Genomic DNA, 57267 nt, shown 5'->3' on the forward strand with positions numbered 1-57267 from the left:
CCCTTGGCGACGGCCGCCATCCGGGCGCGCAGCTGGTCGCACTCGCCCGCGAAGACGAGCGGCGGATACGACTCGAGGTCCGCGATCACCTTGCGCAGAGCCTCGGGGTCGGGGTACTCGGGCTGCTGCGCCGCGGGCAGGTCTCGCCAGGTGTTGCCAGCGCTCGCGCTGGTCTTAGCGTTCACGGTCACGACCTCAACATTACGGGGTGAGGTGCGGGCTCCCGGACCGCGCCCAGCAAATGAGACGCACCCGACGATCCCCGGACACCGCCCGGGGCATGGGGTAGGGTCGCCGCATGTTCGCGCACTCGATCCAGACCTGCATCCAGAACTGGTGGTGGACCGCTTCTCCGGCGGCCCACTGACTGCGCGTACGCACGACTTCGCGAAGGCCGCCCGAGGGGCGGCCTTCGGTGTTTTCCCGGCCGTTCCTCATTCGATCACCACGAGTTCGATACTCACGGAAGAGGAACCATGGACCTGGCACGGCTCGCGCACGATCCCCGCCCCTTCGCCCTGCTCCGCCGCCGCACCCCCGGGCACGACCACGACACGGCCGAGCTGCTGCTCGGCCCGGTGACGGAGTACGAGCGGCTCGCCGACCTGCCCGACGAGGGCCTGGCCCTGGTGCCGTTCCGGCAGATCCGCGAGCGCGGCTTCGACGTCCGCGACGACGGCACCCCGCTGCTGGTGCTCACCCCCGAGGAGACCCACCGCATCCCGCTCGCCGAGGTTCTGGACCGGCTGCCGGCGCACGAGGTGCGGGTCGAGGGCGGCGGCTTCGACGTCGCCGACGAGGAGTACGCCGAGATCGTCGGCCGGGTGCTGGACGAGGAGATCGGGCGCGGCGCGGGCGCGAACTTCGTGATCCGGCGGACCTATCAGGGGCGGGTCCCGGGGTTCGGCCGCGCCGACGCGCTGGCGCTGTTCCGGCGGCTGCTGGCGGGCGAGCGGGGCGCGTACTGGACGTTCGTGGTGCACACCGGGGACCGGACGCTGGTCGGGGCCAGTCCGGAGGTGCATGTGCGGATGAGCGGCGGCACGGTCGTCATGAACCCGATCAGCGGGACGTACCGCTATCCCGCCGACGGACCCACCCCCGAGCACCTGCTCTCCTTCCTCGCCGACGGCAAGGAGATCGAGGAGCTGTCGATGGTCGTCGACGAGGAGCTGAAGATGATGTGCACCGTCGGCGACATGGGCGGGGTGGTCGTCGGGCCACGGCTGAAGGAGATGGCGCACCTCGCGCACACCGAGTACGAGCTGCGCGGCCGGTCCTCCCTGGACGCGCGGGAGGTCCTGAAGGAGACCATGTTCGCGGCGACCGTCACCGGCTCGCCCGTGCAGAACGCGTGCCGGGTCATCGAGCGCCACGAGACCGGAGGGCGCGGTTACTACGCGGGCGCGCTGGCCCTGCTCGGCCGGGACTCCGGCGGGGCGCAGACGCTGGACTCCCCCATCCTGATCCGTACGGCGGACATCGACGCGGCCGGACGGCTGCGGGTGCCGGTGGGCGCGACCCTCGTGCGCGGCTCGGACCCGGCGAGCGAGGTCGCGGAGACGCACGCCAAGGCGGCGGGGGTGCTGGCCGCGCTCGGGGCGCGTCCGTCCCGGCCGCGCGAGGAGGCCGTACGGCCGAGGCTGGCCGACGATCCGCGGGTGCGGGCCGTCCTGGACGGGCGGCGGGCCTCGCTGGCGCCGTTCTGGCTGCGGATGCGGGAGCGGTCCGCCGAGCTGGACGGGCACGCGCTGGTCGTCGACGGGGAGGACACCTTCACCGCGATGCTGGCGCATGTGCTGAGGTCGGCCGGGCTCGAGGTGACCGTGCGGCGCTTCGACGAGCCGGGGCTGCGGGAGGCGGTGCTCGCGCACGAGGGGCCGCTGGTGCTGGGCCCCGGGCCGGGCGATCCGGGTGACGCCGACGACCCGAAGATGCGGTTCCTGCGGGGGCTCACCGCCGAGGTGATCCGGGGGCACCGGCACGGGGTGCTCGGCGTCTGCCTCGGGCACGAGCTGATCGCGGCCGAGCTGGGGCTGGCCATCGTCCGCAAGGAGGTGCCCTACCAGGGGGCGCAGACGGAGATCGATCTGTTCGGGCGGCCGGAGACCGTCGGCTTCTACAACAGCTTCACGGCCCGCTGCGACGACGCGGCGGCGGCGGAGCTGGCGGCCCACGGGGTGGAGGTGAGCCGGGCGGCGAACGGAGAGGTGCACGCGCTGCGCGGCCCCGGCTTCGCGGGCGTGCAGTTCCATCCGGAGTCGGTGCTGACGCTGAACGGGGCGGCGGTGGTCCGGGAGCTGGTCGGTCAGCTGCGGGGCACCAGCACGTTCTCCGAGCGGCGGCCGGCCCGGTAGTCCAGGACGCATGTCGCGGCCCATCAGTCCGTCGAGGCGGAAGTCGAAGTCGGCGCGCGGGCCGACTGTGGCTGGTCACACCCGCGGCGGAGCCGCACATCGATACGGCCCGCACCCGTCAGGTGCCTCTGCGCAGGCGTTCCGTCAGGGCTCGGCCCTGCTGGGGGGAGGGGCGGGGTTCCGCCAGGCGGGTCAGCAGGCGGTCCAGATGGAGGTCCACGGCCGACTCGACCAGCTCGGCGTAGACCTCGGCGGCGAGGCGGGCCCGGTGCCGGGCGACGGTGGCCGCGACCAGGGCGATCAGCGCGGCCGGCCACCACAGGACGGCCAGCGGCAGATACAGCACCGCCCAGCCGCCGAGCGTGAACGCGGTGTCGAGGCGGGCGCGGGTCTCGGTGAGGGTGTCGCGGGTGGCGGCGGGCAGCAGCAGCCACAGCCGGGGCCAGACGGTGGCCAGGTCGATGCCGTACTCCTGGCGGAGCCGTACGGCGGGAGCGTGCAGCCGGTCGCCCAGCCAGGTCGGGTGCCGCGGCGGAACGAGTGCGAGCGCGTTGCGGCGGGCGGCGTCCTCGGCGCGGCCGCCGGCCCGGTAGGCGGCGTCCGCCGCGTGCCAGGCGGCGGACCGGCGGGCGGTGCGGCGGGCGGCGAGCGCGGTGAAAGGGCGTGGCCAGGCACCCGCGAGCGCGCGCTCCACGGGGCCGGCGAGGGCCTGGGCGAGCAGGCCCAGGCCGGCCGACAGCGGAAGCGCGGCCACGATCAGCAGGACCGCGCGGACCGCCAGGGCGTTCTGCCGGTCCGGCTCGCCCTGGGTGAGCGCGGCGAAGGCCTCCCCCAGGGCGCGCCAGTCGGACCAGCCGCTCCGGCCCAGCTCGGCCGCCGCCACGGCCACCATCAGATAGCCGAGGCCCGGCAGCACCAGCAGGGTGAACCAGCGTTCGGCCAGCCTGCGGCCCAGTTCGGCGAGGAAGCCCGTCACCCGGCGGCCCTCAGGCGTCCGCGACGAAGCTGAGCACCCGCTCGTGCACCAGGCACTCCGGGGGACCCTGCCCGGCCCGGCGCTGCTCGACGCGTCCGCAGCGGCCGGCCGGGCAGAGGTACACGCCCTCCACGGGCGGGCCGGGGGCGCCGACCGGGGTGGGGGCGTGCCGGGCGAGCAGGGGCCCGGTGACGGTGACGTCGAGGGAGCGCAGCACCTCGTCGAAGTCGGCGCCCTCGCGCAGGCGCCGCACCGCCTGTTCCAGGGCCGCTCGCCGGGGGCCGCTCAGCAGGCGCAGCGTGGCCAACTCCCGGCAGAATTCGGCATGCAGGTCGTCCTCGGCTGGTTCCACGGGTCGATCGTAGGGCGGACCGTCCCGCTCACGCCCCCGAATGGACATGCGCGGCCCAGCTGAGCGGGCGCTCCGGCCACCGCTCCCGCAGCCGCCGCGTCGCGAGGTGCAGGGCGAGGGCGGCGGGTGGGGCGCCGCTCGCCGGGCGGGGGGCGGGTACGGTGCCGCTCGGAACCGCACCGCTCGGGCCGGCGCCGCGTGGCCCCACCTCGTCGGCACCCGCGCCGTCCGGGTCTGGACCGCCGGGGCCCGTGGCCCCTGGGCCCGCGCCGCCCAGGTCCGTGTCGGCCGTATCCGCGCTGCCCGCACCGCCCGGACGTGTGTCACCGGGGCCGGTGGCGCCGGGGTCTGCCGCACCGGAGCCCGCACCGCCGGGGTCTGCCGCACCGGGACCCGCACCGCCGGGGTCTGCCGCACCGGGGCCGGTGGCGCCCGGACTCGCGCTGCCCGTAGCCGCGCTGCCCGGACCCGTGCGGCCCGGACCCGCACCACCGGGGCCCGCGCCGCCGGGGCCCGCACCGCCGGGGCCCGCACCGTCCGGACCACCCGCAACGCGGGCGCGGCCGGTGTGCGGGGTCGCGGGGCCGGACGCCACGAGGGCTTCCGTGGGGGCTGGGACCGGAGTACCGGACGCCCGGTCCGGCGAGGGGCCGTGTGCCCTGTCCGCCGCCAGTGTCTCGTACACCCCCCGGGCGATCTCCGCCGACGACTCGTCGTCGACGCGCCAGAGGGTGCCGATGACCTGGGAGAAACCGGCGAGTTGGAGGGAGGCTGCCAGGTGGAGGGCCTCGTCGGGGAGGCGGGTGCCGCCGACGGCGGTCTCGCAGGCCGAGAGGTAGGCGAACTCCGCGCCGGGCAGGTCGAGCCGGGAGACGTCCAGGACCGACAGTGCGCCGCCGGGCAGCAGCAGCCGTCCCTCGGAGGGGCGTTCCGGGTCCTGTACGCCGTGGCAGGCGAAGTGGGCCCAGGAGTGGGCGGTGAGGGCACGCCGTATCGACTCGGGACGGGCCGCGTCCCCGCTGAGCAGGGTGCCGCCCATGGCCGCGTGGGCCAGGCCCGCCTCGCGCAGGGCGCCCGGGAGCGGGGCGAGGCCGTCGAGTTCGGGGACGGCGACGATCAGCGGGCGGGCGTCCGCGGCGGGGGCCCGCCGGGCGCGGGCGCGCAGCAGGGCGGTGACACTCGGGGTGGAGGAGGACACCACCCGGTCCGGCACCTCCCCGGCGGCGTGCAGCGGCAGGAAGGACAGCGCTCCGGCGGGGCACCACCACAGCCGGGGCGGCGGCTCGCCGGGCGGCGGCGGCCCGGTGATGCCGAGGGCGTCGAGCACGGGCGCGGCGACCGTGCGCCACAGCCAGTCGAGCACATCGGCGACGGCCTGCTCGGCGAAGGCGCGGGCGAGGCCGGAGCGGGCCGCCGCGGCGGCGGCCGCGAGCAGCGTCCCGGCGCGCTCCCGGGCCTCGGTGTCGGAGTATTCGGGCAGGTCGCAAACCCTCAGGTCGGCCGCGTGGGGACCGGTCAGCAGCAGGGCGTGACCACCGGGGTCCGGGCCACCGGTGATCACGGCCACCGGCCCTTCGGCGCCCGCGGCGAGCAGCTGCTCGGCGCGGGGCGGGCGCAGGAAGTCCCGGAAGCCGTCGCGGGCGCGGATCGCCTCGAGGGTTTCCTGCCACTCGCGGGCCAGCCGGTGGCGGCGGTCGCCCTCCTCACCGGACGCACCCTCCCCGGCGGCCTGGTCCAGGGCTTTGCGCAGCGTGTCCAGCCGGGCGGCGAGTTCCGGTGCGGCGGCGGCCAGTTCCTCCGTCTCGGTGCGCAGTTCCAGTGCCTGGGCGGCGAGCACCCCACGGCCGGCCTCCACCAGTTCCAGTGCCTCGGCGGGCCGCCCGGCGGCCAGGGCGATCAGCCCGGCGAACGACCCGGCGGCGGCCACGCGGCCGAGCATCTCCTCCTGGTCCGCCCGGTCGACCCCGCGCCAGGCGAGCAGCGGCAGCGTCTCGATGGCGCTGCGGGCCGCGGCGAGCGACCGCTCGGTGTCCCCCGTCTCCCGCGCCACGGTGGCCAGTTCGAGCGCGGCCGAGGTGCGCACCAGGGCGGACTGGGCCGGGTCGGCGGCCAGTTCGGCGTTCACGGCGAGTTCCTCGTCGCGTACGGCGTCGTGGCCGCCGTCGACGCGGGCGATCTCGCTGAGCGCGCGGGACAGGGCGACCAGGGCACCGCCGCGTCCCGGCGCCTCGGGGGGCAGCCGGCGCAGGGCGGTCCGGGCGGCCTCGACCGCCCGGTCCAGGTCGGCCCGGTCGCCGCGGTGCCGGTGGCGTTCCCACAGGGCGTGGGCGTGGTTGGCGCGCAGGGCGGCGGCGCTGTGCTGGGGGTCGTCGCGCGGGTCGTCCCGCAGGGCCGCCTCGAAGTGGCGTACGGCGGTGTCGGCGGCCTCGGGCGGGGCGCCGGGCCGGCGGGCGCGGGCGAGGAGGACGCCGCCGAGGGCGTTCTGGAGACGGGCGCGCCACTGGTGGCCGGGTGTGGTGCCGGCGAGGGCGCGTTCGACGAGTTCCTGGGCGTGGTCGAGTTCGGCGGGGGTGTCGGTCTCCCGCGCGTACTCGACCAGCAGGCTCACCAGGGTGCCGAGGATCACCGGGTACTCGGCGCCGAACTCGGGTGTGGCGTCGGCGAGTTGCCGGGCCGCGGTGACGGCTTCGCGGAGCGAGGCGAGATGCCGGACCCGGGTGTACCGCTCGATCAGCGCCATGATCAGCCCGGCGGGCAGCTGGGCGGGCATGTCGGCCTCCGGCGGCAGGACGGCGAAGCCCTCGCGGCCGGCGGCGACCGCCTCGTCGAGCAGGGCGAGGTCGAGGGTGTCCCGGTAGCGGTTGACCAGGACCTCCGCCAGCCGGGCGAGGGCGCCGGCCCGGTCGGCGGGGGTGCCGGCCACCTCCAGGGCGCGGCGGGCGGCGGCTTCGGCGCGGTCGAGGCCGCTGCCCCGGTCCAGCTCGGACTGGGCGAGCAGCAGGTCGGCGAGGGTGCTGAGGGTCCGGCTGTGGTCGGCGTGCGGAGCGCCCGGCGCGGTCAGCCGGGTCACGGTGGCGAGGGCCCGGGTGAGGACCTCCGGGTCGCCGTGCTCGCGGTACTCGTGCATCGCGGCGGCGGCGTACGACGTCACCGCCTCCGCGCGCGGTCGGTCGCCGCTCAGGCCCTCGGCCATCAGCCGCAGGGCGAGTCGCCGGTCCGCGGGGTCGCCGCGCAGCTGGTAGCGGTACTGGTGGTGGCGGCCGAGGTCGGCGGCGTACCGGGCGGGCTCCGCGCGGTACAGCGTCGCGTAGGCCTCGATGGCCTGGTCCAGGATCTCGGGGTCGCGGCCGCGGGCGAAGCGCTGGGCGAGCACCCCGGCGTAGCTGCGCCGCATGGTGTCGTCGACGAGGTGGTGGTGGGGGTGGCCGCGCATGCGGCGCATCAGTTCCAGGGTCTCGTCGAGCAGGGTGACGTCCTTGCGCTCCTGGGCGGTGGCCTGGAGCAGGATGCCCAGCGTGTTCGCGGCCTGGCCCAGCCAGGCGCGGCTCGCCGGGTCCAGAGCGGCGAGCGCGGAGCGGGCCAGGGCCGGGGCGTCCTCGGCGAGGGAGGAGTCGCGCAGCCGTGCGGCCCGCTCGGAGAGGAGGCGGGCGAGATGGGCGGCGCGGGCCGGCGCGGTGTCCGGTGCGGCGGCCCGGTGGGCGGCGCGGGCGTGGCGGATCGCGGCTTCCTCGTCGGCGGGGTCGGCGTCCCGCGCGAAGCGCTGTTCCGCGAGGTGGGCGAGGAGATCGTGGACGATCCCGTGGGCCGAGGGGTTCGGGGGCGGGCCGTTCAGCGCGCGGGTGCCGCAGAGCAGGGCTGCGTCCAGGCACCAGGGGCGCAGCCAGTCCGGGGTGGCCGCGGCGCGGGCGCGGGCCGCGAGTCCGGCGGCGAGGCTGCCGGCGGCGAGCGCGGCGGCGGCGTCCACCTCGGCCGACGGGTCGACCAGGGGGCGCATGGCCGGGGGGACGGTCGCCCGCTCGGCGCGGTGCAGGACGGCGGCGGCGAGGAGGGCGGCCGAGAGTTCCGGCGCGTCCTCGCCGCCGGCCGCCGCCTTCACCGCCGCCGCGGACAGGGCGGCCAGCGAACCCGCCTCCACGGGCCGTGGGGGCGGCAGGGGCCTGCCGTCGCGTAACGCGGGCCAGACGGCGCGCAGCGCCGGCCCGTGCCGCTCCAGCAGGCCGCGCAGTCCCAGCGTGTTCCACCAGCCCGCCATGGCTCCCCCGTCCCTCAGTTCGGTCGACGCCCCGTCACCCGAAGAACACCCCGACCTCCTCGTAGAGTTCCGGCTTCACCCTTTTGAGCCGGGCGGTGGCCTCGGCGATGGGCACGCGGACGATGTCGGTGCCGCGCAGGGCGACCATGGTGCCGAAGTCGCCGTCGCGGACGCAGTCGATGGCGTGCAGGCCGAAGCGGGTGGCGAGCCAGCGGTCGAAGGCGCTGGGGGTGCCACCGCGCTGGACGTGCCCGAGGACGGTGGTACGGGCCTCCTTGCCGGTGCGTTTCTCGATCTCCTTGGCCAGCCACTCGCCGACGCCGGAGAGCCGGACGTGCCCGAAGGAGTCGAGCGTCTCGTCCTTGAGGACCATGTCGCCGTCCCTGGGCATGGCGCCCTCGGCGACGACGACGATCGGCGCGTACGACGCCCGGAACCGGGAGGTCACCCAGGCGCACACCTGGTCGACGTCGAAGCGCTGTTCGGGGATGAGGATGACGTTGGCGCCGCCGGCCAGCCCGGAGTGCAGGGCGATCCAGCCGGTGTGGCGGCCCATCACCTCGACGACGAGGACCCGCATATGGGACTCGGCGGTGGTGTGCAGCCGGTCGATGGCCTCGGTGGCGATGCCCACGGCTGTGTCGAAGCCGAAGGTGTAGTCGGTGGCCGACAGGTCGTTGTCTATCGTCTTGGGGACGCCGACGCAGGGGATCCCGTGCTCACCGGAGAGCCGGGCGGCGACCCCGAGGGTGTCCTCGCCGCCGATCACGATCAGTGCGTCGACCCGCTGTTCGGCCAGGTTCTCCTGGATCCGGCGGATGCCGCCCTCCGCTTTGAGGGGGTTGGTGCGCGAGGAGCCGAGGATGGTGCCGCCGCGCGGGAGGATGCCGCGTACGGCGGGGATGTCGAGGCGCGTGACGTCGCCCTCCAGGGGACCGCGCCAGCCGTCCCGGTAGCCGGTGAAGTCGTAGCCGTACTCCTGCACGCCCTTGCGGACGATGCCCCGGATGACGGCGTTGAGCCCGGGGCAGTCGCCGCCTCCGGTCAGTACTCCGACCCGCATGGAAAGTCCCTTCGCCGGGTTGCCGTATGCCATGCCGTGCGGTGTGCCGTACGAGCAGGCTAGGGGTGACCCAGGTCACTTCGGCAGGGCCCGGGAGGGTGGTTCCGGCGCGGTGCCACGGGTCGGCCGAACCGCGGCGTGGGTTCTACTCCTCGTCGAGGCCGCGCTCTATGGCGTACCGCACCAGCTCCACCCGGTTGTGCAACTGGAGCTTGCCGAGGGTGTTCTGGACGTGGTTCTGCACCGTGCGGTGCGAGATGACCAGGCGTTCGGCGATCTGCTTGTAGCTCAGGCCCTTGGCGACCAGGCGCAGCACCTCGGTCTCCCGCTCGGTGAGGCGGGGCGCTCCCGGCTGGTCGGTGTCGGGCGCGGGCGCGGGCTCGGAGGCCAGCCTGCGGTACTCGCCGAGGACCAGGCCCGCGAGGCCCGGGGTGAACACCGGGTCGCCGACGGCGGTCCGGCGCACCGCGTCCAGCAGTTCCTCCGTGGACGCCGACTTCAGCAGATAGCCGGTCGCGCCGGACTTCACCGCCTCCAGGACGTCGGCGTGCTCCCCGCTTGCGGACAGCACCAGGACGCGCAGCGCGGGGTCAGCGGCGACGACCTCCTTGCAGACCTGGACGCCGGGCTTGGCGGGCAGGTTCAGGTCGAGGACCAGTACGTCCGGGGCGGCGGCCCTGGCGCGGCGCACCGCCTGCTCGCCGTCGCCCGCGGTGGCGACCACCTCGAAGCCGGACTCGGCAAGATCGCGGGCGACGGCGTCGCGCCACATCGGATGGTCGTCGACCACCATGACCTTGATCGCCTGCTGCTCGCTCATCGTTTCCCCCGTGCCATCGGTTCGTTCTTCGGGACCTTCAGTTCGACCTCGGTGCCCTGTCCGGGCGTGGAGATCAGCTCCGCGCTGCCGCCCAGGTCGCGCAGCCGGCCCCGGATGGACAGGGCCACACCCATCCGCCCCTCGCCCTCGGCCTGCGCCAGACGCCCCTCGGGGATGCCGGGCCCGTCGTCGCGGACGGTGACGATCACCTCGCCGGGCTCGTCCTCGATGAGGATCCACGCGTGCGCGTGCTCCCCGGCGTGCCGCTCCACGTTGTCCAGGGCGGCGCCGACGGCCGCGGCCAGCTCCCGGGCGGCGTCCGCCGGCAGGGTGACCGGGGCGCCGGGCTCCGCGACATGGATCCGGGCGCCCGCGTACGGCAGGAGCAGGCCGCGCAGATCGACGGGGCCGTCGGTGTCGTCCGGCTCTTCCACGGCCCGCACGACCGCGCCTCGGGCGGTGTCCTCGGAGACCCGGGAAACGGGCACCAGCCCGCCGGAGACCAGGGTGCGCAGCGCCACCTCCTGCTCGCCGGCCAGCCGGCCCAGCTCGGCCGCCTCACCGCCGAGGGCGGCGCCGCGGCGCTTCACCATGGCCAGCACCTGGAGCACGCTGTCGTGGATGTCCCGGGCGAGCCGCTCCCGCTCCCGGGTGGCGGCCTCGATCTCCAGGGCGCGGGCGAGGGTGCGCTCGGAGGCGCGGGCGACCTCGACGACGTAGCCGATGGCGATGGAGGCGACCCAGACCAGGATCACGTTGTGGACGGTGTCGCGGGCCGGGGCGCCGCGTTCGATGAGGTTGGCGACGGCGACCGCGGTGGACGCGAAGGCCGCCCACCGCCAGCCGCCCTTGATGGCGAAGGCCAGGACGGAGCCGGCGGTCCATATCGACGGCAGGGTGGGGCCGCCCTCGATGATCCGCTGGTGGGCGTCGGCCGCGATGGTGAGCAGGATGCCGGTGACGGCGATGGTCAGGTCGACGGCGAGGAAGCGCTTGGTGCAGGCGGCCTCGCTCGCGACCCTGGGCAGGGTCGCCAGGGTCCATCCGGCGAGGACGACGTAGTAGCCGACGGCGATCCACGGGCGCGGGAACTCGCCGTAGGCGGTGCAGAACAGGCCGATCGCGTACAGCATGGTCAGCACCCGGAAGCCGGCGAGCGCACGCCACAGCGGCTGCTCGACGGACATCCTCATGACTCTCTCGCGCTTGGCCATGTCCCCACCCCCCACCCCGGACCGACGCGGCCGGGGCCCGGACCGTTACCGGTCCGCCTGCTCCCGGTGTGCCCTCTCCTTGTCGGCCTGCTCCTTCTCGGCCTGCGCGAGCGCGGCCTTGGCCGCCTTCGCCGCCTCCTTCTCGGCCTTGGCCGCCTCCGCCATCTGCCGCTTGGCGGCGGTCGCGTACATGTCGACGTACTCCTGGCCGGAGAGCTTCATGATCTCGTACATGACCTCGTCGGTCACCGCGCGGAGCACGAAACGGTCGTGCTCCATGCCCTGGTAGCGGCTGAAGTCGAGGGGCTTGCCGATGCGGATGCCGGGCCGCATGACCTTGGGGACGACCTTCCCGGGCGGCTGGATCTTCTCCGTGTCGATCATGGCGACCGGGATGACGGGCGCGCCGGTGGCGAGCGCCACGCGCGCGAGGCCGCCGGGCTTGCCCCGGTAGAGCCGGCCGTCGGGCGAGCGGGTGCCCTCCGGGTAGATGCCGAACAGCTCGCCGCGCTCGATCACCTCGATGCCGCTCCTGATGGCCGCCTCGCCCGCGCCGCGCGCGCCGGAGCGGTCCACCGGGAGCTGGCCGACGCCCTTGAAGAACGCGGCGGTCAGCCGGCCCTTCACCCCGGGGGTGGTGAAGTACTCGGCCTTCGCGATGAAGGTGACCTTCCGGTCGAGCACCGCGGGCAGGAAGAACGAGTCCGAGAAGGACAGGTGATTGCTCGCGAGGATCGCGGGGCCCTCGGCGGGAACGTTCTCCAGGCCCTCCACCCAGGGCCTGAAGACGAGCTTCAGCGAACCCCCGACGGTGACCTTCATCGCGCCGTACAACAACCGAGTGCCTCCTGTGTCTGTGGATCAGACCTTAACCCGGGGGCCGGGCAGGGTACGCCCCGAGTACCCGACGGCCCTGGTCGGTGTCAGTGCGGTCGCGTACGGTGAAGCCACACCCGCACTCTGCTGCACGCCCGTTCCGACGCCCCCTGAGATGAACAGGAGACCGAAGGTGCCGGTCCTCCCCGGAGCCGAGCCGTACCGCCACGAGGGCGGAGAGGTCGGCGTCCTGCTCTGCCACGGTTTCACCGGTTCCCCGCAGTCGCTGCGCCCCTGGGCGGAGTATCTCGCCGCGCACGGCCTGACCGTCTCCTTGCCGCTGCTGCCCGGGCACGGCACCCGCTGGGAGGACATGCAGCTCACCGGCTGGCAGGACTGGTACGCGGAGGTGGACCGCGAGCTGCGCGCCCTGCGCGCGCGCTGTACGCGGGTGTTCGTGGCCGGTCTGTCCATGGGCGGCGCCCTCGCCCTGCGGCTCGCGGCCCGGCACGGCGACGCGATCAGCGGCGTGGTCGTCGTCAACCCGGCGAACAAGGTGCACGGCCTGTCCGCGTACGCCCTGCCGGTCGCCCGCCACCTGGTCCGCACGACCCGGGGCATCGCCAGCGACATCGCCAAGCCGGGCAGCGTGGAGATCGGCTACGACCGGGTGCCGCTGCACGCCGCCCACTCGCTGCGCGCCTTCTTCCGGGTCGTCGACCGCGAGCTGCCCCAGGTCACCCAGCCGCTCCTGGTGCTGCACAGCCCGCAGGACCATGTGGTGCCGCCCGCCGACTCGGCCCGCGTGCTCAGCCGGGTCTCCTCCGCCGACGTGACCGAGCTGCTGCTGGAACAGAGCTACCACGTGGCGACGTTGGACCATGACGCGGACCGGATCTTCGAGGAAAGCCTGGCGTTCATCGGCCGGCTCGCACCCAGTGTAGGTGCCGGCAAGGAAGGGACGGCCGCAGGTGGCTGAGCACGACTCGGAGCGCGAGGACCGCGAGGAACGCGAGCGCGCGGAGGCACTGCAGGGCGGTGCGGGCCGCCCGGGCGGCGAGCCCGGGGAGCAGTCGGTGCCGTTCGACGAGGAGGCCGCGTGGGCCGCGATCGTCGCCGGGTACGGCGACGAGCCGCCGGACCCGCCGGGCGCCAAGCCGTTCAAGTCGGTGGAGGACCTGGCTCTGCTGGAGACCGAGACGAACGACGGCGAGGGGGGCGAGGCGCCGCGGAACGAGTCGCCGAAGAAGGAGGCGCCCAAGAAGGAGGCGCCGAAGCCGCTGGGCAGCTCCGTCTCCTTCGCCCCCGGCGTCGGCCCCCGTGACTACACGGTGCCCGAGCCGGCCGAGGAGGACTTCGACGACGATGACGAGGGCCACTTCGTCCCGCCGGAGCCGCCCCCGCTGCCCGCCGCCGACGCGACCGCGAAGTTCGCCTGGCTCGCGGTGATCGGCGGCCCGGTGCTGCTCCTGCTGGCGGTCCTGCTGGGCTGGGACATGACGTGGTGGCTCACCACCCTCGGCATCGGCGGCTTCCTGGGCGGCTTCGCCACGCTGGTGATGCGGATGCGCACGGACGACGAGGAGGACGACGACCCGGGCCGCGGGGCCGTCGTCTGACAGACCGGCTCCGATACGCAGGGCCGGGAAACACCCCCTAGTCCGCCGGCACCCTGAGGGCGGCCAGGACCGGAAGGTGGTCCGTGGCCGCCCTCAGATCGTCCTCGAAGACCCCCGGGTGACCGAGGGGCACCCCGCAGCCCAGCACCTCGATGCCCTTGGTCGCGAAGACGGCGTCGATGCGCTGGTGGGGGTCGGCGGGGGTGGAGGTGAACTCGCCGCCCCAGGGCGTGGTGGCCCAGCAGTCCTGGAGTTTGGTGCCGAGCCGGCGGAAGGTACGGCCGTCGGGGCGCTCGTTGACGTCCCCGCCCACGACGGCGTGCTCCACGCCCATCTCCGCGAGCCGGTCGAGGAGCATGCCGCCCTGCTCGTACCGCTCGTCCTTCTGCAGGCTGAGATGGCAGCTCACCACGCCCAGCCGGGCGCCCCCGAAGCGCACCACGGCGGTCGCGAGGCCGCGCCGGTGCAGTCCGGGGGTGAGCGGCAGCAGCACGTCCTCGGTGCGCTCGGCCGTGGCCCGCAGGGAGCAGAGCAGGGCGGGCCCGGCGGCCGTACCGCCGCCGGAGAGAGTCACCAGGCCGGCGGCGCGGGCGAGCCGGGCCAGCTTCTTGCGCCAGCGGAAGAACCGGGGCGCCTCCTGCACCAGCACGAGGTCCGGGGCGCAGGCGGAGATCACCCGGGCGAGGGCGCCGGTGTCGTCCCGCAGCGACCTGACGTTGTAACTGAGCACGCGGACGACGGCGGATCCGTCGGGTTCGGTCGTGGAGTTGGGCAGCTGGGGCGGCGTCGTCTCCATGCGGGTCAAGATACGCCCGTGCCCGCCGCTCACCAGGGGAACGACGGGCACCGTACACGTGCGGGTGTCACATGATCGGGTCGGGCTCCCGGGCCAGGTCGGCGGCGCCGACGAGGCCGGCCTTGTTGCCCAGCTGCGCGGCGATCACATCGGCGACCGGGCGCCAGTTGCCGCCCACCAGCCAGCGCTTGTACGACTTGCGGATCGGGTCGAGGACCAGCTCGCCCTCGTCCGACAGGCCGCCGCCGACGATGAACGCGGACGGGTCGAACAGCGAGGCGAGGTCGGCGAGGCCCGCGCCGGCCCAGCGGGCCAGCTCGCGGTACGAGTCCACCGCGACCGGGTCGCCCTGGCGGGCGGCCATGGAGATGTGCTTGCCCTCGATGCCGTCGGGGGTGCCGTCGCCGAGGCCGAGCAGCACCTCGGCGCGCTCGGGGGTGGCGTTGGCGCGCTGCTTGGCGTACCGGACGAGGGCGCGGCCGGAGGCGTACTGCTCCCAGCAGCCCTGCGAGCCGCAGCCGCACAGCAGGCCGTCCGGGACCATCCGGATGTGGCCGAACTCGGCGGCCACGCCGAAGTGGCCGCGGCGGAGCTTGTTGCCGATGATGATGCCGCCGCCGAGGCCGGTGCCGAGCGTGATGCAGATGACGTTGCGGTGGCCCTTGCCGGCGCCGAACTTGTACTCGCCCCAGGCGGCCGCGTTGGCGTCGTTCTCCACGACGACCGGGAGGCCCACGCGGGCCTCGACCTTCTCCTTCAGCGGCTCGTTGCGCCAGTCGATGTTGGGCGCGAAGTACACCTCGGAGCGCTGACGGTTGACGTAGCCGGCGGCGCCGATGCCCACGCCGACGATGTCGTGGCCGGCGCGCGCCCCCTCCACCGCCGAGGCGATCGCCTCCACGATGCCCTCGGGCGTACCCGGGGTCGGCACCTTGTGGGTCGAGAGGATGTTGCCTTCCTCGTCGACCACGCCGGCCGCGATCTTCGTGCCGCCGATGTCGACGCCGATGGTGAGTCCCATGAATCCCTCAGTTTCGGTCGAGCCCCGCTACGGCCAACCGTACCCGAGGGGCCTGCCGTCGGGTTCCCGTCGTCCGCCCGGGGGACGGGCCCGGCGGCGGCGACGGGGTGCCCCCGCGCGAGCGGGGCCGAGCGTGGGGGGCCGGCCTCGGCGGCAGGGTCAGTCCAGGTCGATGCGCTGGCCCGGTCCCGTGCCCTCGCCGGGGTCGCGGCGGGGGTCGGAGGGGTCGTCCGGATCGTACGGCTCGTCCGTCCCGCTGGTCCCCGCCGTCCCACCGGTCCAGCGGTTCTCCTGGGCCTGCACGGCGGAACGGTAGGCGGCCAGGAGTTCCTGGCCGGCGGCGGCCAGGTGGTCGAAGACGTCCGGGTTGCGTTCGATGACCGGTTCGACGGCCGCCTTGGCCTGCTGGACGACCTGCTGCACCACCTGCTGGGCGGCGGGTCCGGCGACCGCGCCGAGCAGCGGGGACTGGAGTCCGGCCAGCTTGTCGAGGGCGGTGTCGACGAACTTGCGCAGTTCCTCGGCGGCGGAGCCGGGCGGCGGCTGCTGCTGCCGGGTCCGGCGGCGGGCCTTCTCCGCCTCCAGGTCCTCGGCGCAGGCGGTCGCCCAGGCGTCGGGGTCGCCCGGCGGACGGAGGTCGCCGGCCGCCTGCTCGTGAGCCGCGTCGTGGGTGGGGCGCTCTTCGCTCATGGCGGCCTCCTGACTACGTTTCGTCCCTCCGACGTTACCCGAACGGGCGTAGCGGCTTCACCGGCTCCGCGGCCACAGCCGTGGATCCGGGGCGAACCGGACGCACAGCTCGCCCTCGCGCAGGCCCGCCCCCTCGACGGTGCAGCGGCGCAGCGCGGACGGCAGCGGAACGATTCGCCGGAACGGTCCGGCGGTGAGGACGAGTTCGTCGCCGCGGCGGATCAGATCGAGGTCGTCGCGGACGGCGCCGGGCAGCGGGATGCGCCAGACGAGCACGCCGTCCTCGGCGAGCCGGTCGACGACGGGCCACTCGACCGTGGTGGTGCCGGGCCCGACGGCCGGTACCGGGAGGGCGGCGAGATCGTCCTCACCGCGGGGGTCACGGCCGAGGTGCGGCACGGCATGGACGTCGTACGCCCCCTGCCACTCCGCCAGGACCTTGCGCTGCTGGGCGAGCGGCCCGGCCAGCCAGCCGTCGGCCTCCCCGCCGGGCTCCGGGAACGCCCGGCTCGCCAGCAGCGCCTCCGGGCGGTGGCCGCGCAGGGCGAGGCCGAGGGTGGCGTGGTGCACGTCGTCGGCGCCGGCCGGCGTGGGGGCGGCGACCAGGCGGACCCGGGTGGCGCGGTCGGCGAGCACGGCCTCGACGGCGGCGAGTTCCACGTCCCAGCGGGCCGCGGTCTCGTACAGCCACTCCGCGGGCATCGGCACCCCGGCCAGCCGGCCGAGGACGGGGCGCAGGGCGCGGGCCGCCTGACGCCCGGGCGGCAGGAGGCGGCGGAGGTAGCGGCGCAGTTCCTCGGGCAGCGCGAGGAGGGCGAGGGCCCGCGGGGTGGGCGGGAGGTCGACGACGACCAGGTCGTGGGCCTCGGAGAGGGTGGCGTCGCGCAGGGCGCGCAGGACGGAGAGTTCCTCGGCGCCGGGGAGGGGGGTGACTTCCTCGGCGTCCAGGCGGGCGGCGCCGAGGAGGTCGAGGGCGGCGGAGGCGCGGTCCTGGAAGGCGGCGAAGTCGTCCCGGAAGGCGGCGGCCGTGTCGGGGCGCCAGGCGGTGAGGGTGGGGGTGATGCGCACCGGGCCGGGGCCCGTGGGGGTGCCGAGGGCCGCGCCGAGGGTGTCGGTGCGGTCGGTGCCGAGGACGAGGGTGCGGGTGCCCTCACGGGCGGCGGTGAGCGCGGTGGCGGCGGCGAGGGTGGTGCGGCCGGCGCCGCTCTGGCCGGTGATCAGGAGGGTGCGCATGGGGGCTCACGCTACCCGGGGGTCGCACTCGGTCCGGCTCGCGCCCGAAGGGGGGCGGGGAACCGCGCGACCGGCCACGCACCGCCCGCGGACGGCAGGTCGGCGGAGGGCCCGGCCCGGTCGCCGCCCCGCCCGGCGGCACCGCACGCCACGGCGGCGGCTACTTCGCCCCCGACTCCACCCTCTTCTTCAGCCCCGCCAGGGCCCGGTCGATGATGACCTTCTCGGCCTTGCGCTTGATCATTCCGAGCATGGGGATCTTGACGTCGACGGTGAGCTGGTAGGTCACCTCGGTCGTGGTCCCGTCGCCCGCGGGCCTCAGCAGGTAGGAGCCGTCGAGGGAGCGCAGCATCTGGGACTTCACCAGGGTCCAGGAGACCTCGTGCCGGCCGGTCCAGGTGTAGGCGAGGGTCTGGTCGTCCTTGATCGCGCCCGCGTCCATGACCAGCCGGACCTGTTCGGCGCGGCCCTGTTCGTCGGTCTTGAGGACCTCCGCCTCCTTCACCTCACCGGTCCAGTCCGGATAGCGGGCGAAGTCGGCGATGACCGCCATGACGTCGGCCGGTGCCGCCTCGATCGTGGTGCTCGAGCTGGTGTGTTCCGCCATCGCGGTGGCTCCTCCAGATGCGGGCCGGTAGTGAGGAAGTGTGCGCACGTGTGTGCCGCGTGAAGGCTACCGCGCGGCGCCCGGCCCGACGTCATCCGTCCCGGCCCCACCCGCGCGGAACCGGGCCCGCGCAACCGCCTCTCACCACTCCAGCACCCAGGGCCGTCCGGTGGCCGCGAAGTGCCCCACGTTCACGCACTCGGTGGGCCCGATCCGCATCCGCGGGACCAGCGGCTGGTGGACGTGGCCGAAGAGGGCGTAGCGCGGCCTGGTACGCCGGATCGCCTCCAGCAGGGCGGTGCTGCCGCGTTCGAAACGGCGGGCGACGGTGTCGTAGACGAGGTCGGGCACCTCCGGCGGGATGTGGGTGCACACCACGTCCACCTCGCCGATCGCCTCGATCTTCGCCGCGTACTCCTCGTCGCTGATCTCGAACGGGGTGCGCATCTCGGTGCGCAGGCCGCCGCCGACGAAGCCGAAGACCCGGCCGCCGATCTCGACGCGTTCCCCGTCGAGGACGGTGACCCCGGGTGCGGCGTACTCCTTCCACAGGGCCGGCATGTCGACGTTGCCGTAGGTGGCGTAGGTCGGGGCGGGGAAGGCGGCGAACAGCTCGGTGTACTGCGCCCGCACGGCCGCTTCGACGACCTTGGCCCGGTCCCCGTCGATCCCGGACCACAGCCGGGAGCCCAGCTCGCGGGCCTCGTCGAAGCGGCGGGCGGTGCGCAGACCGATGAGCCGGCGGGCGTTCTCCTCGCCGAAGAGGTCGGGGAAGATGCCGCGCGAGGGGTCGGCGTAGTCGAGGAAGAGGATCAGGTCACCGAGGCAGACCAGAGCGTCCGCGCCCTCGCCGGCCCGGGCGAGGTCCCGCGCGTTGCCGTGCACATCGCTGACCACATGAATGCGTGTCCTGCGGTTTCCGACCGGTGTGGGTGACATGGCGATCAAGCGTAGGCGCGTGCGCCAAACGTGAACAGTAGCGGCCGGACCTGCGATTACTCGCCAGTCGGGAAAGGCGTGGACTACTGTGCGCGAAGCAGCAGCAATCCGTGTGACGCAGCGAACATCTCGCCGGGACCCCCTGTCGTAGACGCCATACCGGCGGGTAACGTCCGGGCAGTCCAGTCGTGCTCAGGATTTCAACCAGTGGGGTCCCCTCCCCTGGCGAACGCCTGAGCACCTGCCCGAGCCTTGGACCGCACCGTCGCATCGCACAACGTCGTGGCGCCGGCGCCCTATGAGGAGCAGCAGTCTTGCGCGAGTTCAGCCTTCCGGCTTTGTACGAGGTCCCCTCGGACGGCAATCTGACCGACATCGTCCGCAGAAACGCCGCGCAGCACCCCGAGGTCGCCGTCATCGCCCGCAAGGTGAACGGTGCTTGGCAGGACGTGACCGCGGCGGACTTCCTGGCCGAGGTGCACGCCGCCGCCAAGGGCCTCATCGCGGCGGGTGTGCAGCCCGGCGACCGGGTGGGCCTGATGTCCCGCACCCGCTACGAGTGGACGCTGCTGGACTTCGCGATCTGGAGCGCGGGCGCGGTCACCGTGCCGGTGTACGAGACCAGCTCGCCCGAGCAGGTGCAGTGGATCCTCAGCGACTCGGGCGCCACCGCCTGCGTCGTCGAGCTGGACAGCCACGCCGCCGCCGTGGAGTCGGTGCGCGAGTCGCTGCCCGCGCTCAAGCACGTCTGGCAGATCGAGGACGGAGGCGTGGCGGAGCTGGAGCGGCTCGGGCAGGACGTCGGCGACGAGACGGTCAAGGAGCGCGGCTCGCTGGCGAAGGCCGACGACCCGGCGACCATCGTCTACACCTCCGGCACCACCGGCCGCCCCAAGGGCTGTGTGCTCACCCACCGCAGCTTCTTCGCCGAGTGCGGCAACGTCGTGGAGCGGCTGCGGCCGCTCTTCCGCACCGGCGAGTGCTCGGTCCTGCTCTTCCTGCCGCTCGCGCACGTCTTCGGCCGTCTGGTGCAGGTCGCGCCGATGATGGCGCCGATCAAGCTGGGCTGCGTCCCGGACATCAAGAACCTCACGGACGAGCTGGCCGCGTTCCGCCCGACGCTGATCCTGGGTGTGCCGCGGGTCTTCGAGAAGGTCTACAACGCGGCGCGCGCCAAGGCGCAGGCCGACGGCAAGGGCAAAATCTTCGACAAGGCGGCCGACACGGCGATCGCCTACAGCAAGGCGCTGGACACCCCGTCCGGCCCGTCCTTCGGCCTGAAGATCAAGCACAAGGTCTTCGACAAGCTGGTCTACGGCAAGCTGCGCGCGGTGCTCGGCGGGCGCGGCGAGTACGCCATCTCCGGCGGCGCCCCGCTGGGCGAGCGCCTGGGCCACTTCTTCCGCGGGATCGGCTTCACGGTGCTGGAGGGCTACGGCCTGACCGAGTCCTGCGCGGCCACCGCGTTCAACCCGTGGGACCGCCAGAAGATCGGCACGGTCGGCCAGCCGCTGCCGGGCTCGGTGGTGCGGATCGCGGACGACGGCGAGGTGCTGCTGCACGGCGAGCACCTGTTCAAGGAGTACTGGAACAACCCGGGCGCCACCGAGGAGGCGCTGGAGGACGGCTGGTTCCACACCGGCGACCTCGGCACCCTCGACGAGGACGGCTATCTGCGGATCACCGGCCGGAAGAAGGAGATCATCGTCACGGCGGGCGGCAAGAACGTCGCCCCGGCCGTGATCGAGGACCGGATCCGGGCGCACGCGCTGGTCGCGGAGTGCATGGTGGTGGGCGACGGGCGGCCGTTCGTGGGCGCGCTGGTCACCATCGACGAGGAGTTCCTGGGCCGCTGGGCGGCCGAGCACGGCAAGCCGGCCGGCTCCACCGCGGCGTCGCTGCGCGAGGACGCGGACCTGCTGGCCGCGGTCCAGGCCGCGGTCGACGACGGCAACGCCGCGGTGTCGAAGGCGGAATCGGTGCGGAAGTTCCGCATTCTGCCCTCCCAGTTCACCGAGGACTCGGGCCATCTGACGCCGTCGCTGAAGCTGAAGCGGAACGTGGTGGCGAAGGACTTCGCGGACGAGATCGAGGCGATCTACGCGAAGTAGATCGCCCCTGGAGGTGCCTCGTATCCGCCGTCGGCGGGTGCGGGGCACATCGTCGTTTCCCGCGCGGTCCCCGCGCCCCTGACGGAGCCGCCTACAGCAGGGTCTTCAAGTTCTCCGCCAAGAGGTCCCAGCGCCACTTCTCCTCGACCCACCGGCGGCCCCGCTCCCCCATCCTGCGGCGCAGCTCGGCGTCGGCGAGGAGGGTGGTGATGCGGTCGGCGGCCTCCTCGGGGGCGCCGCCGCGCACCACCCAGCCGGTCTCGCCGTCGAGCACCGCGTCGGGCGCGCCACCGGAGTCCCCGGCGACGACGGGCAGCCCGGTCGCGGAGGCCTCCAGGTAGACGATGCCCAGGCCCTCGACGTCGAGCCCGCCGCGCCGGGTGCGGCAGGGCATGGCGAAGACGTCCCCGGCGCCGTAGTGCGCGGGCAGCTCGGACCAGGGCACGGCGCCGGTGAAGCGCACGGAGCCGGCGACGCCGGTCTCGTGGGCGAGGCGGCGCAGGTCCTTCTCGTAGGGCCCGCCGCCGACGATCAGCAGCACCGCGTCCGGCTCCTTCGCGAGGATGCGCGGCATGGCCTGGATGAGGGTGTCCTGGCCCTTGCGCCGCACCAGCCGGGAGACGCAGACCACGACGGGCCGGTCGGTGAGTCCCAGCCGGGCCCGCACCTCGGCGCCGCCGGACTCCGGATGGAAGGTCTTCTCGTCGACCCCGGGCGGCAGCTGCGCCATGCGCGCGGCGGCCTGCGGGGTGAGCGCCGAGGCGATCCGCGAGCGGGTGTACTCGCCCAGGTAGGTCAGGGTGTCGGTGCCCTCGCCGATCCGGCGCAGCAGCTGCCGGGCGGCGGGCAGCTGGGCCCAGCCGGCCTCGTGCCCGTGGGTGGTGGCCACCAGGCGTTCGGCGCCGGCCCGGCGCAGCGCGGGCGCCATCAGCCCGAGCGGCGCGGCGGCCCCGAACCACACCGACGTGCAGCCGTGCTCGCGCAACAGCCCGACGGCCCGCCGGGTGGCGGCGGGCGTCGGCAGCAGCATGGTGGTGCTGTCCCGTACGACGGTGAAGGGCTGCTCGGCGTCGAACGCGGCCGTCGCCTCGCGGCCCTCGTGGCCGCGCTTCCAGGTGGAGGCGTAGACGACGAGCCGGTCGGGGTCGAGGCGGAGGGCCATGTTGTGCAGGAACGCCTGGATGCCGCCGGGGCGGGGCGGGAAGTCGTTCGTCACGATGAGGGTCTTGCGCATCGTCGCCGACCCTACCCAACGTAGACTCACAGGCCGGTACGGCCGCGCTTTTGGCCTTCGCACAGGCGGCCGAGGGATCATGGCCCCGACAGCACCCGGGACGGGCATCGGACGGAAGCAGGGGCTCCAGGTGGACAGGACGGACGGCCGGCGGCAGATGCCGTGGCTGCTGACGGTGTGGGGTCTGACCCGGCTGTTCCTGCTGCTCTTCGTCTTCAAGGTGTACGTCTTCCCCGGCCCCGACGTCACCAGCGACATCTCGGTGATCTACCAGGGCTGGTACGAGGTCCTGCGTACCGGAACGTTTCCGCTGGACGACGTCACCTGGCAGTACCCGCCGGCCGCCGCGCTCGCGGTGCTCTCCCCCGCCCTGCTGTTCTTCCTCGACTACGCGCACGCCTTCTTCGTCCTGGCCTTCCTCGCCGACCTGGTCGCGCTCGCCCTCCTGCTGTACGCCGCCGGGCGCCCGGACCGGACCCCGCGCGGGGCCTGGGTGTGGGTCGCCGGGGTGCCGCTGCTCGGGCCGACCGTCTACGCCCGCTACGACGTGATGGTGACCGCCGTCGCGGTGGCCGCGCTGCTCGCGGGCGCCCGGCGGCCCCGGCTGATGGGCGCGCTGACCGCGTTCGGGGCGCTGCTGAAGGTGTGGCCGGTGCTGCTGCTGGTGGCCGCCCGCGAGCGGCGCGCCTGGGTCTCGGCGGTGGTCACCGCCGCGGGCGTCGCGGCGGTGTTCGCGCTGGCCATGCCCGGCGCCTTCGCCTTCCTGACCTTCCAGCGGGACCGGGGCACCGAGGTGGAGTCGCTGGGCGCGCTGGTCTTCCATGTGGCGCGGCACTTCGGCTGGGACGGGCAGGTGCTGCTGAACTACGGCTCGGTGGAGTTCCTGGGCCCGTACGTGGAGGTGGTCAGCACGGCCGCGCTCGCGCTGACCGGCGCGGCGTTCGGCTGGCTGCTGCTGTGGCGGCTGCGAGCGGCGCGGTTCGAGCCGCACACCCTCGCGGACGCGGCGTTCGTGGCGGTGCTGCTGTTCACCACCACCAGCCGGGTGATCAGCCCGCAGTATCTGGTGTGGCTGGTCGGGCTCGCGGCGGTCTGCCTGTGCTTCCGGGCGAGCCGGATGGGGCCGGCGGCCGGCCTGGTGCTGGTGGCGTCGTTCGTGACGGTGCTGGAGTTCCCGGTCTGGTTCTCGCACGTCGTGGCGAGCGACGGCCTCGGCATCACCCTCCTCGTCGTCCGCAACGGCCTCCTGGTCGCCGCCACCGTCGTCGCGGCCCGGGTGTTGTGGCGGGCCACCGTGTCCCGCGCCGCCGAGCCCGCCTCGCTGCCCCCTCAGGCCACCCGGGCCAAGGAGCCCACGCCCTCCTCCTGACGCCGTCCGCGCCGCGTCAGGACCGCCAGAGCCGCGCACTGCACCGCCATCGCGAGCGCCAGCGCCATCGCCACGCCGGGCAGGCCGAGCCCGGACGACAGGTGGGCCAGCGGCAGCTGCACCGCCGTACCGAGCACCGTCACCCGCAGCAGCAGCGCCGCTCCCCCGCCGCCCTCGAAGACCCCGCCGAGCGCGATGAAGCAGGCCATGAGCAGCAGATACGGCCCGGCGCAGCGCAGGAACAGCACACCGGCCGCGGCCACCTCGGGCCCGGCCCCGAAGGCGGCCATGATCCACGGAGCGGTGGCCGCCAGCAGCGCCGCCGCCGCGAGTCCCGCGGTCCCCGAGACCAGCACGGCCTCCCGCCCGATCGCGCGCCCCGCCTCCCGGCCCGCTCCCCGGGTGTGCGCGGTGTGGATCGCGGCGGCCTGCCGCACCGCGTAGAACGCCATCGTGGCGACGAACATGACCTTGAACGCGATCGAGTACGCCGCCACCGCCGTCACCCCGAGCCGCGCCACGATCGCCACCAGCGCCAGTGAGCCCGCCTGCCGCACGGTGAAGTCGGCCGACATCGGCAGCCCGGTCCGCAGGGTGCGCCGTACGGCCGCGCCGACCGGCTCGGCCGACCGCACCCCGGCCCGGAGCAGTGTGTTGCGCCGTAAGGCGACCAGCCCCAGCCCGAGGGCGAGGCAGCGGCACAGCACGGTGGAGGCGGCGGCGCCCTGGACGCCGTAGCGGTGGATGAGCCAGGGGTCGCAGACGAGGATCAGCCCGTTGGCGAGGAGGGCGAGCCGCATCGGTGTCCTGGTGTCGCCCGCGCCCTTCAGCAGCCCGTCCACGAGCTGCTGCGCGAAGAAGACGGCCATGCCGGGCAGGGAAATGGCGAGATAGGCGACGGCCGGGGGCACCGCCGCGCCACCGCCCAGCGTCAGCCGGGCCAGCGGTTCGCGCAGCAGGAACCCGCCGACCGCCACCACGGGTGTCACCAGCGCGCACAGCGCCCAGCCGCCCCGCACGGCCGACCGCACGGCGGCGGGGTCCCGCGCGCCGCGGGCGTGCGCGACCAGCACCGTCGTGCCGGAGCCGAAGACGAGCGCGACGCCGAGCAGCACGTTCTCGACCGTGGTCGCCATGGCCACGGCGGCCACAGCCGGCCCGCCGAGCCGGGCGACCCAGACGGTGTTGATGATCCCGGCGGCGACGGACGTCAGGAACTGGGCGTAGACGGGTACGGCGAGCGAGACGAGCTGTCTGCGGTGGGTGTTCACGGTTGCCCCCTTGCGAGCTACCTCGATTCGAGCTGCCTCGATCCGAGGTAGCTCGTTTAGAGGTAGCATGGCGTCGGGTCACCCGCAAGGAGGGCCGGAAAGGAACGGGAGGGAAGATGCTGGAACTGTCGATCCTCGGCTTCCTCGCCGAGGAACCCCTGCACGGCTACGAGCTGAAGGAACGCATCAAGGCCCTCAGCGGCCACGTCCGCCCGGTCAGCGACGGCGCCCTGTACCCGGCGATCACCCGCCTCGTCACCGCCGGAAAGCTCGGCCGGCACACCGAGCCCGGCGCGAGCGCCGCCCCGCGCCGGATCCTCTCCCTCACCGAGCGGGGCCGCGCCGACCTGTACGCACGGCTGCGCCACCCCACGCAGACCGAGATCACCGACCAGGTCCGTTTCAACACCCTGCTGGCCTTCCTGCGCCACCTGCCGGACCCCGCCGAGCAGGCGGCGGTACTGCGCCGGCGGCTGGACTTCCTGGAGACCCCGGCGAGCTTCTTCTACCGCGACGGCGAACCGGTGCGGGCCGAGGAGGCGGGCGACCTGTTCCGGCAGGGCATGCTGCGGGTGGCCCGGGCGACCGGCGAGGCGGAGCGGGCCTGGCTGCGCGAGGCCATCGCCGTACTCGAACCCGCCGCACCCCGAACCGCCGCACCTGGAACCGCAACGCCCGAGACCGCCACGTCGTAGCCGCCGCGCCCGAAGGCGGCCCGGCTCAGCCGCCGAACTGATCCCGCAGGTACTCCCGCCACAGCCCGGTGAACTCCTCCGCAGTGGTCCCCAGCACCTCGGCCGTCGCCCGCTCGCCCGCGCCCTCCCGCTTCCCGTGCGCGCCGACGGCCCGGTAGAACGCGCCGAGCCGCGCCTCGCCCCAGCGCTCCGCGATCAGCCGGCAGGCCAGCCAGCCGCCCTCGTACGCCTGCGCGAGGGCCGCCGCGTCCCCGGTGAACTCGAAGTCGCGGTCGCCGGGCAGGCCGGCCGGCAGCCGCCCCTCGGCCACCGCCCGGGACAGCTCCGGCGCGGCCTGCGCCGGGGCGTGCCCGGTGCCGCGGTAGCCGACCCAGTCGGCGTAGCCCTCGGACAGCCACAGCGGGGTGGCGGCGTTGGTGTGGGCGCGGGTGGCGACATGGGTGGCCTCGTGGGTGAGCACGACCTGCCGGCCTACGGGGCCGAGGACGCCGTACGCGTCCGGGTTGACGATGATCCGGTCGGCGGGCGCGCGGTCCGCCCCGGTCTCGCCCGTGGTGACCGCGGCGATGCCCCGGTAGGAGGAGGCGGGCGAGCCGAGCAGCGCGGCCATGCCGTCCAGCGACCTCGGGACGAGCACCACGACCCGGCCGCTCCAGCCGGCGCCCCACGCCTCCGAGACGGCGGGCACCGCGCGGTCCGCGAGCCCGGCGAAGACCCGCAGCTCCGCGCGGGACCGGCCGACGCCGAGCACCAGGCTGTCCGTGCCCCGCACCGCGGTCACCGTGCCCTGGTCCCACAGCTGTTCGGCGGCCTCGGGCGCGGGCCGGTCGGAGAGGACCGTCCACCGCCCGCCCGCGTCCCGGGCGAGGACGAGGGCGCGGCCCGCGGTGACCGGGGCCGCGTCGTGCCCGGCGAGGCGGTAGCGCAGCTCGGCGGCGGCGGTGGCCCGGTCGCCGGTGCGGTCGAAGGACGTCAGCCGGTACGACCAGGCGGCGAGCGGCACCGCGCGCAGCCGGTCGAGCCCGGCGTCGCCGCCCGTCGCCCGGTAGGCCGTCGCGTCGTGGCCGAGGACGGCGGCGGCCCGGCGGTCGAGGAGCCACTGCACCTCGGCCCGCGCGCTGTCGGTCGCGGGCCGTCCCCCGCACCCCACCAGGGCGACGAGCAGCAGACACAGCGTCATCGCCCAGGGCCCCGACGCCCGCCTTCGACCAGCCACCTCTCGAGGGTACGGGGGCCCCGGCCGGTTCAGACCCGGGTGACCGCCGAGATCGGCATCATCCCGACCGGGTCGTAGCGCACCGGCGCGCCCGGGTACGGCGCGTGGATGACCTGGCCGTTGCCCACGTACATGCCGACATGGCTGGCGTCGGAGCGGTAGGTGACCAGGTCGCCGGGCTGCGCCTGGGAGAGCGGGACCTGCCGGCCGGCCACCCGCTGCGCCTGCGAGGTGCGCGGCAGGGAGACCCCGGCCTGCGCGTACGACCACTGCATCAGGCCGGAGCAGTCGAAGCCGCCGGGACCGGCGGCACCCCACACGTACGGCTTGCCGAGCGCCGAGCGGGCGGCGGCGACCGCGGCGGCGGCGCGGCCGGAGGCGGGGACGGCACCGGTGAGGCCGGGCATCTCCTCGCGGCCGGAGCGGGAGGCCCGGTCGTAGGCGGCGCGGTCCTCGTCCGGCAGGGAGTTGAGCAACCGCCGGGCCTGGGCGAGCTTGCGCTCCACGGACCGCTTGTGGGAGGCGACGGCCCTGCGGCTCTTCTCCAGCTCGCCCAGCGTCTCGGCGGCCTCGGACCGCTCCTGGGCGAGTTCCCGCATGGCCTTCTGGAGGTCCTTCAGCCGGGCGGCCTGGTGGACGCCGATCCGGTCCAGGACGACGGCCTTGTCCAGGTAGTCGTCCGGGTCCTCGGAGAAGAGCAGGGCCAGCGACGGGTCGAGACCGCCGGAGCGGTACTGGGCGCCGGCCAGCGAACCCAGCGTCTCCCGCATGGTGTTGATGCGCTCCTGCTGCCGGGCGATCCGGTCCTGGGCGCGGCCGACCTCGCCGCGCAGCGCGTCGGCGCGCTCGTCGGCCTTGTTGTAGGCCTCGGTGGCCTTCTCGGCCTCCGCGTAGAGGCGGTCGACCTCGGCACGGGTGTCGTCGTGCGGCGCGGCCATGGCCGGCACCACGCCGAGCGCGGCCGCGGCGGCGGACAGAAGGGAGACCGCTACGGTCGCGCCGCGGTCGAGACCGGACGACGGTGCCTGACGGCGATGGGACCCCACGAGAAGCCGCGCTCCTTCCACTTGCGGACAGGAAAAGCCCCCACACCGATGCCGGTGTGAGGGAAACGCGGCAGACAGTAACCCCGTGACACGGTGACGGCCAAAGACCTCCGCGGACACACACAGTGACGCCCCGCCGCTGACGCAGGTCATCGGCGGGGCGTGGGGTCAGAATCCGTCCCGGTGATTCGCCCGTTCGGGGGGCACTCGTGTCCTGATCTTGGAACGGACCGGCCCCGGCCGGGGCGCGGAACCGGGGTGGATCAGATCCGGACGCCGAACTGGTACGGCATGTTGTTGATCGACTCGTAACGCACGACGGTGCCGGTGCGCGGGGCGTGCAGCACCTGGCCGTTGCCCGCGTAGAAGCCGACGTGGTGCAGGTCGCCGTAGAAGATGACCAGGTCACCGACCTTGAGGTCGGACTGGGAGTAGATCCTGGTGCCCGCGTTGGCCTGGTCCTGGGAGATGCGCGGGATGGCGACGCCGGCCTGGGCGAACGCCCAGGAGGTCAGGCCCGAGCAGTCGAACGAGGACGGACCGGTGGCGCCGTAGACGTACGGCGAGCCGATCTTGCTCTGGGCGGCCTGGAAGGCGGCCATCGCGCGGCCGGAGGCCGGGGCGGCGTTGCCGAGGTCCACGCGGTCGGCGGAGGACCGGCTGGCGCGCTCCTCCTCGGCGGCGAGCGCCGCCTTCTCCTGCGCGGTCAGGGTGTTCAGCAGCTTCTGCGCCTCGGCGAGCTTGCCCTGGACCTCCTTCTTCTTCTCACCCAGTTCGGTACGGGTGGAGGAGAGGTCCTTCAGCTTCTCGGAGGCCTCGGCGCGCTGCTGGGCGAGTTCGCGCTGCTTCTCCTGGATCTTCTTCAGCGCCTCGACCTGCTGGCCGCTCAACTGGTCGAGCGTGGAGGCCTTGTCGAGGTAGTCGTCCGGGTCGGCGGAGAGGAAGAGCTGGAGCGAGGGGTCGATGCCGCCGGACCGGTACTGGGCGCTGGCCATCGAACCGAGGCCCTCACGCAGCTCGTTGACCTCTTCCTGGCCCCGTGCGACGTTGTCCTGGATGGTGGAGATCTCCTTCTGGAGCTTCTCCTGCTTCTCCTTGGCCCCGTTGTACTTCTCGGTGGCCTGCTCGGCCTGCTCGTATAGCTTGTCGACCTTCGCCTTCACCTCGTCCTTGCTCGGCTTCTCGGTCGGTGCCGCGTTGGCGGCCTGGGAGCCGAGGGCGACGGCAGCGGCTGCTGCTGTGGTCAGCACGGTCACACGGGCGCGACTGGGCTGCTTGGGTCGACGGTGGGACGCCACGGAGGTGAACTCCTTCTTCTGAGTGATCACCCGCTCGGAGGTTCGAGGCCAGACCCTAGTGAGCTTCTTGTGATCAGTTCAAATCCTCACGAGAAAAATCTCGTCACACCCTGCATTCTTTGCCCATGACTCACAGGGCGTTCATGACGGTTGACGCTACGTTGCACGGAGGGTCCGTCAATTCGGGCATTCAGGCTGTACGTTGAGCTTTCAGGACAGTCGCTTGAGAAGTACCGCGGATGCCACGGGCCGGGCACCGGCCCGCGCCACCCCGTCGGCGACCTCGCGATCGGTGGAGGCCACGATGACCGGACGGCCCGGCGGCTCCGCGCGCACCAGCTGGCGGATCAACTCGTCGGCGGTGACGCCAGGCTTGGAGAACAGCACCCGCACCCCTCGCGGCGGCGCCAGCAGCACCGGCGCGGCCAGCTCGGCCCCGTCGAAGACACAGGTGACCTCGGCGCCGGTCTGCGCGGCGAGCTGGGAGAGCTGCCCGAGCAGCCGCAACCGCTGCTTCTCCAGGGGCATCTGGGGATAGCCGGTCTTGGTGACGTTGTAGCCGTCGACGACCAGATGGGCCTGCGGGAGGGCCAGCAACTGGTCGAGGATGGCCGGATCGTTCTCCGACAGCGCCCGCGCGGCGATGTCCTTCGGGGTCATGCGTCCCGGTTCGACCGCGTCCACGGTCTCGGCCGGCCGCACCGACACCGGCGGCAGCGCGAGTTCGCGGCGCAGCCCCTGGGTCGCGTCGAGCAGGGTGTCGAGCAGCAGCCGGACCCGCATGTCCTCGACGCTGCGGCCCTCGCGGGCGGCCCGGCGGGTGGCCTCCAGGGCGGCCTCCGCCTCCCCGAGCCGCGCCTTGAGCCGCCGCACCTCGCTCTCGGCGGCGGACAGCTGGGCGTGCCCCTCCGCGCGGATCGACTCGATCTCGCCGTGCGCCTTGCGCAGCGCCGCCTCGCCGCGCTTGACGTCGCTGAGCGCGGCCCGCAGTTTGCGGTGAAGCGAATCCGCTTCCTTGCGGGCGCCGTCCAGCTCGGCGCGCAGCCGCTCGGTCTCGGCGCGGGTCTGCTCGCGGGCGGCGGCGAGTTCGGCGCGCAGCCGCTCCAGTTCGGCCCGGCTCTCCTCGTCGGCGCGTTCGGCGTCGGCGCGCTGGGCCTCCTCGCCCGCGGCGGTCACCAGCTTCACCCAGCCGGCGGGCCGCAGGACGTAGGCCGCCGCCGCCACGTCGAGCGGGTCCGCGGCCGCCGGCGGCGAGCCGGAGTCCAGGGCGCCGGCGAGTTCCGGCTGGGTCTCCCGGAACTTCTCGCCGATGCGCTGCCGGAACAGCGGATCGGTCTCCAGGGCCGCGGCCATCGCGTTGCCCGCGAACTTGGCCCGGCGGTTCGGGGCGAACCGGGCGTACTGCCGCAGCTGCGCGGGCAGCTCCGCCACGGTCAGCCCGCCGAAGCCGTCCGCGACGATCTGCACGACCCGGCGGCGCACGCCCTCGGGCAGCGGACGGTCGAGCACCTCAGCGGCGCCGTCGCCCGGCCCCCCGCCTTGTGTCTCCACCATCCGTCACACCCCAATGCCTCTACGGGACCCCGCGCCGGGGGTCGCACCCCGTCGTCAGGAGCCGGCGCCCGGCCTGTCCACGAGTTCCACCTGGTCCACGGCGTTGCACCAGCGGCAGCGCACCGACTCGATGGTCTCACTGACCACCTCGCGCTCCTCGACCGTCGGCTCTCCGGCCAGATCCAGGTGGACGTACTCGACGACCTTCGACGAGCGCGTCACGTCGAAACGGGTGAGGTTGCCGCAGAGGGCGCAGCGCCATCGGGTCGTGTCGGTCGGCAGGGGAACCGTCATCGTGACTGTTCGCTTTCCTTCTAGTGTCCGTGACACGCCGGCCGTCCCGCGCGTGTGGCTCGTAACCCTACGGCCTGCCGGGCGCCGGGCGCCCGTCCGTCCACGGCGGCGAGGCGATCTGTGCGGTTGCGTCCGGTTACGTCATGCTGTGTATTCGTGATCAGCAATTGGAGGGTGCCGGACCGGCGGGCCGTCCGCCGGCCGTCGGCGCCGGTGACCTACGCCCTGATGACCCTGTGCTGCCTGATCTTTCTGATCGGCCCCGCGTCGGGGCTCAATCCGGCCTACGGCACCGGTGACGAACTGCTCGCGGCGCAGCGGGCCTACTTCCGGCACTGGGGTGTGGTCCCCGCAGAACTGTTCGAGGGGTCTCCCAGGGCGGCCCTCACCCCGGCCACGGCCCTGTTCGTGCACGGCAGCTGGGTCCATCTGCTCGGCAACATGCTCTTCTTCTACGTCTTCGGGGTGATGACCGAGGAGCGGATGGGCCGGGTGCAGTTCACCCTCTTCTACCTCGGCTGCGGCTATCTCGCCCTGCTCGGCTACGCGTGCGCCAACTCCGACTCCGGGCAGTCACTGGTCGGGGCGTCCGGGGCGATCTCGGCCGTGCTCGGCGCGTTCCTCTTCCTCTTCCCGCGCGCCCGGGTCACCAGCCTCCTGCCGTTCCTGTTCTTCCTGCCGCTGCGCTTCCCGGCCTGGCTCGTGCTGCCTTTCTGGGCGGCGCTCCAGTGGCTGGCGGCGGGCCGGGCCACCCAGGGGCCGGGGGTGGCCTACCTCGCCCACCTGGTCGGCTTCGCGCTGGGCCTGCTCTTCGCGTGGGCCCGGTTCGGGCCTGCGACTAGAGTGAGGGCCGCCCCAGCTCCGGCACCCGAGGGAGAGAACCAGCCGTGATCACCGCGATCGTCCTCATCAAGACCAGCGTGGACCGGATCCCCGAGATCGCGGAGTCGATCGCCGCGCTGGAGAACGTCAGCGAGGTGTTCTCCGTGACCGGCACCTACGACCTGATCGCGATGGTCCGGGTCAAGGAGCACGAGGACCTGGCCGAGGTCATCCCCGGCCGCATCAGCAAGATCCCCGGCGTCGAGGCGACCGACACGCACGTGGCGTTCCGCACGTACTCCCAGCACGACCTGGAAGCGGCGTTCTCCATCGGCCTGGACAACTGAGGACCGCCCCGCGCGGGGCGCACGCGGATGAGGACTTCTTCATCCGGCACTCATCCTCACCGCACCGCGCGGATCCTCGTCGGCTGCGGCGACTCCGGCACCTCGGACGGCGGCGCGGGCGCCCTCCGGGCGCTCGGCGCCCGGCTGCTGGACGCCGGCGGCTTCGAGCTCCCGCCCGGCGGCGGGGAGTTGCTCCGCCTGCACCGGATCGAGCCGTCCGGCCTCGGCCCCCGCCTCGCCCGGACCGAACTGCTGGTCGCCTGCAACCCGTTCAACGTGCTGTGCGGCGAGCGCGGTGTGGCCCGCGTCTTCGGCCCGCAGAAGGGCGCGACACCCGCGCAGGTGGAACATCTGTCCGCCGGCCTGGAGAACTGGGCGTACGTCCTGACCCGCGACCTCGGGGTCACGCACACCGATCTGCGCACCGGCCCCGGCACCGGCGCCTCCGGCGGCCTGGGCGCGGGCCTCACCGCGCTCGGCGCCCGGCTGCCGCCCCGGTTCGACGTCCTCCTCGGCCACCTCGACCTGGACGCCCGGCTGGCCCGCGCCGACCTGGTCGTCACCGCCGAGGGCGCCCTCGGCCACCAGACCCCGCGCGGCAAGGTCCCGGCGGGGGTGGCCCGCCGCGCCAAGCGGTACGGGCGTCCGGTGCTGGCCCTGGCCGGCACGCTCGGCGAGGGGGCGCACGAGGTGCCGGGCGTGGACGCGTTCAGCGGCATCCTGCCCGCGCCGATGGCCCCGGCGGAGGCCCTGGTCCGGGCGGGCGAGCTGCTCGCCGACGCCACCGAGCGCGCCCTGCGGATGATCCTGCTGGGGCGCCCGGCTACCGGCTCACGCGGAGGTGTCCGGCACGCAACGCCCGTCCTCGGTGCGGTAGTTCCAGCGGGCGCCGTCCCGCACCAGCTCCTTGACCGCGCGCAGGAACCGCTCGACGTGCTCGTCCGGGGTGCCCGCGCCGAAGCTGACCCGGATGGCGTTGAGGGACTTCTCGCCGGGCGCGGCCTCGGGGGCACCGCACTCGCCCTGCGTCTGCGGGTGGCTGCCGAGCAGGGTGCGCACCAGCGGGTGGGCGCAGAACAGGCCGTCGCGCACCCCGATGCCGTACTCGGCGGAGAGCGCGGCGGCGAAGTGGGAGCTGTTCCAGCCGTCGACGACGAAGGAGATCACCCCGACGCGCGGGGCGTCGTCCCCGAAGAGGGAGAGGACCCGCACCTCGGGCACTTCGGCGAGGCCCGTGCGGACCTTCTCGATCAGGTGGCGCTCACGGGCGACCAGGCTGTCGAACCCGGCCTCCGTCAGCGCCTTGCACGCGGAGGCGATGGCGTAGGCGCCGATGACGTTCGGCGAGCCGGCCTCGTGCCGGGCGGCGGTCTCGTGCCACTCCACGTCCACGCCGCCGTCCTGGCGCCGGGTCACCCTGCGGCTGGCGCCGCCGCCCGCGAGGTACGGCTCGGCCTCGCTCAGCCAGTCGGCGCGGCCCGCGAGGACGCCGGAGCCGAACGGGGCGTACAGCTTGTGCCCGGAGAAGGCGACCCAGTCGACGTCCAGGTCGCGCACGGACACCGGGTGGTGGGGGGCGAGCTGGGCGGCGTCCAGCACGATCCGGGCGCCGTGCGCGTGCGCCGCGGCGGCCAGCTCCCGTACGGGCCACAGCTCGCCGGTGACGTTGGAGGCGCCGGTGACGCAGACCAGGGCCGGGCCGTAGGGGTCACGCTCGGCGAGGGCGCGCTCCAGGGTGGTGACCGCCTCGTCCGGGGTGCGCGGCGCGTCCAGGTAGGTGACCTGGGCGTTCGTCCAGGGCAGCAGGGAGGCGTGGTGCTCGGTCTCGAAGACGAAGACCCGGCAGCCGGCGGGGAGCGCGGCGGCGAGCAGGTTGAGCGAGTCGGTGGTGGACCGGGTGAAGACGACCTGGTCGTCCTCGCGGCAGCCGAGGAAGTCGGCGACGGCCTTGCGGGCGTTCTCGAAGAGGTCCGTGGACAGCTGGGAGAGATATCCGGCACCGCGGTGCACGCTGCCGTAGTACGGGGCGTACGCGGCGACGTCGTCCCAGACCCGCTGGAGGGCCGGCGCGCTGGCGGCGTAGTCGAGCGCGGCATAGGTCACCTCGCCGCCGGTGACGAGCGGGACGGTGACATCTCGCCCCAGAACGGGCAGCGGGGTGCAAACGGACTGATCGGCGGCAGCGGTGGAGACAGACATGGCGAGACTCCCGTGAGGCGCAGGAAGAGAAAGAGAAGAAGGGTGTGCGGAGGCGGGGCTCTGCGGCCCTATCGCATTCGCTTGCTCACGGAAGACTCCTCGACGACCAGGACCCCTGGTGACGCGAGGGGTCCGCGCTTGCCGTAGACCTCGCTGCCTACGGCCTGGTCCTCACCCGGGGCACCCCGCCACGGACGGAGGGTTGCCGGACAGTCGGCCGGGGCCTCATGACTGTCACTCATGACCTGGTTCAGGAAAGTAGACGAAGTGATCGTCGTCCCGCAACCCGTGTCCGGATCGCGGGACGACAGCCGACGACACGCGCAGGGCTACGCGTTGCTCGCCGCCACCCAGCGCTCCAGCGTCCGCTTGGCCGCGCCCGAGTCGATGGACTCGGCCGCCTTCGCCATCCCCGCGCGGATCTGCTCGGCCAGCGGGGCGTCGGCCGGGTGCAGCGCGACCAGCGCGGCCGCCGCGTTCAGCAGGACGGCGTCCCGCACCGGGCCGGTCTCCCCGTCCAGCAGACGACGGGCCACCTCGGCGTTGTAGGAGGCGTCCGCGCCGCGCAGCGCCTCCACCGGCACCAGCTCGATGCCGACGTCGCGCGGGTCGAACGTCTCCTCGGCGACCTTGCCGTCCCGGACGATCCACACCCGGGAGGTGGCGGTGGTGGTCAGCTCGTCGAGACCGTCGTCGCCGCGGAACACCAGCGAGGAGTTGCCGCGCTCGGCGAAGACACCCGCGACGATCGGCGCCATCCGCAGATCCGCCACGCCCACCGCCTGCGCCCTCACCCGGGCCGGGTTGGTCAGCGGGCCGAGGAAGTTGAAGGTCGTCCGGATGCCCAGCTGACCGCGGGCCGCCGCCACATGGCGCAGCGCCGGGTGGAACTTCACCGCGAAGCAGAAGGTGATGCCCGCCTCGTCGGCGACCTCGGCCACCCGCTTCGGCGTCAGCTCCAGATTGACGCCCAGCTTCTCCAGCACGTCCGACGCGCCGGACGCCGACGACGCGGCCCGGTTGCCGTGCTTGACCACCTTGGCGCCGGTGCCGGCCACGACGATCGAGGACATCGTGGAGATGTTCACCGTTCTGGCCCCGTCGCCGCCGGTGCCGACGATGTCGACGGTGGCGCCGGGCACCTCGATCACATGGGCGTGCGCGTACATCGCGCGGACCAGGCCGGTGATCTCCTCGACCGTCTCGCCCTTGGCCCGCAGCGCCACCGCGAACCCGGCGATCTGCGCGTCGGTCGCCTCGCCGCTCATGATCCGGTCCATCGCCCAGGCCGTGTCCTCGGCGCCCTGGTCCCGGCCCTCCAGCAGGCCGTTCAGCATCGCGGGCCAGGAACGGCCCGCCGCGGTGTCGCCTCCAGCGGGGGTCACAGCGCTCATCAGCCGCTCCTGATCGTCGTAGAACACATGGCATGCGGGGGTGCGCGCCCAGCCTATCCATCCCGGGGTACGGCGAAGGGCCCCCGTCCGAACACCGGACGGGGGCCCTTCAGCGTGGCGTGGCGAACGCAGCGATCAGTGGTGGCCGTGGCCGCTCGTGATCTCCTTGTACTCCTCGACGGTCGGCTTCGGAATCTGGGCGTCCTCGCCGAAGTACGCCTTGCTCAGCTTGGCGCGCAGCTTCTGGGAGCCCTTGACCTTCCGCTCGACGCCGTTCTCGTCGACCGTCGGGCCGATCTCGGCCGGCGCGTACTGCTCGTGCGCCGTGAGGCTGTGCATCGCCGCCTGGCTGAGCGGCTCGTGCACCTCGATGTACTCACCGTGCGGCAGGCGCTTGATGGTGCCGGTCTCGCGACCGTGCAGCACCTTGTCCTTGTCCCGGCGCTGGAGGCCGAGGCAGATCCGCTTGGTGACGACGAACGCGATGACCGGGCCGACGAAGAACCCGATCCGGACGAACCAGGTGACCGCGTTGATCGAGAGGTGGAAGTGGGTGGCCACGATGTCGTTGCCACCGCCGATCAGCATGATCATGTAGGCGGTGATCCAGGCGACACCCAGCGCGGTGCGCGTCGGGGCGTTGCGCGGCCGGTCCAGGATGTGGTGCTCGCGCTTGTCCCCGGTGATCCACGACTCGATGAACGGGTACACCGCGATCGCCGCGAGGAACACGCCGAAGAGCACCAGCGGGACGAACACGCCGAGGACCAGCGTGTGACCCCACAGGTTGATCTCCCAGCCGGGCATGGCGCGGACCAGACCCTCGGCGAAGCCCATGTACCAGTCGGGCTGGGCGCCGGTGGACACCATGTCCGGACGGTACGGGCCCAGGGCCCAGATCGGGTTCACCGTCGCGATGCCGGCGAGGACCGCGATGACGCCGAAGACCAGGAAGAAGAAGCCTCCGGCCTTGGCCATGTACACCGGCAGCAGCGGCATGCCGACGACGTTCTTGTTGTTCTTGCCGGGACCCGCGAACTGTGTGTGCTTGTGGTAGAAGACCAGGATCAGGTGGGCCACCACGAGGCCGAGCATGATGCCCGGCAGCAGCAGGATGTGGATCGAGTAGAACCGGGCGACGAAGTCGTCGCCGGGGAACTCCCCGCCGAACAGGAACATCGAGATGTACGTGCCGACGATCGGCACGGACAGGATCGCGCCCTGCGTGAAGCGGACACCGGTGCCGGAGAGCAGGTCGTCCGGGAGCGAGTAGCCGGTGAAACCGGTGAACATGCCGAGGACGAACAGCAGGAAGCCGAACAGCCAGTTGATCTCACGCGGCTTGCGGAACGCGCCGGTGAAGAACACGCGCATCATGTGCACGAACATGCCGGCGAGGAAGACGATGGCCGCCCAGTGGTGGATCTGCCGGATCAGCAGACCGCCGCGGACGTCGAAGCTGATGTCCAGCGTCGACTTGTAGGCCTCGCTCATCAGCTGGCCCTGCATCGGGATGTAGCTGCCGTGGTACTCCACCTCGTTCATCGAGGGGTGGAAGAACAGCGTCAGGTACACACCCGTGAGGATGATGATGAGGAAGCTGTAGAGGCAGACCTCGCCCAGCATGAAGGACCAGTGGTCCGGGAAGATCTTCCGCATGTTGGCCTTGGCCAGGGAGTAGATCCCCAGCCGGCCGTCGGCCCAGTCGGCGACTCGCTCGCCGGCCGGTGCCTTCCCGCGGGCGCGGGACTGTGTGCTGTCGTTGGTGCTCATCCGCGCTCCCAGAATGCAGGACCGACGGGCTCTTCGAAGTCGCCGAGCGCTTCGAGGTAGCCCTCGTCGTTCACCCCGATGCGCAGCTGCGGCAGCGGGTGACCGGCGGGACCGAAGATGACCCGGGCACCGTCGGAGAGGTCGAAGGTGGACTGGTGGCAGGGGCACAGCACGTGGTGCGTCTGCTGCTCGTACAGGGAGATCGGGCAACCGACGTGGGTGCAGATCTTCGAGTACGCCACGATGCCCTCGTGCGACCACTCGAGCTCGCGCTTGTCCTTGATGTCCTCCGGCTGGATCCGGACGAGCATCAGGGCGGCCTTGGCGATCTCGTTCTGGAAGCCGTGGTCGTGCTCCTCCAGGCCCTCGGGCTTGGCGAAGGTCAGCGAACCGACGGCGACGTCCGACGGCCGCAGCGGCTCGTTGGTGTTCATGTTCACGATCAGCTTGCCCTTGCGCCACAGGGTGTGGCGCAGCTTGTCCTCGGGCAGCGGACCGAGGTCGCGCAGCAGGACCAGGCCGGACAGCGGCACCATGGCCATCGCACCGAACATGGTGTTGCGGATCAGCTTGCGCCGGCCGAGCTGCGACTCCTTGGCGCCCTGCCGGAAGTCCTCGAAGACCTGGGCACGGACGTCGGCCGGGGCCTCGATCGCGTGGCGCTCCTGGACCAGCTCGTGGTCGGACATCAGGGTGCGGCCCCAGTGGACCGCGCCCGCGCCGATGCAGAACAGCGCCACGCCCAGGGTCAGGCCCAGCGCGAAGTTCATCGCGTTGATGTGCCCGAGCGTGAAGACGTAGATCGACTTGTCGTGCGGGATCGCCACGAACGAGGCGATGAAGCCGATGGTGGCCAGCATCGACACCGTGAACAGCAGGGCGACCGTGCGCTCGGACCGCTTGGCGGCCCGCTCGTCGATGTCCTGGATCCGGGGCTCGTGCGGCGGCAGGCCCGGGTCGGCGAACGGGTTCTTCTCGTCCGCGACGCCCAGCGCGCCGTGGCCGGTGTCCCGCGCTGCGGGCAGGTTCTCTTCGGGAATGTCTTGGCTACTCATGACTTCTTGGCCTTTGCGGTCCGGGCGGCCACCCACACGGCGATGGCGATGAGGGTGCCGAGGCCGAAGATCCAGCCGAAGAGGCCTTCGGCAACCGGGCCGATACCGCCCAGCTCCATCCCGCCGGGGGTCTCCGTCTCGTCGCTGTTGACCGCGTTCAGGTACGCGATGATGTCCTTCTTGTTCTGCTCCGACAGCGTGGTGTCGGGGAAGGAGGGCATGTTCTGCGGGCCGGTCTGCATGGCCTCGTAGATGTGCTTCGGGTTCACGCCCTCGAGGCTCGGCGCGTACTTGCCCTTGGTGAGGGCACCGCCCTTGCCGGTGAAGTTGTGGCACTGCGCGCAGTTGTTGCGGAACAACTCACCGCCCTTGGCGATGTCCGCGCCCTCCGGGCCGTACTGCTCCTCGGTCGGGACGGACGGGCCCGCGCCCAGCGAGGCGATGTACGCCGCGAGCTGGTCGATCTGGGCCTGGGTGTAGATGTTCTTCTTCCGCGGGACCTGCACGCCCTGGGAGGTCGCGGCCGGCATACGGCCGGTGGCGACCTGGAAGTCGACGGCCGCCGCGCCGACGCCGACCAGGCTCGGACCGTCGGAGGTGCCCTGACCGCCGGTGCCGTGGCAGCTGGCGCAGCCGACGGCGTAGAGCTTCTTGCCCTCGTCGATGGCGAGGGACTGGGCGGTTTCATCGGCCTGCGCCTTGCCCGCGGGTGCGAACGCGGCGTACAGCCCCCCGGTAGCCGCCAGCGCGAGGAGTAGGACGACGACCGCCGCCAGCGGATGGCGTCGTCGTGCGGAGAGCTTTTTCACGGATTACCCCGGTGTCAGGATCTTCTGCGTCGATGCTTCTGGGATGTGCGTTACGGGAACGCGCGTGGGATCGGTTCCGGCTACTTGATCATGTAGATCGTGGCGAAGAGGCCGATCCAGACGACATCGACGAAGTGCCAGTAGTAGGACACGACGATGGCGGCGGTCGCCTGCTCGTGAGTGAACCTCCGGGCCGCGTAGGTACGGCCCAGGACCAGCAGGAAGGCGATGAGACCGCCCGTCACGTGCAGGCCGTGGAAGCCGGTGGTCAGGTAGAAGACCGAGCCGTAGGGGTCGGAGGAGAGCGAGAGGCCCTCGTGCTTGACCAGCTCGGTGTACTCGTACACCTGGCCGCCGATGAAGATCGCACCCATGATGAAGGTGACGATGAACCACATCCGGAGCTTCTTCACGTCACCGCGCTCGGCGGCGAACACGCCGAGCTGGCAGGTGAGGGAGGAGAGCACCAGGATCGTGGTGTTCGTCGCCGAGAACGGGAAGTTCAAGGCGGACGCCTTCTCACTCCAGAACTCGGGTCCTGTCACCGATCGCAGGGTGAAGTACATCGCGAAGAGGGCCGCGAAGAACATCAGCTCGGAACTCAGCCAGATGATCGTTCCGACGCTGACGAGGTTCGGCCGGTTGACCGACGGGTGCGCGTGCCCGGTATCTACTGTCGTTGCTGTCGCCACGACCGACATTATGTCGGTCGCTTATCCCGCCCTCACTCCGGGGGGTGCCGTTCGGAGTGTTGCTCTCGGCCATACCAGTGTTGACGTGGTGTTCAAGGGAGTAGCATCCGGGCCGACAGGCCCTTTCCGTACGACGCCGAAGTCACGGAGGAAGCTATGCAGCCGACCGCCACGGTACTGGTCTACAGCGACGACTCCAACACCCGGGAGCAGGTGCGGCTCGCGGCCGGGCGCCGGCCCGCTCCCGACGTCCCCCTGGTGGAGTTCGTGGAGTGCGCGACCCCGGGGGCCGTCGTCAGGGAGCTGGACAAGGGCGGCATCGACGTCTGCGTGCTGGACGGGGAGGCCGTGCCCATGGGCGGCATGGGGCTCTGCCGGCAGATCAAGGACGAGGTGTTCCAGTGCCCGCCCGTGCTGCTGCTGATGGGGCGGCCGCAGGACGCGTGGCTGGCCACGTGGAGCCGGGCCGAGGCGGCGGTGACCTTGCCGGTGGATCCGGTGGAGTTCGCGGCCGCGCTGGCGTCTCTGCTGCGGCAGAGGAAGCTGCAGAGCGCCTAGGGAGACGGTGCCCGGGGGTGCCGGGCGGGTGCGGACCGTTGTGGTGGTCGCGCACGTCCCCGCGCCCCCTGAAGGCTTCTCACACGGCCGTGGGTCGCAGACGTGCCGTTTCCTCGGGCTTGGGTGCTTCCGGCCCGCCCGCGGTCAGGGCGCTGCCCTCGCGCCACTTCTTCCAGGTCAGGTTCCAGTCGCCGAAGCCGTTGCCGAAGGTCTCCATGGTGTCGCCGTAGGAGTTGACGACCTCGACCACGTCGCCCTCCCGGACGTTCTCGAAGAACCAGGCGGCGTTGCCGGTGCTCATGCCGGTGCAGCCGTGGCTGACGTTGGCGTAGCCCTGGGAGCCGACGGACCAGGGGGCGGCGTGCACGTACTCGCCGCTCCAGGTCACCCGGGTGGCGTAGTAGACCGGCAGGTCGTACGACTCCGAGGAGCCGGCGGCGATGCCGATGCTGGTGGAGCGCATCCGTACGAAGTACTCCTTGCCGAGCACCACCTTGACGCCGTTGCGGGTCTCGAAGCCGGGCTTGCCGGTGGTGACCGGCATGGAGTTGATCTCCTCGCCGTTCTTGTAGACGGTCATCCAGTGGGACGAGGCGTCCGTGACGGCGACGACCTTGTCGCCGGTGGAGATCTTCAGCGGCTTCGCCTTGCCGCCCCACAGCCGGTCGCTGATCTTGATGCCCTCCAGGTTGCTGCGCACCTGGACGGTGGCGTGACTGGGCCAGTACTCCTTGGGGCGGTAGTGGAGTTCCTTGTCGTCCACCCAGTGCCAGCCGCCTTCCACGGCGGGTGAGGAGTGCACCTTGAGGGCGCGCTCGACGACGGCGCGCTGGGCGCGGCCTCCGACCGGGTGGCTCAGCTCGGCGGTGATGGGCTGGCCGACGCCGTACGTACCCGCCTTGGGGCCGAAGGTGACGTCCAGCCGCTTCTTGGCGAGGGGCTTGCCGGTGTCGAGGACCAGGACCTGGCGGCCGGGCCTGCCGTCCTCGTCCTCGGTGCTCACCCGGACCGTGTAGCGGGCGTCGGCGGCGAGCGGGGAGGTGGAGTGCCAGCGGCCCCCGTCGGCGGAGAGTTCGCCCGCCAGGTGGCGGCCGGCCGCGTCGACGGCCGTGACGTCCGTGATGCGCCCCTCCTCGCCCTCGGCGGTGACTTCCAGGGGCTTGTCGGGGTCGGCCTTCTTCCCCTCGCCCGCGGGGCCGCTGAAGGAGATCTGGTCCGCCGCGTCGTACGGCGCGGCCGACAGCGGATTTCCGTCGCCGCCGCAGGAGGTGACGGCCGGGCCGAGGGCCATCACCAGCACAGTGCAGCCGATGACGGTACGGGTACGCGGTGTGTGGCTCATGAGTTCACGCTAGGGAGCCCCGTCAAGCGCGGCGCGCTGGGTAGCCCGACCGAGGGACGGCCGTTGCTGCGAAAGCGGGAGCCCGGACGCTCCTGACGGAGTGTCCGGGCTCCCGGCGGGCTCAGCGCGTGCTACTGGGTGCGGTTCTCACCGCGGTAGTACTCGAAGACCCAGCCGAAGATGCCGATCAGGATGATCGGGAAGGCGAAGTACAGCAGCCACCAGCCGACCGCGACACCGAGGAAGGCGAAGGCGCCGCCGATCGCCAGGGCGAGCGGCTGCCAGCTGTGCGGGCTGAAGAAGCCCAGCTCGCCCGCGTCGTCCGCGACATCGGCCTCCAGGTCGTCCTGCGCACCGACGTCGACCCGCCGGGCGGTGAAGCCCAGGTAGAAGCCGATCATGATGCACAGGCCGAAGGCCAGGAAGAGGGCCGTGGTGCCGGCCGGCTCCTTCGACCACACGCCATAGACGACCGCCATGGCGAGGACGAAGACGCTCAGCCACATGAACATCTTGCCCTGGATCTTCACTTGCCGGCCTCCTTGCTACCAGCGAGCGCGCTCTGGCCGGAGTGACCCAGCTGTTCCAGGGCGGCGATGTCGGGGTGGTGCAGATCGAACGCCGGGGATTCGCTGCGGATCCGCGGCAGGGTGAGGAAGTTGTGCCGCGGCGGCGGGCAGGAGGTCGCCCACTCCAGGGAGCGTCCGTAACCCCACGGGTCGTCGACACCGACCGGCTTGCCGTACTTGGCCGTCTTCCACACGTTGTAGAAGAACGGCAGGATCGACAGGCCGAGCACGAACGAGCTGATCGTGGAGATCGTGTTCAGGGCGGTGAAGCCGTCGGCCGCCAGGTAGTCGGCGTACCGGCGCGGCATGCCCTCGGCGCCCAGCCAGTGCTGGACCAGGAAGGTGCCGTGGAAGCCGACGAACAGCGTCCAGAAGGTGATCTTGCCCAGGCGCTCGTCGAGCATCTTGCCGGTGAACTTCGGCCACCAGAAGTGGAAGCCGGAGAACATCGCGAAGACGACCGTGCCGAACACCACGTAGTGGAAGTGGGCCACCACGAAGTACGAGTCCGAGATGTGGAAGTCCATGGGCGGCGAGGCCAGGATGACACCGGTCAGACCACCGAAGGTGAAGGTGATCAGGAAGCCGGTCGCCCAGAGCATCGGTGTCTCGAAGGACAGCGAGCCCTTCCACATCGTGCCGATCCAGTTGAAGAACTTCACACCGGTCGGTACGGCGATGAGGAACGTCATGAAGGAGAAGAACGGCAGCAGCACACCGCCGGTGACGTACATGTGGTGCGCCCACACGGTCACGGACAGACCGGCGATCGCGATGGTCGCCGCGACCAGACCCCAGTAGCCGAACATCGGCTTGCGGGAGAAGACCGGGATGACCTCACTGATGATGCCGAAGAACGGCAGGGCGATGATGTACACCTCTGGGTGTCCGAAGAACCAGAAGAGGTGCTGCCAGAGCAAGGCGCCGCCGTTGGCCGCGTCGAAGATGTGCGCCCCGAACTTGCGGTCCGCCTCCAGGGCGAACAGCGCGGCCGCCAGGACCGGGAAGGCCAGCAGGACCAGGACACCGGTCAGCAGGACGTTCCAGGTGAAGATCGGCATGCGGAACATCGTCATGCCGGGTGCGCGCATGCAGATGATCGTGGTGATGAAGTTGACCGCGCCGAGGATGGTGCCGAAGCCGGAGAAGGCCAGACCCATGATCCACATGTCGGAGCCGAGGCCCGGCGAGCGGACCGCGTCGGACAGCGGGGTGTAGGCGAACCAGCCGAAGCTGGCGGCGCCGTTCGGGGTGAGGAAGCCGCCCACCGCGATCAGCGAGCCGAACAGGTAGAGCCAGTAGGCGAACATGTTCAGCCGCGGGAACGCGACGTCGGGGGCGCCGATCTGGAGCGGCATGATCCAGTTCGCGAAGCCCGCGAACAGTGGCGTCGCGAACATCAGCAGCATGATCGTGCCGTGCATCGTGAACGCCTGGTTGAACTGCTCGTTCGACATCATCTGCAGACCCGGACGGGCCAGCTCGGCGCGCATGAAGAGCGCCAGGATGCCGCCGATGCAGAAGAACGCGAACGACGTCGTCAGGTACAGGGTGCCGATCGTCTTGTGGTCGGTGGTCGTCAGCCACTTCACCACGACGTTGCCGGGCTGCTTGCGCCGGACCGGCAGCTCGTTCTCGTAGGTGCCGGCCTCGGGGGCACCTGCGGGTTCGTTGACGATACTCACAGGATGTTCGCCTCCCGGTTCTTCTCGTGCTCGGTCTGCTCGATACCGGCGGGGACGTAACCGGTCTGGCCCTTCTCGGCCAGCTCCTTCAGGTGCTGCTCGTAACGCTCCGGCGAGACGACCTTCACGTTGAACAGCATCCGGGAGTGGTCGACGCCGCACAGCTCGGCGCACTTGCCCAGGAAGGTTCCCTGCCTGTTCGGGGTCACCTGGAAGGCGTTGGGGTGGCCCGGGATGACGTCCTGCTTCATCAGGAACGGCACCACCCAGAAGGAGTGGATGACGTCCCGCGAGGTGAGGACGAAGCGGACCGTCTTGCCCTCCGGCAGCCACAGCGTGGGGCCGGGGTTGCCGGTCTGCGGGTTCCGCTCACCCGGGATACCGCAGGTGTAGACACCGCCCGCGTTGTCCGGGAAGTCCTTCTTGTAGCGTTCCGGGACCGAGTTCAGTTCCTGGGCGGTCTTGGCGTCGCCCGTGGAACCCTCGACGTTCTCGATGTAGTTGAAGCACCAGCTCCACTGGAAGCCGACCACGTTGACCGTGACGTCCGGCTTCTTGTCCATGCTCAGCAGCTTGGACTCGTCGCGGGCCGTGAAGTAGAAGAGGACCGAGACGATGATGATCGGTACGACCGTGTACAGCGCCTCGATGGGCACGTTGTACCGGGTCTGCGGAGGGATCTCCACCTTGGTGCGGCTGCGCCGGTGGAAGATGGCACTCCAGAGGATCAAGCCCCACACCAGCACGCCGACGGCGAGCGCGGCAGCCCAGGAGCCCTGCCACAGGGAGAGGACGATCGGCGCCTCTTCCGTGGTGGGGGTGGGCATACCAAGGCGGGGGAAGTCCTCCCATGTGCAACCGGTGGCGGTCGCCAGGACCAGGCCCGCGGTCAGTGCCTGCAGCAGCTTCCGCCGCATCGGGCGCCGCGGCGAGCGGTCGGAGCCGTTGGGACTCACGTAGCGCCTTCCCGAGAGTCTCGCCCGCGCGGATCGGCTGCGGCCTGGCCTTCTCGCTGGTCGGTCGCCGCCCTGCGTCGGGCAGGGGTTTGGATGTTTATGCGGACCAAACCCTAGCCCACCCTCTCCGAGGGTTCGCGGGGAGGGGTGCCTAGTCACTCCGCCGGTTCGCTGGATTGGCGGGTGCGGGTGCGTTGTGGCTGGTCGCGCCCCGCGGCGGAGCCGCTGATGTCATTGCCCCGCGCCCCTGAGGGAGCCTTGGCCGACCGGCGGTCTAGCGTTGCCGTATGGCCTACTTTGACGCTGCTTCCGCTGCTCCTCTCCACCCTGTCGCCCGGCAGGCGTTGTTGGCCTCTGTGGATGAGGGGTGGGCGGATCCGGCGCGGCTGTACCGGGAGGGGCGCAGGGCCCGGATGCTGCTGGACGCGGCGCGGGAGGCGGTCGCCGAGGCGGTGGGGTGCCGCGCGGACGAGGTGGCGTTCACGTCCTCCGGCACCCGCGCGGTGCACTCGGGCGTCTCGGGCGTGTTGGCGGGGCGGCGACGGGTCGGGCGCCACCTGATCGTGTCATCCGTCGAACATTCCTCGGTACTCCACTCGGCCGAGGCCCACGAGGCGGACGGCGGCACGGTCACGCAGGTCCCGGTGGACCGTGCGGGCGCCGTGGACCCGTCGGCGTACGCCGCCGCGCTGCGCGAGGACACCGCGCTGGCGTGCCTTCAGTCCGCCAACCACGAGGTGGGGACCGTGCAGCCGGTGGCCGAGGTGGCCGGGGCCTGCCGGGCGGCCGGGGTGCCGCTGCTGGTGGACGCGGCCCAGTCGCTGGGCTGGGGCCCGGTGGCGGGCGACTGGTCGCTGCTGACGGCGAGCGCCCACAAGTGGGGCGGGCCGGCCGGGGTCGGGCTGCTCGTCGTCCGCAAGGGAGTGCGGTTCGCACCGCAAGGCCCGGCCGACGAGCGGGAGTCGGGGCGGGCCCCCGGTTTCGAGAACATCCCCGCGATCGTGGCCGCCGCGGCCTCGCTGCGGGCCGTACGGGCGGAGGCGGCCGCCGAGGCGGTACGGCTGCGGGAGCTGACGGAGCGGATCCGGGTCCGGGTGCCGGACCTGGTGCCGGACGTGGAGGTGGTGGGCGAGCCGGAGCGGCGGCTGCCGGGGATCGTCACCTTCTCCTGTCTCTACGTCGACGGGGAGGCGCTGCTGCACGAGCTGGACCGGGAGGGGTTCTCGGTCTCCTCCGGATCGTCCTGCACCAGCAGCACGCTGACCCCCAGCCATGTGCTCCGCGCCATGGGGGTGCTGAGCGAGGGCAACGTACGCGTGTCGCTGCCGCCGGGGACGCCGGCGGAGGACGTCGACCGGTTCCTGGAGGTGCTGCCGGGGGCCGTGGCCGGGGTGCGGGAGAAGCTGGGCGCGCCGACCGCGACGGTCCTCCGGCACGAGGACGCGCTCGTCGTCGACGCGCTGGGCAAGCTCTGCCCGCTGCCCGTGATCGAGCTGGCGAAGGTGATCGGGGAGGTGCCGGTGGGCGGCACGGTCCGGGTACTGGCCGACGACGAGGCCGCGCGGCTGGACATCCCGGCGTGGTGCGAGATGCGGGGACAGGAGTACGTGGGGGAGGAACCGGCGGAGAAGGGAACGGCCTACGTGGTCCGCCGGGTGCTCTGACCCACCTCTCAGGGGCGCGGGGCCGTGTCGGCCTGCGGCTGCCGCCGCGTGAGCGCGACCAGCCCCCGCGCCCCCACCCGCGGACGAGAATCAGCCCAGGTGCTGCTGAACCTCCACGGCAGCCTCGTGCCCGTACGCCTTGGTGAAGCGGTCCATGAAGTGCGCCCGGCGCAGCTGGTACTCCTGCGTGCCCACCGTCTCGATCACCAGCGTCGCGAGCATGCAGCCCACCTGCGCCGCCCGCTCCAGGGAGACGCCCCAGGCCAGTCCGGACAGGAACCCGGCGCGGAAGGCGTCGCCGACGCCGGTGGGGTCGGCCTTGCGGTCCTCCTCCGGGCAGCCGACCTCGATCGGGTCCTCGCCGACCCGTTCGATGCGCACGCCGCGCGAACCGAGGGTGGTGACGCGGTGGCCGACCTTGGCCAGGATCTCCGCGTCGGTCCAGCCGGTCTTGGACTCGATGAGGCCCTTCTCGTACTCGTTGGAGAAGAGGTAGGTCGCCCCGTCCAGCAGGATGCGGATCTCCTCGCCGTCCATGCGGGCGATCTGCTGGGAGAAGTCCGCGGCGAACGGGATGGCGCGGGAGCGGCACTCCTCGGTGTGGCGGAGCATCGCCTCGGGGTCGTCGGCGCCGATGACGACCAGGTCCAGACCGCCGACCCGGTCCGCGACGGTCTTCAGCTCGATGAGGCGGGCCTCGCTCATCGCGCCGGTGTAGAAGGAGCCGATCTGGTTGTGGTCGGCGTCGGTGGTGCAGACGAAGCGGGCGGTGTGCAGGGTCTCGGAGATCCGGACCGAGCCGGTGTCGACGCCGTGCCGGTCCAGCCAGGCGCGGTACTCGTCGAAGTCGAAGCCGGCCGCGCCGACCAGGATCGGCCGGGTGCCGAGCTGGCCCATGCCGAAGGCGATGTTCGCAGCGACGCCGCCCCGGCGGACGTCGAGGTTGTCGACCAGGAAGGAGAGCGAGACCGTGTGCAGCCGGTCCGCGACGAGCTGGTCGGCGAAGCGCCCGGGGAAGGTCATGAGGTGGTCGGTTGCGATGGAGCCGGTGACTGCGATGCGCACGGCGTGAACGCTCCTGGGTGGAGGGGTAATGACAGTCCACGCTACCCGCTGGGCGGCCCCGCCCTGAAGCAGGGAAAACTACCCGATAGTAGATCTTTCTTCGTGAGCCGGCCCATGCCTACGGTGCCGCTATGACGAACCACGACGCACCAGCGGCACCCGTACCCGCCGATCCGGAAGGCGACCTGGCGTCGCTGCGCGGCGACTGCGCCCGGATGGCCCCGCACTGGACGGCCCCGGACCGGGGCGCGGCCCGGCCCGTGTCCCCCTCCCGGATCCACGGGGTGACCGTGCCGCCGGGCTCCGCGCGACTGCTGGACGCGATGTCCGACTACGGCGACTGAGCCGGCCGCCTCGCGACCGCCCACCCGCCCCCGGGCCCGAGGGGAACCGAGCGGTCCGAAGGGAACCGAGCGGTCCGAGGGGAACCGAGCGGCCCGAAGGGAACCGCGCACTCCTTCTCCGCGTCCCATCGCTGTCCCCCGTAACAGCTGTGCGGCCGAAGGAGCGATGCGGTGAACACCGAGCGACCCGACAACGACGACGAGGTCGTGGGAGAGTCCGGCGCCGCCGAACGTGCGACAGCGGACGCGAACGCCTCACGGGAACCCGCGCCGGAGACCGAGGGCACGCCGGAAGCGGGGTCCGCGCCGGAGACCGAAAGCACACCGGAAGCGGGGTCCGCGCCGCAGACGCGGTCCCGGCGCCGCTCCCCCGCCCTCGTGGCCGCCGTGGCCGCCGCCGTGCTGCTGGCCGGGGGCGGCGGGGCGTATCTCGCCGCCTCGGCGGGCGGCGGAACGGGTGCGGGATCGGGGTCCGGCGCGCCCGGCGGGAACGGCACTCCGCCGCCGCTCGCGCTCGACGGCTACTCCGAGGGCTCCGGGAACGGGATCGCGCCCGGCGAACCCGACCCGAACGGCGTCACCTACAAGGCGTCCGGAGCGCTCCCGAAGGGCCCCGGCTCGGCGCCCGTGTACTGGGCGAAGGGCGAGGTCACCGAGGCGGAGGTCGCGCGGCTGGCCTCGGCGCTCGGGGTGGACGGGACGCCCGTGGCCGAGGGGCAGGCCTGGAAGGTCGGGTCCGGCAAGGACGGCCAGGGGCCGAGTCTCCGGGTGAACCGGCAGGCGCCCGGCACGTGGACGTTCCACCGCTACGCCCCCGGCACCGACGACTGCGAGAGCGTGACCGTCTGCGCCGAGCCGCCCGCGTCCGCGGCCGTGGACCCGGTCGGCGAGGCCGCGGCACGCAAGGCGGCGGCGCCGGTGCTGAAGGCGCTCGGGCAGGACTCCGCGCGGGTGGACGCCTCCCGGGTGAGCGGCGCGGACCGGGTGGTGACCGCCGATCCGGTGGTCGGCGGGCTGCCGACGTACGGCTGGCCCACCGGGCTGACGGTCAGCGCGCAGGGAGAGGTGGTCACGGGCAGCGGCCAGCTGAAGACGCCGGTGAAGGGGGCCGCGTATCCCGTGCTGGACGCCCGGCGGACGCTGGAGCGGCTGAACGCGGCCCAGGAGCCCGGTCATCGCGTCGGCATCGGCGGCTGCGCCAGCCCCGTACCGCTTGAGGACGACCGGGCGCAGGCGCCGTGCGAGACCTCGGCGCCCGCGGACGGCGCGCGGGAGGCGGTCGTCGTGGAGGACGCGGTCTTCGGGCTGGCCTCGCACTTCGTGGACGCGCGGCAGACGCTGGTGCCGTCCTGGCTGTTCGAGGTGCGGGCGCCGGGCGCGGCGGAAGGTTTCACCGTGACGCATCCGGCGGTCGACCCGCGCTATCTGACCGCGCCCGCACCGCCCGCGGAGACGGGCGGCAACCCCAGTCCGCGGCCGACGGGGCCGGACGCGCCCACCGAGACCCGGAACGTGCAGGTGGAGGGCTACACCGCCGAGGGCACGGAGCTGACCGTCGCCTTCACCGGCGGGGTCTGCGCGGACTACACGGCGAGGGCGACGGAGAGCGCGGACCGGGTGACGGTCACGGTGACCGAGAGGCCCTGGCCGGACAAGGTCTGCATCATGATCGCCAAGGTGCACCACCGCACGGTGGAACTGGACGAGCCGCTCGACGGCCGGAAGGTGGTCGGGGCGGACGGCGAGACGGTCCCGCTGGAGAAGCCGGGGGCGCGACTTCCCCGCTAGCGGCCGCGGACGCCCCGCTGCCGGGTGCGGAAACGCGAAGGCGGCGGCCCCTCGGCAGGGGGCCGCCGCCTTGCTGTCAGGCTTAGCTGAACGAGTCGCCGCAGGCGCAGGAGCCCGTCGCGTTCGGGTTGTCGATCGTGAAGCCCTGCTTCTCGATCGTGTCCACGAAGTCGATGGTCGCGCCGCCCAGGTACGGGGCGCTCATCCGGTCGGTGACGACCTTGACCCCGCCGAAGTCCTTCTCCACGTCACCGTCGAGGGAACGCTCGTCGAAGAACAGCTGGTAGCGCAGGCCGGAGCAGCCGCCGGGCTGGACGGCGACGCGCAGCGCGAGGTCGTCACGGCCTTCCTGGTCGAGCAGCGCCTTGACCTTGGACGCGGCGGCGTCGGTCAGGATGATGCCGTCGGTGACGGTGGTGGTCTCGTCCGATACGGACATCTACATCTCTCCCGGGTTGTACGGAGACTGCTTGCCGACGGTTGCAACCGGCGGGGCCGCGGATTCATTCCGGGACGAGCCCGATTCTTGTCTCCTTGGCCTTTTTCATGCTCGCACATGCGCGGGCGGGCGCACAGCGCCCTGTGGGCGAACGGACCGGGCCCCGGACCGGGCCCCGGACCGGGCCGGGAGCGCGCCGGAGCGGTGACCCGGCAGGACGACGTTCCGGACATCGGGATTCACGTCACATCGACGCTATGGACATCGTCAAAGTGACATGAAGCGGTTATGATAGATAGCGTCATTTCGACGAAAAGGTCGAAGCGCTGTCCCGCCATCCGCCGGTCCGGCTCCCCGGGCCGGCGAGCCGCAGAAAAGAAAGGGTGCGTGTCGTGACCACCGCCCAGACCCAGGAGCTCGACGTCCAGCCGACGCCCCTCGCCCTGCTGCTCCTCGGCCGCGAGGCCGACCCGAGGAGCGAGCGCGGCGTGGAGTGCCCCGGCGACCTGCCCTCGCCGTCCGACCCGGACCTGGTCGAGCGCGCCCGCGCGGCCAAGGAGAAGCTGGGCGACAAGGTCTTCGTGCTGGGCCACCACTACCAGCGCGACGAGGTGATCCAGTTCGCGGACGTCACGGGCGACTCCTTCAAGCTGGCCCGAGACGCGGCCGCCCGTCCCGAGGCCGAGTACATCGTCTTCTGCGGCGTCCACTTCATGGCGGAGTCCGCCGACATCCTGACCTCCGACGACCAGAAGGTCGTCCTGCCCGACCTCGCGGCCGGCTGCTCGATGGCCGACATGGCGACGGCCGAGCAGGTCGCCGAGTGCTGGGACGTGCTGACCGAGGCCGGGATCGCCGAGCAGGTCGTCCCGGTCTCCTACATGAACTCCTCCGCCGACATCAAGGCCTTCACCGGCAAGCACGGCGGCACGATCTGCACCTCGTCCAACGCCAAGCGCGCCCTGGACTGGGCGTTCGAGCAGGGCGAGAAGGTGCTGTTCCTGCCCGACCAGCACCTCGGCCGCAACACCGCCGTCCGCGACATGGGCATGTCCCTGGACGACTGCGTGCTCTACAACCCGCACAAGCCGAACGGCGGCCTGACCGCCGAGGAGCTGCGCGCGGCGAAGATGATCCTCTGGCGCGGCCACTGCTCGGTCCACGGCCGCTTCAGCCTGGACTCGGTGAACGACGTCCGTGAGCGCATCCCGGGTGTGAACGTCCTCGTCCACCCCGAGTGCCGCCACGAGGTCGTCGCCGCGGCGGACCACGTCGGCTCGACCGAGTACATCATCAAGACCCTGGAGGCGGCCCCGGCCGGCTCCAAGTGGGCCATCGGCACCGAGCTGAACCTGGTCCGCCGCCTGGCGAACCGTTTCGCTCCCGAGGGCAAGGAGATCGTCTTTCTCGACAAGACGGTCTGCTTCTGCTCCACCATGAACCGCATCGACCTGCCCCACCTGGTCTGGGCCCTCGAATCCCTGGCCGAGGGCAACCTCGTCAACCGCATCGAGGTCGACAAGGAGACCGAGGCGTTCGCCAAGCTGGCCCTGGAACGCATGCTGGCGCTGCCGTAACCGCATCCCGCTCACGAGAAGGCCCCGTTCCGCACGGACGGGGCCTTCCGCGTTCGAGCGAACACCCGAACGCTCCACGCGCGGCCACTCTGCTGGGCATACGGCGGCAGGGAGGGCGAGGGTGTACACGCATGTCGGTCCGGACCGACCGGTGCCGCGAGAGGGCCGACGCCAACGCCTGCACGGTGGTCGGCTCCGGCGGGGACTCGGGCCGTCACCCGTACCGGGCCGGTCCGCGTTCCATCACCGCGCCCGGGCCCTGCGTCCGTGTCACCGGAGTCATCGACTACCGGAGCGGGGTCGCGGACCGGAGCGTCATCGGCCCCTGCGGCTGAGGTGCTCACCGCTCACCCCGACGCCGGCTTCCGCTCGGGGTGAGCGGGGTCGATGGTGAAGAGGGTGCCGTCCGGGGTCGCCACGATCACGGCGCCGCCGTGCAGGAACAGCTCGGACCGGGACCAGCCGTCGTCCAGCACCTGCTCGGCCCGCGGGCGCGTCTCCCACAGCAGCTTCCCCGAGTCGGCGTCCAGGGCCGCCACCCTGCCGCTGAGGCTCGCCGCGAACAGGGTGTCGTCGGCCCGCCGGAGCAGGGGCGTGCTGGGCTGCTCCAAGGTGGTCTCGGTCCGCCACAACTCCTCGCCCGTCCGCACCGAGACGGCCCGTACGATGCCGCTGGACGTGGCCGACCAAAGGGTGCCGTCGGCCAACGCGACGCGCCCTCGCAGTGGCTCCTTCAGCGGCACCCGTTCGCGGGCCCCGGTCGCGGGGTCCAGCAGCACGACGGCCTTGTACTGCTCGTCGTCGGTCATCATTTCGACCCCCTCCAGGAAGACCAGCCGCCCGTCCAGGGTGCCGGCATGCCCGCTTCCGGCCGGCGGGGTCACCTTGTGGCTGGACCCGTCGGAGGAACGGAGCCGCAGGAGGAACGAGTCCTTCTCCTCGTGTTCGCACTCCAGGTACAGGTACGGGTGGGCTTCCGTGGCGAACCAGCAGTAGTACTGTGCGGGCACCTCCACCGTCCACCGCTCGGCTCCGGTCCGCGGTGAGCGGGCGGTGAGCACACTGCCGTCCATCGACAGGGCCAGGCCTCCGGCGACGACCGGGACCATGGTCTCCTCCTTGACCTCATGGGCCCACAGCTGTCGCCCGGTGCCGGTGTCCAGGCCGACCAGGCTGACGGTCTCGTCCCCCGCCTCGTCGTCGGAGACGGACCGGCGCACGATCACCGCCTCGTCCTCCGCCCCCAGGACGGCGCCTGCGGCGTACGTGTCCCGGGGGCTCCCCTGGGGCAACAGGTCGGTGGTCCGCCAGCGGAGCCTGCCGTCGAGCGCGTCCACGCGCACCGGCAGCGTCTTGTCGCCGCCGCAGTAGACGGCGGCCCGGTGCAGCGCGCACCGCGACTCGCCGGCGACGCTGCTCCCGCCGAGCACGGTCACTGCGGCCTTCGTGTCCACGACGCTCGTCTGCCACGGGCGCCAGCCCGCGGGCATCCTCTCCCACCGGGAGTCGGTGCCGTTCGGGGAGGCCCCGCCGTCCGCGCCGGGCCCCAGCAGATACGCCGTCAGGCCGAGCAGCAGCGCTCCGACCGTGCCGGTGACGGCCGGCAGGGGGCGGAGCCGGCCGGGGCGGCGGGCGGGCCGCTCGGTGTCCCGGCCGGTCACCGTGCCGGAGTGGGTGGTGTCCGCCCGCGGAGCCGGCGGGCCGAGGCGCAGGGTGACGGTCTGCTGGTCGACGGGGTCCGGTTCGGGGAGGACCGTGGCGAACTCGCGGGCCAGTTCGTCGAGTCCGGGGCGCTCCTCGCGCTTCTTCGTCAGGCAGCGTTCCAGGATGACGCGCAGCTGCCGCGGCACCCCGTCGAGCAGGGGCTCGTCGTTGATGACCCGGTAGGCCGTCAGATAAGGGCTCTCCGCGTCGAAGGGGCCACGCCCGGTCGTGGCGTACGCGAGCAGCGCGCCGAGGGAGAAGACGTCGGAGGCCGGGCCCACCGAGCGGGCGTCGGTGAACTGCTCCGGGGACATGAACGGCGGGGTGCCGATCATCTGGCCGGTCTCGGTCAGGGTGAGGTTCTCGGTGGCGCGGGAGATGCCGAAGTCGATGACGCGGGGCCCGTCCTCGGCCATCAGCACATTGGCCGGTTTCAGGTCGCGGTGCACCACCCCGGCCCGGTGGATGTCCCGCAGCGCCTCCACCAGGCCCAGCGCGAGCCGCCGCAACTCGGTGACACGGAGCGGCCCCTGGGCCCGGATCCGTTCGGCGAGCGACCGGCCGGGGACGTACTGGGTGGCCATCCAGGGCCGGTCCGCCTCCGCGTCGGCGTCCACGACGGGCGCGGTGAACGCGCCGCTGACCTTGCGGACGGCCTCGATCTCCTGGCGGAACCGGGCCCGGAAGACGGGGTCCTGCGCGTACTGGGCGTGCACCACCTTGACGGCGACCTCGCGCCCGGAGCGGGCTCTGCCCCGGTAGACGACCCCCATGCCCCCGGCTCCGAGCCGGTCGATCAGCTTGTACCCGCCGAGTGACCGCGGATCGTCCTTGCGCAGTGTCACCGCCCGGTTCCCTTCCCCCGTTGAGCAGTTCGCGGCCACAGGATACGTAACCGCCGGTCACGTTTCGGAGGCGTCCGTGCGGAGGTCCGGGGGTGCTCGCCGCCGTAACCGGGCGGGCTGCCGGGGCCGGACGCGGAGTTGCTGAGCGACGCGGGAAGGTTCCACGCCGACTTGCGGGAATCGGGCGCGGGGCAGCCTGCGGAGTGGAGTACGTGCCGGTCAGCGGCGTGCTGCAGCCGACGCCGACCACGGCCGTCGTGGACGGTGAGGGGGTACTGGCCCCCCGGCTCACCATAGACGGCGTCGACGAGGGCGGCGACGGGCGGGTGCCCCGGCTGTCCAGCGCGCACGTGGGGGCGGGCCGGCCCGCGTTCACGCCGTGGGAGCAGCACGGATCGCTGCAGAACAACCCGGCGGTGCGGTGGGCGCTGCCGGGCCCCGCATCGCGGGACCCGGCCGTTCGCGCGCCGTACGCGTCACACGTTCGCCGGCTCCGGCACCTTCTCCGACTCCGCCTTCGCCGCCCGCTTGGCCGCCCGCTTCTTCGCGCGCCGCTCCTTGCGGAGTTCGAGCATGGCGTAGAGCGTCGGGACGAGGAGCAGGGTGAGCAGGGTCGAGGTGACCAGGCCGCCGATCACGACCACCGCCAGCGGCTGGGCGATGAAGCCGCCCTCGCCGGTGATGCCGAGGGCCATCGGCAGCAGGGCGAAGATGGTGGCCAGGGCGGTCATGAGGATGGGGCGCAGACGGTGGCGGCCACCCTCGACGACCGCTTCGACGACGCCGTGGCCCTGGGCGCGGTACTGGTTGATCAGGTCGATCAGGACGATCGCGTTGGTGACCACGATGCCGATCAGCATCAGCATGCCGATCATCGCGGGGACGCCCATCGGGGTGCCCGTCGCGACCAGCAGGCCGATCGCGCCCGTCGCGGCGAACGGGATGGAGACCAGCAGGATCAGCGGCTGGACCAGCGAACGGAACGTCGCGACCAGCAGCATGAAGACGATCGCGATCGCCGCCAGCATGGCCAGGCCCAGGTTGGCGAAGGCCTCCTCCTGGTCCTCGGAGACACCGCCGATCTCTGCCGTGGCACCGGCCGGAAGGTCCAGCGCGTCGATCTTCGACTGGAGGTCGGCGCTGACCGCGCCGGTGTTGTCGCCGGTCGGCTTGGCGGTGATGGTGGCGGCGCGCTGGCCGTCGATGCGGGTCATGGAGACCGGGCCGTCGACGAGCCGTACGTCCGCGATGTCGCCCAGCTTCACCGGGCCCAGCGGAAGCCGCTTCAGCTCGGCCAGGGTGTCCGCGGGGCGCGCCGAGCGGATCACGACGTCCCGCTCGGTGTCGTCCAGGGTGGCCCGGGCGGCGGTGGTGCCGCGGACCGCCTGGGTGACGGCCGCGCCCAGCGTCTGGTCGGTGAAGCCGGCCGCGGCGGCCTTCTCGTTGGCCCGGACGGAGATCCGCGGGACGCTCTGGGCGAGGTCGCTGGTGACGTCGGTGACGTCGTCCAGGCCGGCGACCGCCTCGCGGACCTGTTCGGCGGCCTCGCGCAGCACCGTCGCGTCGGCGGCCTTCACCACCACGCTCAGGTCCTGGCTGCCGAAGCCGTCACCGGCGGCGATGGTCGTCGTGCCGATGCCGTCGAGCCTCTTCAGGCCTTCGTCGATGGCCTTCTCGACGTCCTCGTACGTCGCCGAGTCCGCCAGCATCACCGAGTACGACGCCTGGTTGGTGTCGGTGCCGCCGCCGAAGGCCGCCATGAAACCGGAGGAGCCGACGGTGACCTGGTAGTCCTCGACGCCCTCGACGCCGTCGAGCATCTTCTCGATCCTCTTCGCCTGGGCGTCGGTCGCCGCGAGGCTGGTGCCGGGCTTCAGCTCCTGCTTGACGGTGAGGACGTCCTGCTCGCCCTGGTCGAAGAAGTTCGTCTTCAGCAGCGGGGCCATGCCGAAGGTGCCGATCAGCACGACGACCGCGATCGCCACGCTGGTCAGGCGGCGGCGGGTGGCGAACCGCAGGATCGGGACGTAGATCCGCTGGAGCCTGCTCCTCGCCTCCTTCTCCTCCGCCAGCCGACGGGCCTCGCCGGCGTCCTCCGGGGTGCCCTTGGGGGCGCGCAGGAACCAGAACGACAGGACGGGGACGACCGTCAGCGAGACCAGCAGGGACGCCAGCAGGGCGGCCGTCACGGTCAGCGAGAAGGAGCCGAACAGCTCACCCACCATGCCGCCGACCAGGCCGATCGGCAGGAACACGGCGACGGTGGTGAGGGTGGAGGAGGTGACCGCGCCGGCCACCTCGCGGACCGCGTTGAGGATGGCCTCCCGGCGCTCCTCGCCGTAGCCGAGGTGCCGCTTGATGTTCTCCAGGACCACGATCGAGTCGTCGACGACCCGGCCGATGGCGATGGTCAGGGCGCCGAGGGTGAGGACGTTCAGCGACAGGTCACGGGTCCACAGGACGATCAGGGCGAGGACCACGGAGAGCGGGATCGAGACCGCCGTCACCAGTGTGGAGCGGATCGACGCCAGGAAGACGAGGATCACCAGGACCGCGAAGAGCAGGCCCAGGGCGCCCTCGGTCGTCAGGCCCTCGATGGACTTCGACACCGCCGGGCCCTGGTCGCTGACCACGGTGATGGCGGCGCCGGAGCCCAGGTCGGCGCGCATCCCGGGCAGCTTGTCCCGGACGGCGTCGGAGATGGCGACCGCGCTGCCGTCACGGTCCATGGTGACGGCGACGGCGAGGCTGGGCTCGCCGTTGGTGCGGGTGAGGGAGTCGGCGCGGGCCGCCTCCT

50 protein-coding genes, 1 pseudogene and 1 riboswitch (1 of these 52 only partly in view) are annotated in these 57267 nt (G+C 72.6%); of the genes and pseudogenes, 16 read left to right on the plus strand and 35 right to left on the minus strand.

All coding sequences use genetic code 11. From position 1 onward, the window contains the following. Positions 1-191: 3-deoxy-7-phosphoheptulonate synthase (locus VE614_RS02515; RefSeq protein ID WP_324931179.1), on the minus strand; the 191-nt coding region annotated here is incomplete at its 3' end. A gap of 107 nt (positions 192-298) precedes the next feature. Here VE614_RS02515 and VE614_RS33650 point away from each other — a divergent pair. Both VE614_RS33650 and VE614_RS02520 read left to right on the plus strand, forming a co-directional pair. Further along, positions 299-367: a trp operon leader peptide gene (locus VE614_RS33650; protein WP_414719489.1), complete on the plus strand. Its 69-nt coding sequence runs from the start codon at positions 299-301 to the stop codon at positions 365-367. Between the two features lie 109 nt (positions 368-476). Further along, entirely contained in the window at positions 477-2357 is a 1881-nt protein-coding gene (locus VE614_RS02520; protein ID WP_324931183.1) for an anthranilate synthase family protein, read from the plus strand. Between the two features lie 118 nt (positions 2358-2475). On the opposite strand, the gene VE614_RS02525 is transcribed toward VE614_RS02520, so the two are convergent. The 7 genes from VE614_RS02525 to VE614_RS02555 all read right to left on the minus strand — a co-directional run bounded on the left by VE614_RS02525 (position 2476) and on the right by VE614_RS02555 (position 11856). Then, positions 2476-3333, minus strand: coding sequence for a hypothetical protein (locus VE614_RS02525; protein WP_324931185.1), 858 nt, complete (start codon positions 3331-3333; stop codon positions 2476-2478). 10 nt (positions 3334-3343) lie between these two features. Beyond that, positions 3344-3685, minus strand: coding sequence for a hypothetical protein (locus VE614_RS02530; RefSeq protein ID WP_324931188.1), 342 nt, complete (start codon positions 3683-3685; stop codon positions 3344-3346). Positions 3686-3713: 28 nt separating this feature from the next. After that, positions 3714-7937: a CHAT domain-containing protein gene (locus tag VE614_RS02535; protein WP_324931191.1), complete on the minus strand. Its 4224-nt coding sequence runs from the start codon at positions 7935-7937 to the stop codon at positions 3714-3716. A gap of 34 nt (positions 7938-7971) precedes the next feature. Then, positions 7972-9000: a 6-phosphofructokinase gene (locus VE614_RS02540; protein WP_324931194.1), complete on the minus strand. Its 1029-nt coding sequence runs from the start codon at positions 8998-9000 to the stop codon at positions 7972-7974. A 145-nt stretch (positions 9001-9145) separates the two neighbouring features. Beyond that, positions 9146-9820 (minus strand): response regulator transcription factor, encoded by a 675-nt coding sequence (locus tag VE614_RS02545; protein ID WP_324931197.1) that lies wholly within the window; start codon positions 9818-9820, stop codon positions 9146-9148. Continuing rightward, complete coding sequence (gene macS / locus VE614_RS02550; RefSeq protein WP_324931199.1) at positions 9817-11034, minus strand: MacS family sensor histidine kinase; 1218 nt, start codon at positions 11032-11034, stop codon at positions 9817-9819. Before macS ends, VE614_RS02545 begins: the two co-directional genes overlap by 4 nt. Before the next feature lie 45 nt (positions 11035-11079). Beyond that, the gene (locus VE614_RS02555; RefSeq protein ID WP_324931380.1) at positions 11080-11856 is read right to left on the minus strand and encodes a lysophospholipid acyltransferase family protein; all 777 of its coding nucleotides are present in this window, start codon (positions 11854-11856) and stop codon (positions 11080-11082) included. A gap of 187 nt (positions 11857-12043) precedes the next feature. Between VE614_RS02555 and VE614_RS02560 the strand changes: the two genes are divergently transcribed. Next, positions 12044-12829 (plus strand): alpha/beta hydrolase, encoded by a 786-nt coding sequence (locus VE614_RS02560; protein ID WP_324931202.1) that lies wholly within the window; start codon positions 12044-12046, stop codon positions 12827-12829. After that, positions 12822-13469 (plus strand): hypothetical protein, encoded by a 648-nt coding sequence (locus VE614_RS02565; RefSeq protein ID WP_324931205.1) that lies wholly within the window; start codon positions 12822-12824, stop codon positions 13467-13469. Before VE614_RS02560 ends, VE614_RS02565 begins: the two co-directional genes overlap by 8 nt. Before the next feature lie 37 nt (positions 13470-13506). Here VE614_RS02565 and VE614_RS02570 read toward each other — a convergent pair whose 3' ends face one another. The 6 genes from VE614_RS02570 to VE614_RS02595 all read right to left on the minus strand — a co-directional run bounded on the left by VE614_RS02570 (position 13507) and on the right by VE614_RS02595 (position 18755). After that, positions 13507-14265, minus strand: coding sequence for an endonuclease/exonuclease/phosphatase family protein (locus VE614_RS02570; RefSeq protein ID WP_324931208.1), 759 nt, complete (start codon positions 14263-14265; stop codon positions 13507-13509). A gap of 67 nt (positions 14266-14332) precedes the next feature. After that, a complete protein-coding gene (locus VE614_RS02575; protein ID WP_324931211.1) occupies positions 14333-15286 on the minus strand; it encodes an ROK family glucokinase in 954 nt (317 codons plus the stop codon). 159 nt (positions 15287-15445) lie between these two features. Then, positions 15446-15976, minus strand: a complete 531-nt coding sequence (locus VE614_RS02580; protein ID WP_324931214.1) for a DUF5304 domain-containing protein — start codon at positions 15974-15976, stop codon at positions 15446-15448. Positions 15977-16033: 57 nt separating this feature from the next. Next, positions 16034-17209 (minus strand): ArsA family ATPase, encoded by a 1176-nt coding sequence (locus VE614_RS02585; protein WP_324931218.1) that lies wholly within the window; start codon positions 17207-17209, stop codon positions 16034-16036. A gap of 160 nt (positions 17210-17369) precedes the next feature. Next, positions 17370-17816 carry an SRPBCC family protein gene (locus VE614_RS02590; RefSeq protein ID WP_324931221.1) on the minus strand — a complete coding sequence of 149 codons (447 nt, stop codon included), beginning with the start codon at positions 17814-17816 and terminating at the stop codon, positions 17370-17372. Positions 17817-17957: 141 nt separating this feature from the next. Next, positions 17958-18755: a metallophosphoesterase family protein gene (locus tag VE614_RS02595; RefSeq protein ID WP_324931224.1), complete on the minus strand. Its 798-nt coding sequence runs from the start codon at positions 18753-18755 to the stop codon at positions 17958-17960. A gap of 314 nt (positions 18756-19069) precedes the next feature. Between VE614_RS02595 and VE614_RS02600 the strand changes: the two genes are divergently transcribed. After that, complete coding sequence (locus tag VE614_RS02600) at positions 19070-20866, plus strand: AMP-dependent synthetase/ligase (RefSeq protein ID WP_324931227.1); 1797 nt, start codon at positions 19070-19072, stop codon at positions 20864-20866. A 91-nt stretch (positions 20867-20957) separates the two neighbouring features. Here the strand turns inward: VE614_RS02600 and VE614_RS02605 are convergent, their stop codons facing one another. Continuing rightward, positions 20958-22100, minus strand: coding sequence for a glycosyltransferase family 4 protein (locus tag VE614_RS02605; RefSeq protein ID WP_324931230.1), 1143 nt, complete (start codon positions 22098-22100; stop codon positions 20958-20960). A gap of 157 nt (positions 22101-22257) precedes the next feature. On the opposite strand from VE614_RS02605, the gene VE614_RS02610 reads away from it, so the two are divergent. Beyond that, positions 22258-23469 carry a glycosyltransferase 87 family protein gene (locus tag VE614_RS02610; RefSeq protein ID WP_324931383.1) on the plus strand — a complete coding sequence of 404 codons (1212 nt, stop codon included), beginning with the start codon at positions 22258-22260 and terminating at the stop codon, positions 23467-23469. On the opposite strand, the gene VE614_RS02615 is transcribed toward VE614_RS02610, so the two are convergent. Further along, entirely contained in the window at positions 23430-24740 is a 1311-nt protein-coding gene (locus VE614_RS02615) for an MATE family efflux transporter (RefSeq protein ID WP_324931233.1), read from the minus strand. The genes VE614_RS02610 and VE614_RS02615 overlap by 40 nt on opposite strands. 116 nt (positions 24741-24856) lie before the next feature. Here VE614_RS02615 and VE614_RS02620 point away from each other — a divergent pair, with 116 nt between their 5' ends. After that, complete coding sequence (locus VE614_RS02620; RefSeq protein WP_324931236.1) at positions 24857-25435, plus strand: PadR family transcriptional regulator; 579 nt, start codon at positions 24857-24859, stop codon at positions 25433-25435. 25 nt (positions 25436-25460) lie between these two features. Here VE614_RS02620 and VE614_RS02625 read toward each other — a convergent pair whose 3' ends face one another. The 5 genes from VE614_RS02625 to VE614_RS02645 all read right to left on the minus strand — a co-directional run bounded on the left by VE614_RS02625 (position 25461) and on the right by VE614_RS02645 (position 30843). Next, a complete protein-coding gene (locus VE614_RS02625) occupies positions 25461-26651 on the minus strand; it encodes a hypothetical protein (protein ID WP_324931239.1) in 1191 nt (396 codons plus the stop codon). A 29-nt stretch (positions 26652-26680) separates the two neighbouring features. Continuing rightward, positions 26681-27697 (minus strand): NlpC/P60 family protein, encoded by a 1017-nt coding sequence (locus VE614_RS02630; RefSeq protein ID WP_324931243.1) that lies wholly within the window; start codon positions 27695-27697, stop codon positions 26681-26683. A 263-nt stretch (positions 27698-27960) separates the two neighbouring features. Next, positions 27961-28995: a C40 family peptidase gene (locus VE614_RS02635; protein ID WP_324931386.1), complete on the minus strand. Its 1035-nt coding sequence runs from the start codon at positions 28993-28995 to the stop codon at positions 27961-27963. A gap of 210 nt (positions 28996-29205) precedes the next feature. Continuing rightward, on the minus strand, positions 29206-30549 hold the full coding sequence (locus VE614_RS02640) for an NYN domain-containing protein (RefSeq protein WP_324931246.1): 1344 nt from the start codon (positions 30547-30549) through the stop codon (positions 29206-29208). Between the two features lie 54 nt (positions 30550-30603). Beyond that, on the minus strand, positions 30604-30843 hold the full coding sequence (locus VE614_RS02645; protein ID WP_324931249.1) for a hypothetical protein: 240 nt from the start codon (positions 30841-30843) through the stop codon (positions 30604-30606). A gap of 156 nt (positions 30844-30999) precedes the next feature. Between VE614_RS02645 and VE614_RS02650 the strand changes: the two genes are divergently transcribed. From VE614_RS02650 to VE614_RS02660, 3 genes and pseudogenes are all read left to right on the plus strand, one after another. Next, positions 31000-31734, plus strand: a complete 735-nt coding sequence (locus VE614_RS02650; protein ID WP_324931252.1) for a rhomboid family intramembrane serine protease — start codon at positions 31000-31002, stop codon at positions 31732-31734. Continuing rightward, entirely contained in the window at positions 31731-32012 is a 282-nt protein-coding gene (locus VE614_RS02655) for an Lrp/AsnC ligand binding domain-containing protein (protein WP_324931255.1), read from the plus strand. The genes VE614_RS02650 and VE614_RS02655 overlap by 4 nt, the downstream gene beginning before the upstream one ends. Before the next feature lie 69 nt (positions 32013-32081). Continuing rightward, positions 32082-32889 (plus strand): annotated as a pseudogene (locus VE614_RS02660) (glycerate kinase); the annotation flags it as partial. Here VE614_RS02660 and VE614_RS02665 read toward each other — a convergent pair. The 6 genes from VE614_RS02665 to VE614_RS02690 all read right to left on the minus strand — a co-directional run bounded on the left by VE614_RS02665 (position 32844) and on the right by VE614_RS02690 (position 39943). Further along, positions 32844-34211, minus strand: coding sequence for an aminotransferase class V-fold PLP-dependent enzyme (locus tag VE614_RS02665; protein ID WP_324931258.1), 1368 nt, complete (start codon positions 34209-34211; stop codon positions 32844-32846). The pseudogene VE614_RS02660 and the gene VE614_RS02665 overlap by 46 nt on opposite strands. 129 nt (positions 34212-34340) lie before the next feature. Beyond that, positions 34341-34457, minus strand: a riboswitch (SAM riboswitch). Positions 34458-34540: 83 nt separating this feature from the next. Next, a complete protein-coding gene (trpD, locus tag VE614_RS02670) occupies positions 34541-35605 on the minus strand; it encodes an anthranilate phosphoribosyltransferase (RefSeq protein ID WP_324931262.1) in 1065 nt (354 codons plus the stop codon). Between the two features lie 135 nt (positions 35606-35740). Beyond that, positions 35741-37378: a cytochrome bc complex cytochrome b subunit gene (locus VE614_RS02675; RefSeq protein WP_324931265.1), complete on the minus strand. Its 1638-nt coding sequence runs from the start codon at positions 37376-37378 to the stop codon at positions 35741-35743. Further along, a complete protein-coding gene (locus tag VE614_RS02680; RefSeq protein ID WP_324931268.1) occupies positions 37375-38433 on the minus strand; it encodes a ubiquinol-cytochrome c reductase iron-sulfur subunit in 1059 nt (352 codons plus the stop codon). Before VE614_RS02680 ends, VE614_RS02675 begins: the two co-directional genes overlap by 4 nt. Then, complete coding sequence (locus VE614_RS02685; protein ID WP_324931271.1) at positions 38430-39242, minus strand: c-type cytochrome; 813 nt, start codon at positions 39240-39242, stop codon at positions 38430-38432. Before VE614_RS02685 ends, VE614_RS02680 begins: the two co-directional genes overlap by 4 nt. A gap of 80 nt (positions 39243-39322) precedes the next feature. Continuing rightward, positions 39323-39943, minus strand: a complete 621-nt coding sequence (locus VE614_RS02690) for a cytochrome c oxidase subunit 3 (RefSeq protein WP_043500159.1) — start codon at positions 39941-39943, stop codon at positions 39323-39325. A gap of 147 nt (positions 39944-40090) precedes the next feature. Between VE614_RS02690 and VE614_RS02695 the strand changes: the two genes are divergently transcribed. Further along, complete coding sequence (locus VE614_RS02695) at positions 40091-40492, plus strand: hypothetical protein (RefSeq protein ID WP_324931277.1); 402 nt, start codon at positions 40091-40093, stop codon at positions 40490-40492. Between the two features lie 79 nt (positions 40493-40571). Here the strand turns inward: VE614_RS02695 and VE614_RS02700 are convergent, their stop codons facing one another. From VE614_RS02700 to coxB, 4 genes are all read right to left on the minus strand, one after another. After that, positions 40572-41834 (minus strand): L,D-transpeptidase, encoded by a 1263-nt coding sequence (locus tag VE614_RS02700; protein WP_324931280.1) that lies wholly within the window; start codon positions 41832-41834, stop codon positions 40572-40574. Positions 41835-41965: 131 nt separating this feature from the next. Then, the gene (locus tag VE614_RS02705) at positions 41966-42364 is read right to left on the minus strand and encodes a cytochrome c oxidase subunit 4 (protein ID WP_324931283.1); all 399 of its coding nucleotides are present in this window, start codon (positions 42362-42364) and stop codon (positions 41966-41968) included. Further along, the gene (gene ctaD / locus VE614_RS02710) at positions 42361-44088 is read right to left on the minus strand and encodes a cytochrome c oxidase subunit I (protein ID WP_086170157.1); all 1728 of its coding nucleotides are present in this window, start codon (positions 44086-44088) and stop codon (positions 42361-42363) included. The genes VE614_RS02705 and ctaD overlap by 4 nt, the downstream gene beginning before the upstream one ends. After that, positions 44085-45044, minus strand: coding sequence for a cytochrome c oxidase subunit II (gene coxB, locus VE614_RS02715; protein WP_324931290.1), 960 nt, complete (start codon positions 45042-45044; stop codon positions 44085-44087). The genes ctaD and coxB overlap by 4 nt, the downstream gene beginning before the upstream one ends. Positions 45045-45331: 287 nt before the next feature. Here coxB and VE614_RS02720 point away from each other — a divergent pair, with 287 nt between their 5' ends. After that, on the plus strand, positions 45332-46708 hold the full coding sequence (locus VE614_RS02720) for a cysteine desulfurase/sulfurtransferase TusA family protein (RefSeq protein WP_324931293.1): 1377 nt from the start codon (positions 45332-45334) through the stop codon (positions 46706-46708). A gap of 90 nt (positions 46709-46798) precedes the next feature. Here the strand turns inward: VE614_RS02720 and VE614_RS02725 are convergent, their stop codons facing one another. Further along, complete coding sequence (locus VE614_RS02725; RefSeq protein ID WP_324931297.1) at positions 46799-47773, minus strand: carbohydrate kinase family protein; 975 nt, start codon at positions 47771-47773, stop codon at positions 46799-46801. Between the two features lie 131 nt (positions 47774-47904). On the opposite strand from VE614_RS02725, the gene VE614_RS02730 reads away from it, so the two are divergent. Beyond that, complete coding sequence (locus tag VE614_RS02730) at positions 47905-48117, plus strand: hypothetical protein (RefSeq protein ID WP_324931301.1); 213 nt, start codon at positions 47905-47907, stop codon at positions 48115-48117. Positions 48118-48288: 171 nt separating this feature from the next. Then, positions 48289-49905, plus strand: coding sequence for a hypothetical protein (locus VE614_RS02735; RefSeq protein ID WP_324931303.1), 1617 nt, complete (start codon positions 48289-48291; stop codon positions 49903-49905). Positions 49906-49987: 82 nt separating this feature from the next. Here VE614_RS02735 and VE614_RS02740 read toward each other — a convergent pair whose 3' ends face one another. Beyond that, positions 49988-50344, minus strand: coding sequence for a HesB/IscA family protein (locus VE614_RS02740; protein ID WP_006135694.1), 357 nt, complete (start codon positions 50342-50344; stop codon positions 49988-49990). A gap of 392 nt (positions 50345-50736) precedes the next feature. Here VE614_RS02740 and nadA point away from each other — a divergent pair, with 392 nt between their 5' ends. Next, positions 50737-51921: a quinolinate synthase NadA gene (gene nadA, locus VE614_RS02745; RefSeq protein ID WP_324931309.1), complete on the plus strand. Its 1185-nt coding sequence runs from the start codon at positions 50737-50739 to the stop codon at positions 51919-51921. 131 nt (positions 51922-52052) lie between these two features. Further along, a complete protein-coding gene (locus VE614_RS02750) occupies positions 52053-52256 on the plus strand; it encodes a hypothetical protein (protein ID WP_324931312.1) in 204 nt (67 codons plus the stop codon). 12 nt (positions 52257-52268) lie between these two features. Here the strand turns inward: VE614_RS02750 and VE614_RS02755 are convergent, their stop codons facing one another. Then, positions 52269-54470, minus strand: coding sequence for a protein kinase domain-containing protein (locus VE614_RS02755; RefSeq protein ID WP_324931315.1), 2202 nt, complete (start codon positions 54468-54470; stop codon positions 52269-52271). Positions 54471-54946: 476 nt separating this feature from the next. Then, on the minus strand, positions 54947-57267 hold the 3' portion of the coding sequence (locus tag VE614_RS02760) for an efflux RND transporter permease subunit (RefSeq protein ID WP_324931318.1). Its footprint extends 787 nt past the window's final position; only the last 2321 of its 3108 coding nucleotides appear in the window; the start codon falls outside the window, past its right edge; the stop codon is at positions 54947-54949.

It is taken from the genome of Streptomyces sp., assembly GCF_035645055.1.
Classification (GTDB): Bacteria; Actinomycetota; Actinomycetes; order Streptomycetales; family Streptomycetaceae; genus Streptomyces.

What these genes read in the sequence shown, in the direction of transcription:
- trpD (WP_324931262.1), bottom strand. Translation starts at nt 35,605, where the DNA reads ATGAGCGCTGTGACCCCCGCTGGAGGCGACACCGCGGCGGGCCGTTCC.
- VE614_RS02750 (WP_324931312.1), top strand. Translation starts at nt 52,053, where the DNA reads ATGTCGGTCCGGACCGACCGGTGCCGCGAGAGGGCCGACGCCAACGCC.
- VE614_RS02570 (WP_324931208.1), bottom strand. Translation starts at nt 14,265, where the DNA reads ATGGAGACGACGCCGCCCCAGCTGCCCAACTCCACGACCGAACCCGAC.
- VE614_RS02620 (WP_324931236.1), top strand. Translation starts at nt 24,857, where the DNA reads ATGCTGGAACTGTCGATCCTCGGCTTCCTCGCCGAGGAACCCCTGCAC.
- VE614_RS02540 (WP_324931194.1), bottom strand. Translation starts at nt 9,000, where the DNA reads ATGCGGGTCGGAGTACTGACCGGAGGCGGCGACTGCCCCGGGCTCAAC.
- macS (WP_324931199.1), bottom strand. Translation starts at nt 11,034, where the DNA reads ATGGCCAAGCGCGAGAGAGTCATGAGGATGTCCGTCGAGCAGCCGCTG.
- VE614_RS02575 (WP_324931211.1), bottom strand. Translation starts at nt 15,286, where the DNA reads ATGGGACTCACCATCGGCGTCGACATCGGCGGCACGAAGATCGCGGCC.
- VE614_RS02695 (WP_324931277.1), top strand. Translation starts at nt 40,091, where the DNA reads ATGCAGCCGACCGCCACGGTACTGGTCTACAGCGACGACTCCAACACC.
- VE614_RS02590 (WP_324931221.1), bottom strand. Translation starts at nt 17,816, where the DNA reads ATGGCGGAACACACCAGCTCGAGCACCACGATCGAGGCGGCACCGGCC.
- VE614_RS02605 (WP_324931230.1), bottom strand. Translation starts at nt 22,100, where the DNA reads ATGCGCAAGACCCTCATCGTGACGAACGACTTCCCGCCCCGCCCCGGC.
- VE614_RS02675 (WP_324931265.1), bottom strand. Translation starts at nt 37,378, where the DNA reads ATGAGCACCAACGACAGCACACAGTCCCGCGCCCGCGGGAAGGCACCG.
- VE614_RS02680 (WP_324931268.1), bottom strand. Translation starts at nt 38,433, where the DNA reads ATGAGTAGCCAAGACATTCCCGAAGAGAACCTGCCCGCAGCGCGGGAC.
- VE614_RS02535 (WP_324931191.1), bottom strand. Translation starts at nt 7,937, where the DNA reads ATGGCGGGCTGGTGGAACACGCTGGGACTGCGCGGCCTGCTGGAGCGG.
- VE614_RS02720 (WP_324931293.1), top strand. Translation starts at nt 45,332, where the DNA reads ATGGCCTACTTTGACGCTGCTTCCGCTGCTCCTCTCCACCCTGTCGCC.
- VE614_RS02585 (WP_324931218.1), bottom strand. Translation starts at nt 17,209, where the DNA reads ATGCGCACCCTCCTGATCACCGGCCAGAGCGGCGCCGGCCGCACCACC.
- VE614_RS02610 (WP_324931383.1), top strand. Translation starts at nt 22,258, where the DNA reads ATGCCGTGGCTGCTGACGGTGTGGGGTCTGACCCGGCTGTTCCTGCTG.
- VE614_RS02545 (WP_324931197.1), bottom strand. Translation starts at nt 9,820, where the DNA reads ATGAGCGAGCAGCAGGCGATCAAGGTCATGGTGGTCGACGACCATCCG.
- VE614_RS02640 (WP_324931246.1), bottom strand. Translation starts at nt 30,549, where the DNA reads ATGGTGGAGACACAAGGCGGGGGGCCGGGCGACGGCGCCGCTGAGGTG.
- VE614_RS02645 (WP_324931249.1), bottom strand. Translation starts at nt 30,843, where the DNA reads ATGACGGTTCCCCTGCCGACCGACACGACCCGATGGCGCTGCGCCCTC.
- VE614_RS02740 (WP_006135694.1), bottom strand. Translation starts at nt 50,344, where the DNA reads ATGTCCGTATCGGACGAGACCACCACCGTCACCGACGGCATCATCCTG.
- VE614_RS02665 (WP_324931258.1), bottom strand. Translation starts at nt 34,211, where the DNA reads ATGTCTGTCTCCACCGCTGCCGCCGATCAGTCCGTTTGCACCCCGCTG.
- VE614_RS02700 (WP_324931280.1), bottom strand. Translation starts at nt 41,834, where the DNA reads ATGAGCCACACACCGCGTACCCGTACCGTCATCGGCTGCACTGTGCTG.
- VE614_RS02580 (WP_324931214.1), bottom strand. Translation starts at nt 15,976, where the DNA reads ATGAGCGAAGAGCGCCCCACCCACGACGCGGCTCACGAGCAGGCGGCC.
- VE614_RS02520 (WP_324931183.1), top strand. Translation starts at nt 477, where the DNA reads ATGGACCTGGCACGGCTCGCGCACGATCCCCGCCCCTTCGCCCTGCTC.
- VE614_RS02555 (WP_324931380.1), bottom strand. Translation starts at nt 11,856, where the DNA reads ATGAAGGTCACCGTCGGGGGTTCGCTGAAGCTCGTCTTCAGGCCCTGG.
- VE614_RS02595 (WP_324931224.1), bottom strand. Translation starts at nt 18,755, where the DNA reads ATGTCACCCACACCGGTCGGAAACCGCAGGACACGCATTCATGTGGTC.
- VE614_RS02690 (WP_043500159.1), bottom strand. Translation starts at nt 39,943, where the DNA reads ATGTCGGTCGTGGCGACAGCAACGACAGTAGATACCGGGCACGCGCAC.
- VE614_RS02730 (WP_324931301.1), top strand. Translation starts at nt 47,905, where the DNA reads ATGACGAACCACGACGCACCAGCGGCACCCGTACCCGCCGATCCGGAA.